Genomic DNA, 56,682 nt, shown 5'->3' with positions numbered 1-56,682 from the left:
GCTGCTTGCCGTCGGCCGCGGTGACGGAGAAGTCGGCGAAGACGCGGTAGCCGCCGGGTCGGGCCAGCGTCAGGGGGACGCTCCAGGTGCCGTCGGGCGCCATCGTCGGGTGCAGGTGCTGGTAGCCGGCCAGGTCGCGGCCCACCACGATCAGGTGCAACGGCTTGTCGTGGACGACCGCGAAGGTCGTTGCCGGCTGCCGGTCGGTCCCGACGATGCGGAACCGGTAGTCGCCGCGTACACCAGGGGGTTGGGACCGCTCCAGCGGTTGCAGGGTGTACCCGCCGGCGCTGACCGTCGTCCCGGTCGCCAGCGTCGCGCCCGTCGCGTCGTCACCCCGATGCGTGTGCGGCCCCGTACCGGCCGGGTGTTGGTGCCCGTCGGTCGCGGAGCCCACCTGGCCCGAGTCGGGCGGTCCGCCGGCTGACGGTCGTGCGTTGCCGGTCGCCGGACTCTCGTCGGCGGTGCCGATACGGGCCAACCCGAACCCGGCCAGCAGAGCGATCACCAGCCCGCCGACGAGCAGCGCCAGGTGGGTGTTGCTCAACCGGGACCCAGGCGTCGCGGCGGCGAGGTCCGTGTCGGGCCGTGGTCCGGGGTCGACAGTCAGCTCGCCGTCCGTGCTGGCGAGGGCCTTGGTCACCTGATCGGTAGGCGTCCGATCGACCGCAACGCCCGTGCGGGCCGTGACGACAGTGTTGCCCTTGCGCGCCGCCGGCAGGGTGCCGGGCCGCCGCTCGTCGCTCGCGGTACGCGCGACGACGCCGGTCGCCGCGCCGACCTTGCCCCCGACGGTCTTGTCAGCGCCGGCCTTGCCCCCGACAGTCTTGTCACCGGCAGCCTTGCCTCCGACGGTCCTGCCGGTGCCGGCCCTGTTCGGGGTACGGGCGCCACCGCCGCGTCGGCCGGAGGTCGCCCCCGAGGTACGGCCCCGGCCGGTGGGTGTGCCGGCGGATCGGCGACGCCAGACGACGAACCCGGCCACCACCCCGACCGCCGCCGCCCAGCCAGCCCAGGCCAGTGCCCCGGGACCGCTCTCCTCGGTCGACCCGGTCGACGGGGCCGCCGCAGCCGGCGGCGTCGACGGATCGTCAGCGGTGGTCGGCACCGCCGAGGCCTGCCCGGACGTGCTGTGCTGCTCGGTGGCGGCCACCAGCGCCGGGTCCGGTTGGGTCGACGGCGGGCTCCACCCTGTCGGCGCTGCCGTCACCCGCCCGTCGTAGCGGAAGGTCAGGGTGCCCCGCACGGTGTCGCCGTCCGAGGCGACCGACAGGTAGCTCACCGAGTACTGGCCCTTGGCGGGCAGGTGGGCGACGGACACCACAGCGGGGAACCCCGTCGTGTACTCCCGTGGCTCGAACTGCCCGTTGACCAGGAAGTACTCCCGTACCGGCTTCTGCTCCCCGTACGACCAGCCGTTGTCGACACGGGTGCCGCCCGGGGCGGTGATCGTGAAGAACGCGTTGGAGGCTGCCTTCTCGGTGAAGTACAGCTGCACCGACGTCAATGGCTCGCGCACTGTGGCGCCGCTCGCCGGTGTCGACATGGCGAGGGTCCCGTGAGCTGCGGCGGGTTGGGCGGACGCGAGGAGGGCGACCGCCGAGGCGAGGAGGAACGCGAGGAGGCCCGAGACCACCCGCCCGCAAGTCTGGGGGAGACGACGCATCTGGATATCCTCACCCTCGCGAGACTTTTTTCAAGGGGTGACGATCTTCTTCCTCAAATGGCAAAAGTTGACGATCAGGCCATCCGTCGCCGCGGCAGGACGCCGCGGGTGGACACATTCCCTGGCCAGCTATGCTCGCCGACGGCGCTGGTTCGCCCCGTCGTGACCGGCTGGGCGTCGTAAGAGGGAACCCGGTGAAAATCCGGGGCTGCCCCGCAGCGGTGAGTGGGAACGACCGCCGTCATCAGCACTGGGCCAGTGGCCTGGGAAGCGACGGCCAGTAGGCGATCGGCGCGCAGCCGGTCGGGCCCGCGAGTCCGAAGACCTGCCAGTGCCGCGCACACAACCGTGTGCGCTGCCGTCGGCCTCGCGGGTGGGCTGAGCGGGTGACGGGCCGTGCGTGTGGCGCACGGCCAGGCCCTCGCCAGCGTGTGTCCGCGACCCGGCGGTGTGGTTTCCCGAGGGACGGACTACCGCTGTGCACGACACCACCACCATCGCCGGCCGAGCGCCGTCGGCGTCGCACCTGACCCTTTCGCAGATCATGGACCAGCACCACACCAACCTGATGGGTACCGTGCACGGCGGCCGGATCCTCAACCTCATCGACTCCGTCGCCGGTGTGGTCGCTGCCCGGCACTCCGACGGGCCGGCAGTGACCGCCGCCATCGACGAGACGGCGTTTCTCCGCGCGGTGCGGGTCGGCGACGTCGTGCACGTCGACGCCCGGATCACCTGGGCCGGCCGCAGCTCGATGGAGGTGGCCGTCAAGGTGACCGCCGACCGGTGGGACCGCGCGGTGCCGCCCACCGACGTGGCCACCGCCCACCTGGTCATGGTCGCCATCGACGACGACGGCCAGCCTCGGACGGTGCCGCCGCTGCTACCGGAGACCGACGGGGACCGCCGACGGTACCGGGAGGCGGAGATCCGCCGGAAGCACCGACTGGCGCTGCGGCGCGCGCTGCTCGACGGTGCCGAAGACGACTGACCCGCGCGCGGTCCGTCCAACTCCCAGCGGTGCTCGGCCTGGACCTGGCCGGTGTCGTCGCGGCGGTCGCCGTGGACGTGACCGGCTTCGCAGTCGTCCGCACCGTCACCGCGACCATCGTCAACAACGTCATTGTGGCGGCGGCCGTGCGTCCCCTGCTGTGCGCGACGCGGAGGAGCCTGCTCGCGACCGCTTGCTCAGCGAAGCTGGTCGGCAAGGCTACGCACCGCCTCATCGAACGCCTTGTCGGATTCGTAGGGGCTGTGTCCTTTGATCGGGGGCGAGACGTCGTCACCGGCCGGAGCTGTGACGCCGTGTGGGTCGCGAAGCCGGCGGTCCACCGCCGCCGTTCGACCGACGGCGTCGGACGCCTCGTCGGGTCGCGGCGTCGGGAAAACGCGGCCGCCGATGGGATCGGTGTCCCGCCACAGGTTCACCCACCGCCAGTCGACCCGGTCGGCGATCTCGTGAATCACCTCGTCGCTGACGTAGGCGGGAAAGAGTCGGGCGTACAACCGTCGAAGGGGCGAGCCGTGGGTGAGCAGGGCGATCCGGTCGGCGACCCGTGGCGGCAGTTGGAGCACGGTCGCGGCGAGCAGGACGGAGCCGTGGCTGTGTCCGGTGAGCACCACCACGTTGCCGGAGTCGACGAGGTGAGTGATCCGGCAGGTCAGTTCGGGCACGGCCCGTTCGGCGTAGCACGGTGGCGCGAACGGGTGCGCGGCTCTGGGCCAGAAGGTGCCCAGGTCCCACAGCACGCCGACGTACCGGCGAAATCCGGGGGTGCGGTAGGCGAAGATTCCACCGACGATGAGGCCGACGATGATGGCGGCGATCAGGTAGCTGCCGACCCCGATGCCGACGTTGACGGAACTGGCCGGCAGCCGCAGGTAGCGCTGGACCAGTTCGCCGGGAGGCGTCGGCAGCAGGCCAAGCGCAACCGCCGCTACGCCGACTCCGGCAAGGCAGGCGTAGAGCACCGCGAGCGGCACCAGCCGCTCGGTGAACCGGGCACGGGCGATGCTTCTGCGCACCTGCCGCAGTCGCGGTGTGGCATCGCTCGGTGCATCTGGGAAGTCACGAGCAACGATTGCCGACGCGGCACGGACCCGGCCCGGTCGTGACGCCAGCGTTACCACGCTGGCGACGGCCAGCGTCACCAGCACCGCCAGCGTAAAGCCGAGAAGCGCCCAGATGCAGGACCGCGGAGGGCTGGTAATCAGCGTCCCCGCGGTCGGCGCGCCCCTGTTCAGGACGTCGGACACCCGATAGACCATTTCAGCGGAGAACGCGAGCGCCAGACTGATCGCGGCCACGGAGGTCGCCAGGGCGCCGAACCCGAGCGAGGGCGCGACATCCGGCTCTCGATCCCGGTGCCAGAACAGCACCACCCCCAGGGCAGCCAGCAGCACCGCCTGACCGGTGAACAGCCCGACGACTGTCAGGTTGTAGCCGGGCAGCCCGTTCCGCTCCGGCCAGGAGGCCGAACTGGTCAGAACGTAAATCCAGACCAGCACGGTCAGGCCGAGGGCGATCGGGCGCAGCGCGCTGACCAACCGGTCGAGCCGCCGTTCCGTGGGCGCGGTCAGGGGTGGAGTGCAGAGCAGAACCGCGCAGGTGATCAGCACGAGTCCGGCAGCTGCCGCCAGCGTGACGGTGCCGATCGACAATCCTTGTGCGGCCCGGGCGCCGAGCAGGCTGAGGTCCAGCGTGGCGAACGCCGCCGCGACGTGAATCGAGCGCAGTCGGCCGATGAGCGGCTCGTTGTCCCACCGGCCGACGGCGGTGAGCCGGTTCGCCGCAAGGGGCTGGTCGGCCGCACGGAAGACGTGGAACGGGAGTGCCGGGCGAGCGCTGATCGCCCACACCAGGCTGATGGCCGCAGCCGGCACCAGCGCGAGCACCGCGAGGCGCAGTCCGGCCGGACGCTCCCCGAGCCAGGAGAGCCAACTGCGTCCGGCCAGGCACTCCGGCGAGGACATGCACTTCCACGCAATCACATCCAGCGTGGTCCCCACGATGCTCAGCACGTACATCCCGGTCAGGGTGAGTGCCAACAACCGACACAGGGCCTTGATCACCGGGTCCGATCGGGTTCCGGCCGGACGCATCCAGATGGCGAGGTTGATCAGCATGAAGGGCAGCAGGATCACCATCGCCAGCGTTCGCGCCGCGTTGCCAGCGGGCAGGTTGTTCCAGCGGTAGGCCTCCAGCGTCACCCCGTCCGCCTCGCCGCCCTCGTGGTTTCCCGGCCGAAGTCGGTAGAAGCCGCCCCTGTGGTCACCCGCCACCTGCCGCGCGTGCGGTCGATCCAGCAGGTCGTCCGGGCTGGTGGCGGACACCCCGTGCACCCGCAGTTCCACCACGGCGTCATCCCCGGCGCGCCCGCCCGCCTCGCGATGATCCATCCGGTACCGGCCCCTCGGCGTGTGCACAGCTCACACCGACCCGCTCGGCTGATCCGACGGCGCCCGCGTGGCGCAACGGGCGTACCCCACGCAGGGGGGGACAACCCTTGTGTACGTTGGTGGCTCTAAAGCAGGCGGAGGAGGCGCTGCCGTTGCGGCGGCGGGCGTTGGAGATCAGAACAGGAATTCATCGTAGGCGGTCTAATGTACCGGTTCAGGCCGGCTGTGCCTTGCGACCCCGCCGTCGTCGCTGGGTGAGGGGCCAACAGAGCCTGGCGATTGCGGTCGCACATCCTTGTGGTCGGCGGGCGGTCAGTATCCGGATAGCCGGAGTTGACGGCAGTGATGGGCGTGGACGCGCATCGAGCTCAACGTGCGGCATCTGCGTCTGGGTGGCGGTCTGGCAACCGAGTTGACCCGGCGCCGGACGTTGGGACGTTTTTGCTGTTCAGAGCCGTCTGGAGCAGGCCGACGTCAACATCGCTCATTGCCGCCCGCAAGGCCCATGCGAGCTGCTTTCATGTTCTTGGGACTGATTGAGGCTTTCGGCCTCAGCCCTGCCGGAGAGGTGCTCACCATGAAGTATCCGCTCAACAGGAACCTGTTGCTCGCCAGCCTGTCGGTAGCACTCGGGACCGGCGCGTTCGCCAGCCCGGCGTTCGCCGACGGCGGGTCGGGCAACGACGGTCGGTACGACCGCGACAGGTCGTGCCAATCGGACGCCGGCCACGACAAGGGTCGTTACTCCTCGAAGCACGACAACGATGACCGGTCAAAGTACGACAGGAAAGGAGGGCGCGAGGGTCTCAAGGCCGTCGGGTTGACCGACGACCAGAAGCTGATCAAGTTTGACGTCGACAAGCCCTGGGATGCCTGCTCCATCGGCCGGGTGCGGCTGGAGGACGACGAGAAGCTCGTCGGCATCGACTACCGGGTGCAGAACGGCCGGCTCTACGGAGTCGGCGACGAGGGCGGCATCTACCTGATCTCCACCCGTGACGCGAAAGCCACCGAGGTGAGCCAACTCAGCGTCAAACTCAAGGGCGACTACTTCGGCGTCGACTTCAACCCCGCCGCCGACCGGCTGCGTGTCATCAGCGATCAGGGCCAGAACCTGCGCCACAACCTCAACGACGACGTCACGGTCGAGGACGGCACCCTTACCTACCCGCCGTCCACCGACGTGGCCAAGGGAGTGACCGGCGCGGCGTACACCAACAATGACCTTGACCCCGACACCGCCACCACCCTGTTCGACATCGACACCAACCTTGACCAGGTGGCGGTGCAGTCCCCGGCCAACTCCGGGCAACTGGCGGCTACCGGCAAGCTCGGCGTCGACGCCGACATTCGGGCCGGCTTCGACGTCTACAGCAGCATTCGCGACGACAAGGCCGTCTACAACAAGGGCTACGCCGTTCTGCAGGTCGACCACCGCAGCAAGCTCTACCAGATCGACATGCTGACCGGGAACGCCGAGAAGCAGGGCGCCTTCGGCGACTACACAGTTGTTGACCTCGCATTGCCGCTCGAGCAGCATTGATCCTCAGCTCAGGTAGGCACATAGACAGTGGCAGGCAGGCGCCCACCCGGCCTGCCTGCCACTGCGCTGACGGGACGTGCGCTGATGTCCTCGTGGCCTCACCGTCGTGACGTCATCGGGTGGAGGGGCAGGCGACCGCAACCACCAACCAATCGCCGGTCAGGGCAGGGTGACCGGAAGTGGGACGTCCTCGTGCCCCCGGGTGCAGGCGCAGTCGGATTCGTGGGACAGCGCCGGAACCGCCTGGTGGAGCACCTCGCGTAGTCGCTCGACGTTCGCGGCGAAGATGCGCAGAACCTCGGCGTGGTTGACCGCGCCGGCGGCGTCGACTCCGGCGTCGAGGTCGGTGACCAGCGCGATGGGGGTGTAGCACAGCTCCAGTTCACGGGCGAGGACCGCTTCCGGGTGCCCGGTCATGTTGATCAATTGCCAGCCCTGGCGGGCGTACCACTGTGACTCCGCTCTGGTGGAGAAGCGTGGGCCCTCGACCACCACCATCGTGGCGCCGATGACGGGTTCGTATCCGACGTTGCGGGCGGCAGCGGCGACGATTATGCGTCCGGTCGGGCAGTACGGGTCGGCGAACGACGTGTGAACCGCGCCCTCCTCGAAGTAGGTGGCAGCCCGTCCGCTGGTCCGGTCGACCATCTGGTCGGGGAGGACGAGCGCTCCGGGGGCCAGTGCCGTGGTGAGCGATCCGACGGCGCAGGGCGCGAGGAGCTGGCGTACCCCGAGCATGCGCAGGGCCCAGAGGTTGGCCCGGTAGTTGATGCGGTGCGGGGGGAACCGGTGGTCGGCGCCGTGCCGCGGCAGGAACGCCACTGTGCGGCCATCGATGTGACCGACGGTGATCGGATCGGAGGGGCGGCCGTACGGGGTGGATACCTCGACCGCCGTGCCGCCGTCGACCAGTTGGTAGAGGCCACTGCCGCCGATCACCCCCACGTCGGCCCGGGGTGTTTCCGCGTACCTTGTCATGCTGTTGCCTCCTCGGGGGCAGTGGCGGGGAATCACCCGTTCAACGCCTCGACTTGCCGACCCGTCGCGAGCGGAGTTGGCGCACCAGGTACCAGCCGGCGCTGACCAGGAACAGCGTGGCGGTGAGTGCCAGCCAACGGGCCAGGTACGGCTGCTGGTTCTGGCCGGTGGCCTCGAGATAGGTTTCCCGGCCCTGGCGCAGGATGCCGGGGAGGTACACCAGGAACAGCAGTCCGCTGGCGAGTGCCGGCACTCGGATGTGATTCAGGGCAGAGGGCCCGATCGGCGCTTGCTCGGCTCGGCTCGGCATCGAGTGGTGTGCACCGGCCGTCACGCCATTTTCACGAGCGCGATGGCCCGGGCGCCCGAGAGCGCCGCGCAGCGCCCGGTCGGCCGACGCGTAGATCGGAAAGAGGACGAGGTCGTGGGCGACGGCCGCGCCGACGAACCAGACCAGCATTCGGCCAGCAGAAGCCTCTTCGCTGAGTCGAAGTGTGACCCAACCGGTGAGGGTGAAGCAGGCGATCATGACGACGAGGTGCTGGTGGGACGACCCGTAGGCCGCTCGGAATCGGGGGGTGGGCTTATCCATCGGTGCCGGTCCGGAAGGTGATCTCGGTGACCCACTTCGTGCAGTGCACGCCGGGCAGGGCGGGGACGATGACCCGGGCCGGAAAGCCGTGGTCGGCGGAGAGGTCGACACCGTTGACTCGCAGAGCGAGCAGAGAGTCGGCGTCGAACACCTGGTTGGCCTGAAGGATCGCCTGGTTGAACAACCCGGCCTTCTCCAGTGACCGCACCTGCGCCGACACCGGATCGTTGACGCCGACCAAGGCGGCGAGGTCGCGCAGTCGTACGCCTGTCCAGGTCTGTCGTGTCGACCACCCCTCCACGCAGGCGATCGGCAGGCTGGCGGTGTGCTGGCCCATGGCGAGCAGGCGGGGACGGTCGAGGGTAACGAGGCGGCCGCCGCCCCGCATGGTCAGCCGCCACCGTTGCCCAGTCTCGTCCGGTTGGATGTTCGCCGCGGCGGCGGTGCGATTGATCGGGAAGCCGTTCGGTCCGGTGCCGGGCTGACGTCCGCGAGGCAGCAGCAGCGCGGTCCGACGCCAAAACCCGTCGAGGGTCTGCCCGATCGTGAGGGCGCCGAGCAGCAGGGACAGACCACCGACCAGGGCTAGCGCCCCGCGTCGGCTCATCGTCGGCGCGCCGGGTGCGGTGGCCACCAGGTCGTCCGGATCGGGTGGCTCGGGCCGGTTCGCGGACAGTGAGGTCCGCAGCTCGGCCCGCACCGGGTCGCGCTGCCCCGGTCGATGGCGGTCCCGTACGGCCGGCCGGGATCGGAGTGCGCTGACCATCCGGGGCAGCTTCAGCGTCACGTGTGCCACGAACGCGGCGATGAAGACCCAGGCCCCGAAGTAGTGCGCGGTGTAGAAGTCGAAGCCGAACAGGTACGCGTACTGAATGTTGAGCAGGCCGGTCGCGATCTCGAAGAGGATGCCGCCGACCAGCAGCAGCAGGGACAGCCGCTCCAGCACCTGGGCCAGGGACCGGGCCGGTGGCCAGACGAAGAGCTTCGGGATCACCGACCAGAGCTTCCCCAGCACCACAGGGATCAGGATGATGCCGAGCGTCACGTGCAGCCCCTGGGTGACCCGGAACAGCCAGGACGGGCGGGTCGGCCACTCGAACGGAGGCAGCCGTAACCAGCCCACCTCGCGGGGTAGGGCCTGATCGAACTGGGGGCCGTAGGCGGCGTAGTCGAGCAGCCCGGTGATGATCACCAGCGGCAGCGCGACAAGGAGCACGGCGCCGTAGACGGCGGTGAGCCACGGACCCCGCAGGGGGCTGCGCCAGCGGTCCCCAGCCAGACCGGGGACCGGTGGGGGGTGCCGTTCCAGGGCTCGCCACCACCGCTGCGGGAAACCCGGTCGCCGGTCCGTCACACCCATACCCCCGGACGCTAGACGCGACGGGTCCGCAATCTGGTGCGTATTGACGTACCGATCGCCTGGCAGGCGGGCGAACCGACCTCGCTCAGGCGGAGTGCGGTCTACGGTCATCGGGATGCGGGTACTGCTCACCGGCGCGGCCGGTTTCATCGGATCGCAGATCGCCGACCTGCTCGTCGCCGAGGGCCACGAGTTGGTGGCGCTCGACGCGCTGCTGCCCCAGGCGCACGGCGGGGAACTCCCCGAGTGGTCCCGGCGGCACGACCCGGTGGTCGGTGACGTGCGGGACCCCCGCCTGCTGGACCGCCTTCTTGATGGTGTGGATGCGGTGTGTCACCAGGCGGCGATGGTCGGACACGGGCTGGATCCGTCCGACGCCCCCGACTACGTCAGCCACAACGACTACGCCACGGTGGTGCTCCTCGCCGCGATGCACCGTGCCGGTGTGACCCGGCTGGTGCTGGCCAGCTCGATGGTCGTCTACGGCGAGGGCCGGTACGACTGCGCGGCGCACGGCACCGTACGGCCCGCCCCCCGTAGCATCACCGACCTGGCCGCCGGCCGGTACGAACCGTCCTGCCCGGACTGCGGGGGCGTCCTCGCGCCAGCCCTGGTGCCCGAGGACGCGCCACTCGAGCCTCGAAGCACGTACGCGGCCACCAAGCTTGCCCAGGAACACCTGTCCGCCGCGTGGGCGAGGCAGACCGGCGGAAGCGCCTGGGCGCTGCGCTACCACAACGTCTACGGTCCCCGGATGCCCCGCGACACCCCGTACGCGGGTGTGGCGTCGATTTTTCGGTCCGCACTGGCGGCGGGCCTGCCGCCAAAGGTGCTGGAGGACGGCCGGCAGCGCCGCGACTTCGTCCACGTCACCGACGTCGCCCGGGCCAACCTGCTGGCGTTGACCGCCCCGCCACCGCAGGGCCTCATACCGGTCAACGTCTGCTCCGGTGAGCCACACACGGTCGGCGAACTGGCCGTCGCCCTCGCCGAGGCGATGGCCGGGCCGCCGCCGCTGATTACCGGTGGCGGCCGGGCAGCCGACGTCCGACAGGTGGTCGCCGACCCCCGACGGGCGGCGGAACTGCTCGGCTACACCGCCCGGGTCGGGTTCGCCGAGGGGGTAAGCGCCTTCGCCACCGATCCGCTCCGGGAACCAGCCGCCCTCACCGCGTGAGACCGTCGCCCCGCCCGCCGGCGGATCAGGACACCGTCCAGAGCAGGTGACTGACCGCGAGAGCGGTGAGGGCCTGCCCGGCCAGCCAGAACCGTCGGACAGACGGTGGCAGGTGGGCGGCGGCCACCAGCAGCCACACCACGAACGGTAGCCAGATCCGTTCCACCTCCGCCTTGCTCAGCCCAGACAGATCGGCTGCGCCGACCGCCAGCGCGGCGGCCAGCGGCAGCAGCACCGTGGGCCCAGCTCCCCGCAGGACGGCTGACCAGGCGATCAGCGGGGGGCGCACGGATCCGCGCCATCGCGTCGCGGCGGTCCGCGACGGACCGGCCGCCGCGAGTGCGGCCCGGCGCAGCGCAGGCCCGAGCACCGGGCCTCCGCAGAGCAGAAGCGCCGCCATGTTCGCCCACACCCAGTAGGCGTAAGGGCGATCCGCCGCCCACCCCTGGTGATACCGCTGCACCACCAGGTGGTAGCCGTCGAGCCACCAGAAACCGGCAAGCGTGAAGGTGGCAACCACCGCAACGACCCCGGCCAGTGCCGCGAGCAACGCCGCACATCGGTCCCGCGACCGCAGCGCCACCACCGCCAGGGCCAGCACGCCGACCAGCACGAAACCGTACGACAAGTAAAGGGCGAAACCGAGCAACAGGCCCCCGACCGCGGCGGCGACCAGGCCCCGCACCGCCAACAGGGCCAGCCCCGCCGCGACCACACCGGCGAAGATGCCGTCGGCCGAAACTCCCACCCAGACCGCACCGGGCAGCAGCACCAGGAACGGCAACACACGGCGGGCGGATTCTTCCGCACCGAGGGCCCGCAGCGTCACCGGCACCGACACCGACACCGTCGCCCCCATCAGTACACACGCCAGGGCGGCGACGGTGGGACCGCCAAGTCCTATTCGGTCCAACCCGACGAAGACCAGCAGCGCCCCCGGCGGATGACCGGCGGTGTGGGTCGACCACGCCTCCGCTTGAAAATCGAGGATCCGGGCACTGAAGCCGGCCAGCATGGCGGTGACGTCGGTGACCCGGAGCACCTCGTGCAGGTATTCGGCCTGCGGGGTCAACCGCCGGGTGAGCCCGGCCGACCAGCCGTCCACCAACGCCAACGACATCGTCCACGCGACCGCCGCCAGATAGGCACCTACCAGCAGCCGGCCCCAGCCGGCCGTCCGACCCCACCGGACGCCCCAACCGATCACCCCGGCGGCGACCAGCAGCGCGGCCGGGGTACCCCAACCCAGGTGCGGACGCCAGGTGGCGTAGAGCGGCGCGGCGTCGGCGTGCAGACCGACACCACGCGCGTTGAGCAGCACGCCCACCGCCACCGCAGCGGCGACCAACACCACCTCGACGCCGAGCACCACCAGGTCGGCGTCGACGCGTCGGGTGGGTGCGTCCGATCTTCGACGCAGAGGCGCGAGCACGTCCATGAGGACAGCACAGTACGACCCATCGCCGTCCCGACGGGCGGAAACAGGCAGGCCATCACCCTTCGATGAGGAAGTGAAGCCGGCAAGGGCGCTGATGGTCCGATTCGCCCCTCGTGGGTGGCTTGGCGTCCTAGCGTTTCCGGTATGCCATCAACGATCGACGTGGTACTTCCGTGTCTCGACGAAGCTGCGGCGTTACCCGGCGTACTGACCGCCCTGCCGCCCGGATACCGGGCGATCGTAGTGGACAACGGCTCCCGCGACGGATCACCCGAGGTCGCGGCCCGGTACGGCGCCCAGGTCGTCCACGAAGCGCGCCGAGGCTACGGCGCCGCCGTACACACCGGGCTGGAGGCGGCAGAGGCCGCCCTGGTCTGCGTTCTCGACGCCGACGGCTCCTTCGATCCCGCCGAGCTCCCGGCACTTGTCGCGCCGGTGGCCCTCGGAGCGGCGGATCTGGTGGTCGGTCGTCGTAGACCCGTTGCCCCAGGTGTCTGGCCGTGGCACGCCCGAGTCGGCACCGCCCTGGTCGCGGCGCTGTTGCGGCAGCGGGGCGTGCCGCTGCGCGATCTGAGTCCGATTCGGGTGGCCCGCCGCGACGCGCTGCTCGGCCTCGGAGTCACCGACCGCGCCTTCGGATACCCGCTGGAGTTGCTCATCCGCGCCGCCGCCGCGGGCTGGCGAATCCGGGAACTCGACGTACGGTACTCGCACCGCGCCGCCGGCACCCGGTCGAAGGTCTCCGGCTCGGTACGCGGCACGCTGCGCGCGACCCGGGACTTCGCGGGGGTCCTCCGCACGGTGGAGCGGACGCGGTGACCGTCCTGCTGGTGATGGCGAAGGCACCCGTGCCGGGGGCGGTGAAGACCCGTCTCTGCCCACCGGCCAGCCACCTTCAGGCGGCCCGGATCGCCGCAGCGGCGCTGCTGGACACGCTGGACACCGTGCGCGCCACGCCCGGCGTCACACCCGTCCTCGCCCTGTCCGGCCGGCTGGCCGACGGCGAGGAGGCCGCCGAATTGACCGCTGCGCTAGCCGGTTGGCAGGTCCTGCCGCAGCGCGGCACCGACCTCGGTGACCGTCTCGCCAACGCCCACGCCGACGTGGCTGACGCCTACCCGGCTCGGCCGGTGCTTCAGATCGGCATGGACACGCCACAGCTGACCCCGGTGCAACTCGGTGCCGCCGTCCACCGCCTCGCCCAGAGCGACGCCCTGCTCGGACCTGCCATCGACGGCGGGTGGTGGGCGCTGGGCCTGCACAATCCCCGACACGCCGCCGTGCTGACGACCGTGCCGATGTCCACCGCACTGACCGGACACCACACCATCACTGCCTTGCACAGGCAGGGTTTGCGCATCGATCCCTTACCTGTACTGCGCGATGTCGACGAATGGTCCGACGCGCTGGCGGTGGCCGGGTCGACGTCCGACAATGTGTTGACGTGGTCAATCGATGTCATGGCCAAAGGGCGTCCTGAGCGAACCGCCGCAGACTTGCCCGAGCAAGGCGAACGCCAGGCCGCGACCCGCCTGGAGGAGCGCTCCCCGCGGCGCGGCACGTGCGGCCGGTTTGCGCGCCAGGTCGCGGCGGTCCGGTGCAGCCTGACGCCCGAGATACCACGGTGAGCCGCAGCGTACGGGCCAAACCGAGCGAGGCATTCGGCAGCCCGCTGCGGCGCCGCACCGACGACCACTGGCTGGTGCACGGCGACGACGGTTGGCGCCGCCGCCTACCGGTGCGCCGATGGCACGGCCCGGCCGAACCGGCGGTGGCCGCACTCGTCGCCCGGTGCACCGGGCCGACCCTTGATCTGGGCTGCGGCCCGGGCCGGCTGACACTGGCACTCACCCGGGCTGGGCTGACGGCGGTCGGGGTCGACATCTCCGCGCAGGCGGTCCGGTTGACCCGGGCCCGAGGCGCGATCGCCCTCCACAGGGATGTCTTCGCCCCACTGCCAGCGGAGGGGCGCTGGGCCCACGTGCTCCTGATCGACGGAAACATCGGCATCGGCGGCGACCCCGTCACCCTGCTCGGCCGGTGCCACGACCTGCTGCGCCCCGGCGGCACCGCGCTCGTCGAACTTGAAGCACCAGGTCCCGGGTTGTGGTGCGGTCAGGCCCAACTGGCCATCAAGGCCGCCGGGTGTGGATCGCGCCTCGGGCCACTGTTCCGGTGGGCCCGGCTCGACACGGTGGCGGTCGCCGGGGTGGCCTCGGCGGCCGGGCTCACAGTGCGCGAGGTGTTCCGCCGCGATCACCGCTGGTTCGGCGAGCTGACCGCGGTGTAGTCCGGACCACGCGATCACCAGCACGGTCATGGCCAGGTGAGTCACCGACCCGACGCCGCCGGCCGGTTCACGACGTTCCGCCGTGAAACCCGTCGTTTCGGGGTCGGCGATGGAGTGCTGCCCGGTGGAGGGAGGCTGTGATGCGGACAGGACACCACCGATGACCCTGGCACGGCGACACCGCCCGGCGTGGTCTTCGCGGAAGTGGAACTGGGTCTGCGGCTGTGGGGCGGAGCTGCCCTGTTGCAGCCGACACCGCATTCCCATCAACCGGGGGCGCTGGCCCGCCGAGGAGGAGCAGTGAGCAACGTTGCAGAGCGGCACATCCTGGTCGTACGCCTGCTCGCTAACGACGGCCTGCGCACCGGTTGCCGGGGGCGTGGTGGTCGCGGCTCACGCCGTACCCGTGCTGGCAGGTGGACTGGGCGACCAGCCGGCAGGCCCGGTCGATGACGGCGGCGTTGCTCGGAGGCCGCGCATGACCACGCACGGCCCGGTGCTGCCGAACTGGAGCTGCGGCGGCTGCTATGCGCCCTGGCCCTGCCGCACGCGGCAGCGCGAGCTACGCGCCGACTACGACCAGGAGGTCTGGGACGAACAGGTCCGCCAACACACGCACGGCCACCTCAGGAACGAGCGCCCAAGGGTCCGCATCCAGCACCTCGTCTGACGCCAGCAGTGCGGTAGCGGGGTCTCGCATCCGTGCCAGCCGACCGGTGCCGCCGCTGCTCGACGGCGCCGAGGAGGCCTGAGCCGCGGCTCGTAGCGATGGCCGCCATGGTCCCGCTGTCGGGAATTGGACGTGGCTCGGGCGCGCCTGGTAGGCAGGCGGGTGTGCGAATCGTTTCCCTGCTGCCGGCGGCCACGGACATCGTGGCCATGCTCGGTCTGACCGGGCACCTGGTCGGGCGTACCCACGAGTGTGACTGGCCGCCGGGGGCCCTGGCGGACATCCCGGCGGTGACCGCGACGTCCCTGCCTGAGGCCTTGACGAGTCGGGAGATCTCGGCGGCGATCGCCGGTGACGCGCACCGAGGCTCGTCGTTGTACCAGCTCGACGTCGCCGTGCTGGAGGGGTTGAAGCCGGATCTGATCCTGACCCAGGATCTGTGCGATGTGTGTGCGGTCTCCTACGAGCGGGTCAACGACGCGGTTGGTCTGATCGATCTCGACACCAGTGTGATGTCCCTGGAGGCGAGGACCATCGACGGGATCCTGGACACTGTCGATGCCGTGGCCGCGCTGACCGGCACCGAAGGCAGGGCGGCGGAGATCCGAGCCGACGCCGAGCGTCGCCTCGCCGCGTTGCCGGGGCCGGTGACCGGCGGGCCGACGGTGCTGTTCGTCGAGTGGCTCGACCCGTTGATGCCTGGCGGACACTGGGTGCCGGAGCAGATCGCCTACGCGGGCGGGCGGTCTCTGCTGCTCGGGCCGGGCGCGCACAGCACCCCGCAGTTGTGGTCGGTGGTGGCGGACCTGGCGCCCGAGGTGGTGGTGTTCGGGCCGTGCGGGTTCACGCCCGAGCGAACCTTCGACGAGTTGTCCGTGGCGACCGCGCAACCCGGTTGGGCGGACCTGCCCGCGGTCCGTCAGGGGCAGGTGTGGGTGGTCGACGGGCCTGCCTACTTCAACCGCCCCGGCCCGAGGGTCGTCGACGGCGCGGAGATCCTCGCCGCCATCCTCGCCGGCCGCCCCGACTCCCGCGCTCGGCGGGTGCCCCTCGACGTCGGCTGACGCTGCAGCGCCTGAGCGGCCGGGATAGACAGCCGTCGCCGATCGCCTGCTGCCCCGGCCCGATCGCGGGTCAGGCGCGTGCCCTCGCTGTGCCGGCCAGGTCGACGATCCGGTCGCTCCAGCGGTCCAGCAGGGTCTCGTCGTGGCTGATGACCAGGACACCGGCCTGCTGGGTCCGCTGGTAGTCGCGGATGACGGCGGCGACGTGCGCCTGGGTCGAGGCGTCGAGCATCGCTGTCGCCTCGTCGCAGAGCAGGTAGTCGGGGCGGTGTACGAGGGCCCGCGCGAGACAGGCACGTTGCAGTTGCCCGTCGGAGACGGCGTGTGGCCGTCGGCTGCGCAGATCGGCGGTGAGGCCGACGAGGTCGGCCAATTCGGCCACTCGCTCGCGGACTGTCGCCTCGGGCGTCCGGATGGCGCGCAGCGGTTCGGCGATCAGATCGGTGAGGCTCAGTCGAGGGTCGGCGGCGGCGCGCGGGCTCTGGAAGAGGGCGGCGACGCGGGTCCGTAGGGCGACCGGAACGGCGTACCGGACGGCGTCGACAGGGGTGCCGTCGATGCTGACCCGGCCTCGATCGGGGCGGTGCAGCAGGGCCAGGACCCGGACCAGTGTCGACTTTCCACAGCCGGACGGCCCGCGCAGTCCGACCGTCTCTCCCCGGCCGACCCGCAGTGTGACGCCGTCGAGGACGACCTGGCGGCCGTACCCGACGGTCACCTCGTCGGCGAGCAGGTGCTGCGCGTTTGTCACGTGGTGGCTCCGGTGGCAATCGGGTGGTGGCAGGCAACAGTGCCGCTACCGGGGGCCGGTGTCGGCCGTGGACGGTCCGCGCAGGTGTCGGTGCGGCGTGGGCAGCGGGGCGCGAACGCGCACCCGGGGGGCAGCGCGGTGAGCATCGGCGGATCGCCCGGCACCGGCCGGAAGGCGCGCTCCGGCAGGGCGTCGAGCAGCGCCGCGGCGTACGGGTGGGCGGGCGCGGTGAAGAGCTGGTCGGTGTCGCGGTGTTCCACGATGCGGCTGGCGTACATCACGGCGACGGTGTCGGCGACACGGCGGGCGGCGGCCAGGTCGTGCGTGATGAGCACGACCGCCGAGCCGTTGTCGCAGCGGTGACGCAGCAGGTCGAGGGTGTGATCGACGAGGGGTCGGTCGAGCCCGGTGGTGGGCTCGTCGGCGATGAGCAGCGACGGGTCGGGTGCCAGCGCGAGCGCGGTGACCAGACGCTGTGCCATGCCACCGGACAGCTCGTGGGGGTAGCGGTCCAGGTCCGCCGGGTCGAGCCCGACATCGACCGCGAGTTGGTCGGCGTCGGCGCGGTCGCGGCCGTGCGCCCGCAGCGTCTCGGCGAGCAGTCGCCGTCCGGTGCGGACCGGGTTGAGGGCGGTGGCCGGGCTCTGCGGGACCAGCCCGACCCGGCGCCCGCGTACCCTGCGGGCCAGGTGGCGCTGGCCGCAGGTGACCAGGTCGACCGGGTCGGTGCCGGGGTGGCGCAGCATGGCGTGACCGGTGGTCGTGGCGTTGCCCGGCAGGAGGCCGAGCAGGGCGTGGGCCAGGACGGACTTGCCGCAGCCGGACTCACCGACGATGGCCAGCAGTTCGCCGGCTCGCACGGTGAGGCTGAGATCGCTGACGGCGCGCACGCGCGAGTCCCGGAGCTGGAACTCGACGCCGAGGCTGTCCACGACAAGCAGCGGCTGGTTCGCGGCGGCGCGGGGCGGCGCTGGGGCGGGAACGGATTGGGTGGTGGTCACAGGTGCAGCTCCGCTCGGACCCGGGGATCGAGGCGGTCGCGCCAGCGGGCGGCGAGCACCGCGATGGCGAGGGTGACGACGACGATGACCGCACCCGGCGCCAGGCTGGCCCACCAGGCACCGGTCAGCAGCGACCCCTGACCGTCATTGATCATGTTGCCCAGCGAGGCGAGGTGCGGCGGTAGGCCGAGGCCGAGGAACGACAGGGCGGTCTCGTGCCACACCGCGTGCGGGATCATCAGGGTGGTGGCCAGCGCCAGCCGGGGCAGGACGTGCGGCAGCAGGTGCCGGGTGAGGACCCGGAGTCGGCCGGCTCCGCCGCTGATGGCGGCGTCGATGAACGGTCGGGTCCGAAGGCTCAACAACTCGGATCGGACGATGCGGGCGGTGGAGAGCCAGTGGGTGAGCCCGACGGAGGCGATCACGGCACCGAGGCTGGGACGCAGCATGGCGACGATGAAGATGCCCAGCAGCAGGTGCGGCATCGCGGCGACGGTGTCCACGATCCGCATCAGGATCCGGTCGACCCGGCCGCCGAGCGTGCCGGCGATCCCGCCGACCACGCCGCCGAGGACTGTGGCGACGAGCGCGGCGACCGCACCGACGAGCAACGAGACCCGCAGTCCGTAGACGGCACGGTGCGCCACGTCGCGGCCCAGATCGTCGGTGCCGGCGAGGTGGCTCCAGGATGGCGCCGACCGGGTCTGGTCCAGGGCCACCGCGCTCTGGTCCAGCGGCCAGACGAGCGGGGCCAGGAGCGACCCGACGACGGCGACGAGGAGGACCAGACCGGCGATGACGACACCGGTCTGGCCGGGTCGCAGCCGCAGCCGCGATCGGGCCACCCGCAGCAGCGGCGGTCGGGCAGCGAGGTCAGCCATCGAGTCGTACCCTCGGGTCGGCGGCGGCGTAGGCGAGGTCGGTCACGAGGTTCGCGGCCAGCACCACAGCTGTGGTGACCAGCGTGATCGCCGCCAACAGCGGGAAGTCGCTGCCCAGCGCGGCGGCGACAGTGACGGCGCCGAGGCCCGGCAGCGAGAAGACCGTCTCGACCAGCACCGCCCCGCCGACCAACTCGGGCAGGTGGGTGCCGACCAGTGTGAGGAACGGCAGCAGCGCGGTCCGCAGCGCGTGCCCGAACAGCACCGTCCGCCCGGGCAACCCGCGGGCCCGCGCCGCGAGCACGTGGTCGTCGCGCATGCTCTCCGCGACCGCGTCCCGGACGAACAGCACGAACCACGGTGCCTGGGACACTGCCAACACCCCGACCGGCAGGATCAGGTGGTGCGCCACGTCCGCCCAGGAGGTGCTGGTCGCTGTGACGTCGGTGAGCCCACCCGCCGGAAACCAGCCCAGGGCCAGCGCGAACACGGCGATCGCGGCCAGGCCCAACCAGAAGACCGGCATCGACTCGACAGCGTAGGCGGCCGTCCGCAACGCGCTGTCGAACAACCCACCCCTGCGGTACGCGGCCAGCGCGCCCAGCAGCAGGCTCGCGACCAGGACCAGGGCCAGGGTCACAGCGATCAGGAGCAGCGTCCAGCCGGCCCGGGCGGCGAGCACCGCGGCGACCGGCTCGTGGCGGCTGGTCGACCAGCCCAGATCGCCCTGGAGCAGGTTGCCGATCCAGCGCAGGTACTGCACCGGCAGTGGGTCGTCGAGACCCCAGTTGGCGCGGAGCTGTGCCAGGTTCTCCTCGCTGGCCGTGAAGGCCGCCGCACCCGCGTACTGCTTGGCCGGGTCGACCGGCGAGGCGGCGCCGAGGGCGAACATTCCGATGCTTGTCGCGGCGAGCACCGGCACCGCGACCAGGAGCCGCCGCCGGACCACCGCTCCGGCCCCGGCCAGTCGGCCGGGGCGGGTCACGAGCGCGTCCAGGTGTTGATGTTCCACCAGATGCTGTTCGCCACCCCGTGCTCGTGCGCCTCGACCCGGGGGGCCACGCCCTGGACGGAGGACTTCAGCACGTAGGTGTGCCGCAGGTAGGTGAGGAACAGCCACGGTACGTCGGCCGCCAACTGCTTCTGGAACTGCGCGTACGCGGCCTTGCGAAGGGCCGGGTCGATCTGGTCCCGACCCTCCTGCAGAGCCCGGTCAGTCACCTCGGAGCGGTACGAGCCAGGGTTGAAGTAGCCCTGCCCCGCGAACTGGGAGCCGAACAGCTTGTACGAGACGAAGTCCGGGTCGTACGGCGTGCCGTAGCCCATCAGCAGGGCGTCGGACCTCATCCGCGGGTCGATGGCGTCCCAGGTGAGCCCTGCCGGAGTCACTTCGATGCCGATCTTCTTCGCGTCGGCGGTGACGGCGAGGGCCAGGTCCTTGCGCAGCGTGTCGCTCGCCGGGTACATCAGCGTGAACCGTGCCGGTCGGCCGTCCTTGGCCCGTACCCCACCCGCACCCGGCCTCCAGCCGGCCGCGTCGAGCAGCGCACCGGCCGCCGTCGCGTCGGCGGTCGGCTTGCCGAGAACCGAGGGATCGGCGATCTCGGAGGTCGGGGGGATCGGCCCGAACGCCGGCTCGCCGGCGCCGCCGAGGAGCCCGGACACCATCGCGGCCCGGTCGACGGCCAGGTTGAGCGCCCGGCGGACCGCCGGGTCGGCGAGGACCGGGTTGCCCATCGGCAGCATCACGCCCCGGTAGTCGGCGGTCGGCACCCGCTGCACCCGGTACGCGGCATCGGAGTCGAACCCGGAGGCGAGCTTCGGCGGCAACTCGGCGGCGTCGAACTCACCGGCTCGCACCCGCTGGGCGCGGACGTTGTCGTCGGCGACGAACGCCACCACCACCCGGTTGTTCGCCGGCCGGCCGCCGAAGTAGCGCTCGTTGGCAGTGAGCACCAGCCGGTCGCCCGGCGTCCAGGACTCGACCTTGTACGGCCCGGTCCCGATCGGCTTGCGGTTGAACCCGGCGGTGTTGATGTCCTGCCCGCTGAGCAGCTTGGCCGGCACGATGCCGAGGGTGAGTCGCTGCAGGAACGGCGCGTACGGGTAGCGCAGCCGGAACACGACGGTGGCCGCGTCGGGCGCGGTCACCGACTCCACCATGTCCAGGTCGGAGCGGAGCGTCGAGTCGACAGTCGGGTCCAGCACGGCCTGGTACGTGAAGACGACGTCCTGAGCGGTCAGCGCGGTGCCGTCGTGGAACTGCACGCCGTCGCGGAGCTTCGCGGTCACCGTGCGCCCATCGGGTGACAGCTCCGGCAACGCCGTGGCCAGACCGGCGACGAGGCGGTTGTCGTCGTCCCGGCTGACGAGGCCGTCGAAGATCAGCGAGGCGCCGTCGACGCCGTAGTTGAGCACCGGATTCAACGCGTCCGGCTCATCGGAGGTGGCGACGACCAGCGTCGCGCCGCCGGATGAGCCGTCGGGAGTGGCCGGGGCCGAGCACCCGGCGAGGACGAGCATCCCCGCCGCCGCGGTCGACGCCACGAGGCGTCGGAAAGTCGGACGCAACCGAGTCACAGAGGGCTCCTGTGGTGTGGGGAGGATCGTGGTCGGGTGGGCGCGGCGCCGCAACCGTTGATCATCACGGTGGCACAGTTGCAACTCCTTGGCAATTACCAGAGACATGCATTATGTGGTGGATCGGGAGCCAGGCGTCGGTGGTGACGGTCGCCGGTGACCGGCTAGGGTTCCGGGATGTTCCGCGCCGTCGTGTTGATCGCTGCTGTGGTGCTCGCCGCGGATCAGCTCACCAAGTACTGGGCCGAGTCCGCGCTCTCCGACGGGCAGACCATCACCATCCTCGGTGACCTGCTGCAACTGCGACTCCTGTACAACCCGGGTGCTGCCTTCTCGATCGGCTCCGCGTACACCTGGATCTTCGCGGTGTTCGCAGCGGCGGCGGTGGTCGCGGTGACGGTCGTGGCGCGGCGGGTCACGTCACGCGCCTGGGCGGTGGCGCTGGGCCTGGTGCTCGGCGGCGCGGCGACGCACCTGCTGGACCGCCTCTTCCGGGAGCCGGGGTTCGCTCGCGGGCATGTGGTGGACTTCATCGACTACGCCGGCTTCTTCGTCGGCAACGTGGCCGACATCGCGCTGGTGCTCGGCGTGGGCATCATCATGCTGCTCAACGTGCGGGGCGTTCCCCTGCGGGACACGGCGGGCGAGACCCGTGAGCAGGTGTCGTCAGACTCCTGATCCGACCAGGACCACCTCCAGGCGGCGCGGGCCGTGCACCCCCTCGACGCGGTTGAGCTCAATGTCGCTTGTCGCGGACGGGCCCGAGATCCAGGTCAGCGGGGCGCGCGGGTCCAGTCGGGTCAGCGCCTCCGGCAGCAGACCGACGACCTGGTCGGTGCGGACGACGCAGATGTGCCGGTCGGGCACCAGGGTGAGCGCGCGCCGCCCCTGCGCCGGGCCGGCGTCCAGGATGATCGTGCCCGTGTCGGCGACCACGACGGCGCAGCCGGTCAGGACCGCGTCCAGGTCGTCGAGCGCGGCCGGTGACAGCGGGGGCGCGTCGCGGTGCAGCTCTCCGGCGTAGCCGGCCAGCCAGTCGGCGGGGACGTCGGTGGGGACGGCGAGCCGGTCGACCTCGGTGAGCAAGCGGTGTAGAGCATTGATGCCACTGTGGACGACGGCCCGGTAGTCCTCCAGACGGTCGACCAGGGTGGCGATCAGGTCGGGGCGGTCGTCGACCCGGCGGTACCCGCGGGGCACCTCCACCGGCGGCGGGCTGTCGGCCAGTGCCGTCCGGAGCCGCGCCAGGATCTCGTCACGTGCGCTCACTGCTTTCCCCACCATTCCCGGAAGGTCTGCGGCGCGGGCAGCGGCAGGTCTCGCGACCGGGTCCACGCCGACGCGGGCCAGGGCAGTCGCCGCAGCGTGCGAGCGCCGGTGCGCCGCTCACGGTACGCCCCGAGCGGCCCCGCGCCGGCCCGGGCCAGGCGCAGGGCGGCGGCCCAGCGTCGAGGGCTGCGCATCACCCAGGACAGGACGCGCATGGTGGCCCGTTCGGCGGGCGGGTGCGGTGCCTGCTGGCGGAGGTGGACCAGGATCTCCGGAATGTTGATTTTCACGGGGCACACGTCGTAACAGGCGCCGCAGAGGGTCGACGCGTACGGCAGCGAGGCGTTGTCGGCGACGCCGGTCAGCTGCGGCGACAGGATCGCCCCGATCGGCCCCGGGTACACCGAGCCGTACGCGTGCCCGCCGGCCCGCTCGTACACCGGGCAGACGTTGAGGCACGCGGAGCAGCGGATGCAGGACAACGCCGGCCGCCCGACCGGGTCCGCGAGCACAGCGGACCGACCATTGTCGACGAGCACGACGTGCATGTCCTGCGGGCCGTCGCCGGGGCTGACGCCGGTCCACATCGAGGTGTACGGGTTCATCCGCTCGCCGGTCGAGGACCGCGGCAGCAGTTGCAGGAAGACCTCCAGGTCGGTGAAGGTCGGCAGCAGCTTCTCGACGCCGACGACGCTGATCAGCGTCTCGGGAAGGGTGAGGCACATGCGGCCGTTGCCCTCGGACTCCACCACCACGAGCGTGCCGGTGTCGGCGACGGCGAAGTTGGCGCCGGAGACGGCGACCCGGGCCGAGAGAAAACGCCGTCGCAGGTGGGCGCGGGCCGCCTCGGCCAGCGCGGCCGGTTCGTCGCTCAGGTCGGCCGGCGCGTCGGCCATGCGACGCTGGAAGATCTCCCGGATCTGGGCCCGGTTGTAGTGGATGGCCGGCACCAGGATGTGCGAGGGGGTGTCGTCGCCGAGCTGCACGATCAGTTCCGCCAGGTCGGTCTCGTACGCGGCGATCCCGGCGGCCTCCAGCGCCTCGTTGAGCTCTATCTCCTGGGTCGCCATCGACTTGACCTTCACGACCTCGTCGGCCCCGGCGGCCCGGGTCAACGCGACAACGATCCGGCACGCCTCGGCCGCGTCGCGGGCCCAGTCCACAGTGGCGCCGGCAGCGGTGGCGGACGCCTCGAACTGCTCCAGCAGCTCCGGCAGGCGACGTTGGACGTCCGCCTTGATCGCCGCGCCCGCGTCCCGTAGGGCCTCCCAGTCGGGCACCTCGTCGACGACCCGGGCTCGTTTGGCTCGGATGGTGCGGGTGGCCCGGTGCAGGTTGGCCCGCAGTTGCGTGTCGGCGACGGCCGGCTTGGCGGCGGTGGGGAACGGCAACGGCGTGCGGATCCGCCCGCTCCCGGTGGCGGGTGCGACCGGTTGGCTCATGAGGTGCCTCCCGTCTCGGCGAGAATCTCTGCGTAGTGCACGGCCCGTACGCCTGAGCGGTGGCGGTCGAGGCCGCCGCCGATGTGCGCCAGGCAGGAGTTGTCGGCCGCGGCGAGCACCCGCGCGCCGGTGTCGCGGACCCGGGCGCACTTGTCGGTGAGCATCGCGGTGGAGACGTCCGGGTTCTTCAGGGCGAACGTGCCGCCGAAACCACAGCACTCCTCGGCGTCGCCCAGCTCGACCAGCTTGATCCCGCGCACCTGGCGCAGCAGGGTCAGCGGCCGGTCGCCGAGGCGCAGCATGCGCAGGCCGTGGCAGGTGGGGTGGTAGGTGACCGTCTCCGGGAACTCGGCGCCGACGTCGGTGACGCCGAGGACGTCGACGAGCAGCTCGGACAGCTCGTAGGTGCGGGCGGCCACCGAGGCGGCGGGTGGGTGCAGGTGCGGGTACTGGTCGCGGATCATCGCGGTGCACGACCCGGACGGCGCGACGATGGCGTCGTAGGAGTCGAAGACGTCGACGTAGTTGCGCACCATGGGCATGGCCTCGGCCCGGTAACCCGTGTTGGCGTGCATCTGCCCGCAGCAGGTCTGGTCGGCGGGGAAGTCGACGGTGTGGCCGAGTCGCCGCAGGATGCGGGTGACAGCGATGCCGGTGGCCGGGAACGCGAGGTCGTTGACGCAGGTGATGAAGAGGGCGATCCGCATGGCGGCTCCTCGGATCTGTGGGGGTGGGTCACGCCGAGTCGCGCGGTGTCGCGGGGGTGGGGAGCTGGTCGAAGGCGGGCAGGTGGCGCTCCCGGGCGGCGCTGAGGTGGGCGCGCATCGCTCCGGTGGCGGCTGCCGCGTCACCGGCGACGATGGCGGCGGCGATGCGCTGGTGCTCGGTGTTGGTGTCCGGCGCGCCGGCGACCGGGAAGTACAGCCGGTGCAGGTGCAGGTGTGAGTGCAGCCGCGTGATGGTGTCCCGCAGCAGGGGGCTGCCGGAGACCTCGGCGATCAGGTCGTGGAACTTCGCGTCCAGCGCGGTGAAGGCGGCGTGTCGGCGATAGCCGTCGCCGGCCTCCACGTCGATGCTCGCCGCCGCCTCGGCGCTGATCCGTTGGCGGGCTTCGGCGGAGGCGTGCGTGGCGGCCCGTCCGGCGGTGGCGCCCTCCAGCAGTTGGCGGACGTCGAACAGGTCGTCGAACTCGGCGCGGCTCAGCAGCGGGGTGGTGGTGTAGCCGAAGAGCGGGCGTTTACGGACCAGGCCGTCGGCCTCCAGTCGGGCGAGGGCCTCGCGGACCGGGGTGGGGGAGACATCCAGCTCCCGGGCGAGCGCGTCGATGTTGACCCGTTCGCCGGGGGGAAGGATGTGGTCCATGACCAGCGTCTTTATCGACTCGTAGACGTCCTCGGTGAGGGTGAGTCGACGGGCGGGACGGAGTCGACCCTCGCGAGGTTCCTGCTGGGCCATCTCGTCTCCTCAGCAACCCCTTGACTGTGCCGGTGTGAGCGAGTACACACTAGCAAAGCAACATCCTATAGGAAATAGGTTCCCTCGCCACCGTCTCGCCACCGCCACCCCCGAGGAGACGAACATGTCGCGCAAGATGCTGTCCCGAATCGGCTCCGGCCTCACCGTCATGGCCCTCGCCACGACCACTGTGGCCTGCACGAAGAAGAGCGACAACACCGACGCCGAAGCCGGCGGCCGGGAACCGGCCCAGGTCAAGGTCGCGCTCGTGCCCGGCGGCTCGCACCCGTACTTCCAGCCCTGGAAGGACGCCGGGGCCAAGGCCAAGACCGAACTCGCGCTCGGCGACGTCACCTTCAACGAGACCGCCGGCTGGGACCAGACCAAGCAGAACGACGTGCTCAAGTCTCTCGCCGCGCAGGGCTACAACGCCTTCGGCGTCTTCGGCGTCTCGCCGGACAACATCAACTCCACCTTCGAGGACCTCAAGCGGCAGGGCTTCCCCGTCGGCTCGCTGGCCTCCTGCCCGGCCGGGGCCAACAAGGCCGACTTCTGCCTCTCCACCGACGTGGAGGTCGCCGCGTACAAGGGTGCCAAGGCCGCCATCGACGCGATCGGGGGTCAGGGCAACCTGGTGCACCTGACCGGAAACAAGGTCGACTCCAACACCCAGCGCCGGATCGCGGGCGTGGAGAAGGCGGTCGCCGAGACCGGTGGCAAGGTGACCCTGATCCAGAGCGTCACCGACATCGACAAGGACCTACAGAGCGCGCAGCGGGCCGTGGCCGACCTCCTCGCCGCGAAGGGCCGCCAGATCCAGGCGATCGTGAACACCGCCTACAACCCGGCGGTCGCCTCGGCCGAGGGCGTCCGCCAGTCGAAGCTGCCCATCAAGGTCGTCGCCATCGACGACGACCCGACGGTCCTCGACGGGCTGCGCGGCGGCTCGGTGGCCGCCACCATCCTGCAGAACCCGGTCGGTCAGGCCCAGGTCGGCTCGTACGCCCTGATGAAGCTCAGCGGCGGCTGCACCATGGCCGAAGCCGGAGTGACCATCGACTCGGGCTCGTTCGTGGTAACCACTGACAACCTGGACGGCTACGAGGCCGACCGCACCGCCACCACCGAGGCACTGCGGAAGAAGTTCGACGGCGACCTGCTCAAGTGCAGCTGATGTCGACCATCACCAAGGCCGAGGCGTACCTCGTCGACATTCCCGTCGAGACCGTCCGCACCGACGCGGTACAGGCGTTCCTCAAGCAGGAGACGCTCTTCGTCGAGGTGCGCACGGCCGACGGCGGGCACGGCACGGGGTACGCGTACACGATCGGGACCGGCGGCACCGCGGTGCTCGCGCTGCTGCGCGACTACCTGCTGCCGCACCTCGTCGGCCGCGACGCCGCCCGGGTGGAGGCGGTCTGGCGTGACCTGCACGCCGCCACCCGCGCCACAGCTGTCGGGGCCATCACCTCGTTGGCGCTCGCCGCTGTCGACACCGCGCTGTGGGACCTGCGGGCCCGTGCCGCCGGCCTGCCGCTGTGGGTGCTCGCCGGTGGCGCCAAGGACCGCATCCCGCTCTACGACACCGAGGGTGGCTGGCTGCACCTCACCGAGGACGAGCTGGTCGCCGGCGCGAAGGCGTCCCAGGCGGCCGGCTGGCCCGGCGTCAAGCTGAAGGTGGGCAAGCCCAACGCGGCAGAGGACGCCGCCCGCATCGGCGCGGTCCGGGCGGCCATCGGCGACCACGTCGACGTGATGGTCGACGCCAACCAGTCGCTGACCGCCGCCGAGGCGATCCGCCGGGCCCGGCTGCTCGAACCGCACCAGCTCGCCTGGTTCGAGGAGCCGCTGCCCGCCGACGACGTCGCCGGGCACGAACTGCTGGCCCGCGCGAGCAGCATCCCGGTCGCGGTGGGGGAGTCGATGTACTCGATCGGCCACTTCGCCGAGTACCTACGCCGGCAGGCAGCCGGCGTCGTCCAGGTCGACGTCGCGCGCATCGGCGGCATCACCCCGTGGCTCAAGGTCGCGCACCTGGCCGAGGCGTGCAACGTGGTGGTCTGCCCACACTTCCTGATGGAACTGCACGTGAGCCTCTGCGCGGCCGTACCGAACAGCCGCTACGTCGAGCACATCCCGCAACTGCGCGCGATCACCCGGACCGAGATCGCGATCGTCGACGGCCACGCGCTCGCCCCCGGCGAGCCGGGCCTCGGCATCGACTGGGACCGCGACGCGATCGAGGACAGGAGGGTGGCGTGAAGACGGAAACAGCGCCGGAGGCGCCGGCGGTCCCTCCGGCCGCGGACACCAGGCCGCCGGCCAGGGCCCTGCCGGTCTGGGCGAACCCCCGGCTCGGCCTGCTCATCGTCATCGCCGCGCTGGTCGTCCTCTTCTCGTCGCTCACGCCCGCGTTCCTCGACCCCCGCCTCACCCTGGCACCGCTACAGGCCGACATCAGCGTGTACGTCGTGGTCGGTCTCGCCCAGCTCGCCGTGCTCTCACTCGGGCACATGAACATGGCCGTGGGCCGGATGGCCGCTCTGTCCACCTTCGCGATGGGCCTGGCCTACGACCGGCTCGGCGTGCCGCTGCTGGTCGGGCTGCTCGTGGGTCTTGCCGTCGGGGCGGGCATTGGCGCGCTCGCCGGCCTGCTCATCGCCAAGACCGGCGTGAACTCCTTCGTGGTCACCCTCGCGCTCGACTTCGGGCTGCTGGGCCTCGTCACGATCCTCTACACCTGGGCGACCGGCGGGGTGTCGTTCGCGGTGCAGCCGAGTGGGCTGTCCGCCCTGCGCTTCGACACCTTCGCCGACTACTGCATAGGCGAGGTCTGCGGACCCCGGATCCCGCTGGTAGTGCCGATCGCTGTCGCCGCGGCGCTCGGTGTCGGGCTGCTGTTCCGGCACGCCCGGCTGGGCCGGGAGATCCTGATGATCGGCTCCAACACCGTCGCCGCCGAGCTGTCCGGCATCCCCACCCACCGCCGGGTCGTCGCCGCGCACGCGTTGAGCGGGCTGCTCGCCGCGCTGGCCGGGTTCCTGCTCGCCGCCAACAACGGCGCCTTCTCCGCCAACATCGGTGAGTCGTTCCTGCTGCCGTCGTTCCTGGCCCCGGTGCTCGGTGGGACGCTGCTCGCCGGTGGTGCGGTCAGCGTTCTCGGCACCGCGCTCGGCGCGACCCTCACCCAGGTCATCTACAAGGGCCTCAACCTGCTCCAGTTCTCCCTGGAGGAGCTGAAGCTCTACATCGGACTCGTGTTGCTCGCGGCGCTGTCGCTGGACCGGCTGCGGGCCGTGCTCGCCGAGCGAAGGGCGGTGTCACCATCGTGAGGAGCGTGATCCGGACCAACGAGTTCACCCTCGCGGTGATCGCGGCGCTCGGGTTCGCGGCGCTCGCTGTCGCCACCGACTTCAACCTGCTCACCGCCGGCACCCTGGACGCCTTCCTGCGCTTCCTCGCCCTGCCGATCGTCATCGGCCTGGCCCAGATGGTGGTGCTCGCCGTCGGTCAGATGAACCTCTCGGTGGGCGTGCTCACCGGGTTCTGCGCGGTGGCCTCGGGCTGGCTGATGATCGACGCCGGGCTGCCCGCCCCGGTCGCGGTGCTCGCCGCGCTGGCCCTCGGCGCCGTCGTCGGGTTGGTCAACGGCCTGCTGGTGATCTTCACCCGGATCAACGGGTTCATCGTCACCCTCGCCACCATGACGATCCTCGAAGGGCTGCGGTACGGGGTGAACGGCACCGGCACCTACCAGGGCTACTCACCCGGCCTGCGTGAGTTCGGGCAGGCGTCAGTGGCCGGCGTACCAGTGGTCTTCCTGCTGGCGGTCGCGATCGCCGTCGCGGTGGCCCTCTTCTTCCGACGCACAGTGCCCGGACGGCACCTGCTCGCCTCCGGCGGCAACCCGTTCGCCGCCCGGCTGTCCGGCATCTCCAACGACCGGGCGCTCGTGCTGGCCCACACCCTGTCGGGGCTGCTGGCCGGTTTCGCCGCGGTGATCGTGGTGGCCGCCTTCGGCTCGGTGAACGCCTCGATCGGCGACGACCTGCTGCTGCCCAGCTTCGCCGCGCCGATCATCGGTGGGGTGGCCCTGGCCGGCGGCATGATCAGCGTGACCGGCACGGTGCTCGCCGCCTTCCTGGTACGGCTGGTCGACGTGAGCCAGTCCCAGTTCGACATCAACCGGCGGTGGGTGGACCTCATCATCGGCGCTGTCGTCCTCGGCGCGGTGCTGCTCGGTCAGTTCCGCGAGAAGCTCTCCGGAGGTCCACGATGAGCGTCGTGCTGTCCGCGGAGAAACTGGTCAAGACGTTCCCCGGGGTACGCGCCCTGGACGAGGCGACGCTGACAGTGAGCGCCGGCAGCGTGCACGCGCTGCTCGGCGAGAACGGCGCCGGCAAGAGCACCCTGATCAAGATCCTGACCGGGGTGTACCGGCCGGACGGTGGGCTCCTGCGGCTGCCCGGGCCCGACGGCGAGCTGCGCGCGGTGCAGCTGGGCAACCCGCAGGACGCCCAGCGGGCCGGCATCGGCGTCGTGCACCAGGAGCGGAACCTGATCCCGGCGTTCAGCGTCGCCGAGAACATCTGCCTGCAGCACCTGCCCCGCCGCGCCGGCCTGCTCGACCGGGCGGCGCTGCGTACCGAGGCCCGCCGTTGCCTCGACCTGCTCGACCTCGACCTGGACCCCGACCTGCCGGTGTCGCGGCTGTCGGTGGCCCAGCTGCAACTGGTGGAGATCGCCAAGGCCCTGTCGGCGGACTCGACGGTGCTGCTGCTCGACGAACCGACAGCGTCGCTGACCAACGACGAGGCCGACCGGCTCTACGGCATCGTGCGTCGGCTGTCCGAGCGGGGTCACGCCACAGTGCTGGTCAGCCACAAACTGGAGGAGGTCTTCGCGGTTGCCGACACGGTGACAGTGCTGCGCGACGGGCGCAGCGTCGCCGAGGCGGAACCCCTCGCCGACCACAGCCGCGAGGAGATCGTCGACCTGATGGTCGGCCGCGCGTACCAGCAGGTGCACCTCGCCGCCCGGACCGTCGCGGCGGACGTCGAACCGGCGCTGGCTCTCGACCACGTCGCCACCACCGCAGGCCACCACGACGTCAGCCTCGCCGTCCGCCCCGGCGAGATCGTCGGCCTGTACGGGCTGGTCGGCGCGGGCCGCAGCGAGCTGGCCAAGGCGTTGCTCGGCCTCGACCGGATCACCGCCGGCGAGGTGCTGGTGCATGGGCGTCCGGCCCGGATCCGGGACGTGGGCGACGCCCTGCACCGGTACCGGATCGGCTACGTCACCGAGAACCGCAAGGAGGAGGGCCTCTTCCTCGACCAGACCGTGGCCCGCAACACCGCGGTGACGGTGTGGCGCAAGCTGGCCCGGCTCGGGCTGGTCCGGGCCCGGGCGGAGCGGTCCCTGGTCGACGAGTACGCCGATCGGCTGGGCATCCGACTCGCCTCGCCCGACCAGCACGCCGGTCAGCTCTCCGGCGGCAACCAGCAGAAGGTCAGCCTGGCCAAGTGGCTGGCGGCCGACTGCGACGTGCTCATCATCGACGAGCCCACCGTCGGCATCGACGTGCGCACCAAGGCGGCCTTCCACGAGTTGATCGCCGGCCTGGCCGCGCGGGGGATGGCCATCCTGCTGATCTCGTCGGATCTGCCGGAGATGGTCACCCTCGCCGACCGGATCGCGGTGATGCGGGAGTTCGCCATTGTTGGTGAACTGGACAACGACCACGACTACGACCGGATGAGTCAGTCGGTGATCCGGTTCATCCATGACGGGCAGGGGGTCGTCGCGTGAAGGCCACCGAACTGGTGACCCTGGGGCGTACCGACGTGGTGGTGACCCGGCTCGGGCTGGGGCTCGCCCCGATCGGTGGAATGTTCGACGCCGTCGGTGACGAGGTCGCCCACGCCACCGTCGAGGCGGCCTGGGATCTCGGGCTCCGATACTTCGACACCGCACCGCTCTACGGCTGCGGCCTCTCCGAGCGGCGCGCCGGGGCGGTCCTCGCCGGCAAGCCGCGCGACGCGTTCACAGTCTCCACCAAGGTGGGTCGGCTGCTCGTCCCCGACGGTGGTGACCGGCAGGAGTTCTGGGCCGAGCCGACCGACCTCACGCCACAGTTCGACTTCTCCGCCGCCGGGGTACGCAGGTCCCACGCGGAGAGCCTGGCCCGGTTGGGGCTGGACCGGATCGACATCGCGCACATCCACGACCCGGACGACCACCTCGCCGAGGCGGTCGCCGGGGCGTACCCGGCGTTGGCGCAGCTGCGGCAGGCCGACGAGATCGGCGCCGTCAGCGCCGGGATGAACCAGGCCCCGGCGCTGGTCGAGCTGGCCCACGCCGGCGACTTCGACTGCTTCATGCTCGCCGGCCGGTACACGCTGCTCGACCGGTCCGGCCTCGACGAGCTGCTGCCGCTGTGCCAGGCGAAGGGGATCGCGATCATCGCCGCCGGGGTCTACAACTCGGGCCTGCTGGCCGACCCGACACCGGGCGCCCACTACGACTACGCCCCGGCCGACCGGAGGCTGCTCGACCGGGCCACAGCGATCCGGTCGGTGTGCGAGCGGCACGGCGTACCGCTGCGGGCCGCGGCGATCCAGTTTCCGCTCGGGCACCCGGCGGTCGCCAGCGTGGTGGTCGGCGCCCGGGACCCGGAGCAGATCGCCGACAACGTGGCGATGTTCGAGTGGGACGTGCCCGGCGCGCTGTGGGCCGATCTCAAGGCCGAAGGGCTGCTGCCGAGCGAGGTGCCGACGCCGTGATCATCGATGCGCACCACCACCTGTGGACCGCCGACTACCAGTGGCTCGCCGCACCGGGCCTGGAGACGATCCGGCGCGACTACACCATCGCCGACCTCGTACCCCGGCTGGACGAGGCCGGGGTGACGGCGACCGTGCTGGTCGAGGCGGGCCGCTGCGACGCCGAGGAGACCGCCGAGTTTCTGGCCCACGCCGCCACCACGCCCCGGATCGCCGGCGTGGTCGGCTGGGCGTCGCTCACCGACCCGGCCATCGCCGCCACCCTCGCCGGCTACCGCGAGTTGCCCGGCGCGACCAAGCTGGTCGGGCTCCGCGACCAGGTGCAGGGCGTCGCCGACCCCGGGCACCTGGCCCGCCCCGAGGTGCGCGCCGCCCTCGCGGCGATCGGGTCCGCCGGCCTCACCTTCGACCTGGTCGTCCACGTCGGACAGCTGAGCAGCTGCGCCGACGCGGCGCGGGCCACGCCGGGCACCACCTTCGTCCTCGACCACCTGGGCAAGCCGAGGATCGCCGCCGCCGGCCTCACCGAGTGGCGCACGGCGGTACGCGACCTGGCCGGCTGCGACAACGTCGTCGCGAAGCTCTCCGGCCTGCTCACCGAAGCCGGCCCCGGGTGGCAGGTGGCCGACATCCGCCCGTACGTCGACACCGCGCTGGAGCTGTTCGGCCCGCACCGGCTGATGGCCGGCTCGGACTGGCCCGTCTGCGACCTCGTCGCCTCGCACGCCGAGGCGTGGACGGCGATCCACGCCAGCCTGGGGGAGCTGTCGGCCACCGAGCGGGCAGACGTCCTGGCCGGCACCGCAATTCGTACCTATGCACTGGAGGTTGGTTCGTGAGATTTCTGCGCGTCGGGCCCGTGGGGCGGGAACGCCCCGTGCTGTACGTCGACGGGCGGCACTTCGACCTCTCGTCGCTCACCACCGACATCGACGGCGAGTTCCTCGCCGGCGACGGCCTCCGGCGGGCCCGCGAGGCCACCGACCTGCCCGAGATCGACGTCACCGTTCAGCGGGTCGGCGCACCGATCGCCCGGCCCGGGGTGGTGCTCTGTGTGGGGCAGAACTACGCCGCGCACGCCGCCGAGTCGGGCGCCGCGCCACCGACCGACCCGATCATCTTCTACAAGGCGCCCAACACCGTCGTCGGCCCGTACGACGAGGTCCTGATCCCGCGCGGGTCGACGAAGACCGACTGGGAGGTGGAGCTGGCCGTGGTGATCGGTCGACGGGCCCGCTACCTCGCCTCACCGGCCGACGCCCGCGGGCACATCGCCGGGTACGTGCTGTCCAACGACGTCTCCGAGCGGGACTTCCAACTCGCGGTCTCCGGCGGCCAGTGGTCGAAGGGCAAGTCCTGCGAGACGTTCCAACCGCTCGGCCCGTGGCTGGTCACCGCCGACGAGATCGCCGACCCGCAGGCGCTGCGGTTGCGTTCCTGGGTCAACGGCGAGCCCCGCCAGGACTCCGGCACCAAGGACATGATCTTCGACGTGGCGTACCTGGTCTGGCACCTGTCCCAGTACACCGTCCTGGACCCGGGCGACGTCATCAACACCGGCACCCCGCAGGGGGTGGCGCTCTCCGGCCGGTTCCCGTACCTGGCCGTCGGCGACGTGATGGAGGTCGAGATCGACGGCCTCGGCCGGCAGCGCAACACGCTCCGGGACGCCTGATGGCGGTGATCACCTCGGTCGACACGTACGACGTCCGGTTCCCGACCTCGCGGGACCTCGACGGCTCCGACGCGATGAACCCCGACCCCGACTACTCGGCCGCGTACCTGGTGCTGAGCACCGACGACGGCCCGGACGGGCACGGATTCACCTTCACCATCGGGCGGGGAAACGACGTCTGCCGGGCGGCCATCGACGCGCTGGTGCCGTACGTGGTCGGCCTCGATCCGGACACCGTGGACCTCGGTGCGTTCGCCCGCTCGCTCACCCAGGACTCGCAGCTGCGCTGGCTCGGCCCCGAGAAGGGCGTCATGCACCTGGCCGCCGCAGCGGTGATCAACGCGATGTGGGACCTGGTCGCCAAGAGAGCTGGCAAGCCGGTCTGGCGCTACCTGGCCGACCTCAGCCCCGAGCAGATCGTCGACCTGGTCGACTGGCGCTACCTCACCGACGCCCTCACCCCCGACGAGGCGCTGGAGATCCTGCGTGCCGCCGAGCCGGGCCGGGCCGACCGGATCGCCCGGCTGACCGAGCGGGGCTACCCCGCGTACACCACGTCACCCGGCTGGCTCGGCTACCCCGACGACAAGGTGGTCCGGCTGGCCCGGCAGGCCGTGGCCGACGGGTTCACCCAGATCAAGCTGAAGGTGGGCGCGGACGCCGCCGCCGACGTGCGCCGCCTGAAGATCGCCCGCGAGGCGGTCGGCCCGCAGATCCGGATCGCGCTCGACGCCAACCAGCGCTGGGACGTCGCCGAGGCGGTCGACCGGATGCGGGAGCTGGCACCGTACGACCCGTGGTGGATCGAGGAGCCGACCAGTCCCGACGACGTGCTCGCCCACGCGGCGATCCGGTCCGCCCTGGCCACCAGCGCACCCGACGGCGGGCCGATCCGGGTCGCCACCGGCGAGCACGTCGCGAACCGGGTCGTGTTCAAACAACTGCTCCAGGCTGACGCCGTCGACGTCGTGCAGATCGACGCGTGCCGGGTTGGCGGCGTGAACGAGAACGTCGCCATCCTGCTGCTGGCCATGAAGTACGGGGTGCCGGTCTGCCCGCACGCCGGGGGAGTGGGCCTGTGCGAGCTGGTGCAGCACCTGTCGATGTTCGACTTCGTGGCCGTGTCCGGCTCGATGCGCGACCGGGTCGTCGAGTACGTCGACCACCTGCACGAGCACTTCCTCGATCCGGTGGTGATCAAGGACGGGCACTACGTGGCGCCCAGCGCTCCCGGGTTCTCCGCCGCGATGCGTCCGGAGAGCCTGGCCACCTACGCGTACCCCGACGGGCCGGCATGGGTCTGACGGCGGTGCGTCACCTCAGCGGACCACTCGGAAGGGGAGAGCAGCATGCGGTGTGACGGTCTCGTGGCGGTGGTGACCGGAGGTGGATCGGGGATCGGCCTCGCCTGCGTGCGGGCGTTCGCCGCCGCCGGCGCCCGGGTGGGTGTCCTGGACCTGGAGCTGTCCGGCCGCCCCGAGGATCCCGGCGTGTTCGGGGTCCGGGCGGACGTGGCCGACCGGTCCTCCCTCAGCGCTGCCGTCGCCTCGGTCGCGGAGGCGTTCGGCGGCATCGACATCCTGGTGAACAACGCCGGCATCTCGGCCGTCGGCACCGTGGAGGAGAACGACGACGAGCAGTGGAGCCGTGTACTCGACGTCAACGTCTCCGGCGTGGCCCGAACCAGCGCCGTCGCCCTGCCGTACCTGCGTCGGTCGTCGTCCGCGGCGATCGTCAACATCTCCTCGATCGCGGCGACCGTCGGCCTGCCCCGACGGGCCCTGTACTCGGCGTCGAAGGGCGCCGTGCACGCCCTCACCCTCGCCATGGCCGCCGACCTGGTGACGGAGGGCGTCCGGGTCAACTGCGTCGCCCCCGGCACCGTCGACACGCCCTGGGTGGCCCGCCTGCTCGCCGGTGCGGCCGACCCGACGGCCGAGAAGAGGCAGCTGGCGTCCCGGCAGCCGACCGGCCGCCTGGTGACCGCCGACGAGGTGGCCGCCGCCGTCGTCTACCTCGCGTCGCCCGCGACCGGGTCGGTGACCGGTTCGTCGCTGCCGGTGGACGGCGGCATGTCCGGCCTGCGCCTGCCCGCCCCGGTCCCGCCCGCGGCCGGTACTGCCGAACCGGGCGCGTGACATGATTGCGCCATGGGGAAACAGCAGGACGTCGGCGACGCCGACCGTCACAGCGGGTCCGGCACCACCGCCCACCGTCCGATCGGTGGCAGCGCTGACGCTCGGCTCGCCCTCGCTCAGGACCCCACAACGCCACAAATGACCCTTATCGACCTGGCGTCGGATCCGTCGGTCCTGGTCCGCAAGGCGGTCGCCGCTCGGGCCGACGCACCCGCGCAGGCCCTGCGACCACTCACCCGCGACCATGATCGTCAGGTCCGGGAGGCCGTGGCGAGGAACCCCTCCGCCTCGATCGCCAACCTCATGCGCCTGGTCAAGGACGCCGACCGGTGGGTCCGCTGGGCGGTCGCCGGCAACCCGGCCTGTGACGAGTCGATCCGCCAGGTCATGTCGGAGACCACGGACAAGGAGCTTCGCGGTCTCCTCGCGGAGAGTCGTGTGCTGGAGCCGGAGTTGGCCGCCAAGCTGATCGACGACGTGTCACCCGAGGTACGGGAACGGCTCGCCACGCACACCCACGACCCCGACGTGATCACCGCCCTGCTGGCCGATCGCACCGCACGCGTACGCAAGGGGGTTGCCCGCAACCCGCGGACCACCGCCGAGCAGCGCGGCGCGCTCGCCGCGGACCCGGTGGTCGACGTCCGTGCCGCGCTGGTGCGGGCCGTCGAGCTGGACGAGGCGGATCTGGCCCGCCTGGTCGACGACCGCGCGGTGCAGGTCCGACTGGCGATGGCGACGTCCGAGTTCGTCCCGCCGCACATCCGGCAGGCGCTCGCTCGCGATGCCGACGAGATGGTGGCCAGCGCGGCACGCGACTACCGCCCCGGCGCCGGCAACGCCTCCGCCGTGCGGGCGCCCCGCATCGCCCACCGGCCCTCCGCCGGTGCGGGCCGATCAGGCGGCGACACGGCCCGGTAGGACCGCGCTCCGGCACGGGCGGCGGCACGGGAAGTACAGCCCAGGTACTCAGCCTGGTCTTGACGCATTCACATGTGTCGTCCCGATCGACCCTACGCTGCGACTGCCCAGCTCTTTGGGCGTCTGTCGGCGAGGGAGGATCAGCGGTGCGCATCAGGAGATTCAGGTCAAGGTTCCTCGCGATGGCCGTGGCGACAGTGGTCGCCGTGGTTGGGGGTGTGCTCACCGGCGGTACGGCGAACGCCGCCGAACCCTCCCAGTTCACCGTCGTAGGGGGCGCGATCCGCACGGCAACCGGAACACCGGTGCCCACGTCCGGCACGCACGCCTCGCTCTGGGGCAACTCCAGCTACGCCACGACCAGCATCAGCGGCTCCGGGCGGGTGCTGATCGGAGCCATCGGTGACAACTGCCAGGGCTGGCCGACCGTCCGGGTGACGGTCGACGGGGTCAACGTCGGTCAGACCACAATCGTCAGCGCGACCAGCTACGGCACCTACCCGGTCGGCGCAGCGGTCGGCGGCGGGCAGCACACCGTGCAAATCCAGCTCGTCAACGACTTCCGGGCCGACCCCTGCGACCGCAACGTCCACATCGCGTACGCGCGGATGGAGACCGCGAGCGCCACCGACACGAAGTTCAGCTTCGCGGTGATGCCGGACACCCAGCAGGAGGTGCTCAACACCAACGACTCCCGGTTCCTCAACCGCACCAACTGGCTTGTGCAGAACCGGTCCGCGCTGGACCTGCGCTTCGTGACCTCCTCGGGTGACGTGGTCAACTGGGACACCCCGGACCATTCGCAGTACGTCATCGCCCGCAACGCGATGCGGCCGGTAGAGAACGCCGCGATTCCGTACGCGCTGGCCCTCGGCAACCACGACACCCAGGCCACCGGCGTGGGCGGCTCGGCCCGCGACCCCGAGCACACCCGGGAACTCGTCCGCGACACAAGCGTCTTCAACAGCTTCTTCACCGTCAGCCAGTACCGCGCGGTCAAGGGACAGTTCGAGGCCGGCAAGGTCGACAACTCGTACTCGACCTTCGAGGCCGGGGGCGTGCAGTGGATGGTGCTGACAGTGGAGCTGTGGCCCCGGGTCGAGGCCGTGAACTGGGCAAAGAACGTCGTGGCGGCCAACCCCCGGCACAACGTCATCGTCGTCACCCACGACTACATCGACGGCAGCGGCAACATCGAGCAGAGCGCGTCCTACGGCGCGACCAGCCCGCAGTATCTCTTCGACAACCTGATCAAGCAGTACGCCAACATCCGGTTCGTCTTCTCCGGCCACGTGGGCATCGCCGCCAACCGGGTCGACACCGGGGTCAACGGCAACAAGATCTACTCGTTCCTCCAGACGTTCCACTCCAACACCACCAATCCGGTACGCCTGGTCGAGATCGACACCGCCGCCAACTCGCTGCGGACCTGGATTTATGCCCCGTACACCAACCAGTCGTTCACCGAGTACGACAGGTCGTTTACTGGCATTGGCGTGGTCCGCTAAGGCGTAGCCCAAAGGGTCAGGGTTCGAGTCCACACACCCCCCGCAGGGCCGCTGACCTGCTCAGGTCAGCGGCCCTGCCAGACACGGGATCGCCAAGCCACACAAGACCGGCGGCGTTCCGCCATCGGTAAGTCCGGCGACATCGGTGGCCATCCCGCCAGGATGGCCCGTATGGCAGAGGTTGAGGTTGTCGTCGCCCACAGCCAGCGCGCGACGCTGCGTGTCGGCGACGTGTTCCTGAAGGTCGACGGCGACCCGGCGCACGCCGACGTCGAGGTGTGGGCGATGGAGTCGGCGCCGATACCAACTCCGGCGATCCTCTGGCGCAAGCCGCCAGTGCTCGCGATCGCCGCCGTGCCCGGCAGGGCGCTCGGTCTCCTCGGCGAACCGTCGGCCGCGTCGCCGGCGGCCTGGGCTGCGGCGGGTGCCGCCGTACGGACGCTGCACGATGCGCCGTTGCCGCCCTGGCCGGGCCCTGGGCTCGACGACGTGGCGGCGGAACTCGACAGCGAGTGCGCGTGGCTGCTCGCCAACGCTGTTCTGCCCGCCGAGGTGGTCCGACGCAACCGTGAGATTGCCGAGGCCGCGCTCAGGCCGTGGAAGTCGGTGTTCGTCCACGGCGACTTGCAGATCACCCACGTGTTCGTCGAAGGCGACGAGGTCAGCGGCGTCATCGACTGGTCCGAGGCCGCCCCCGGCGACGCCATGTTCGATCTCGCCATCCTGACGCTCGGGCACGAGGAGCGCCTGGACGACCTGCTTGCGGGTTACGGTGCCGGCGCGGACCGGGACGTAATCCGCGCCTGGTGGTCACTGCGCAGTCTGGTGGCATCGCGCTGGCTCATCGAGCACGGCTTCGATCCGGACGCGCCGGGGTGCGAATTCGACGTGCTCAGGGCACGAATGCGGGAACCCCTGGGGCGCAGTGGCGTCAGATCGCTCACCGTCTGACACTCGATGAATGGTCAAGCCGTGTGGGTGCTGTCAGGTCGCCTGTGACCCGGACGCGCCCACAATGATCGGCGAACTCGCCCTCAGCCTCGGGCTGGCGTGAACGTTGGGTGTCCGGGCGGTTTGATGCCGCGACCTTGCGAAGCCGGTCATCGCCGACGTAGCTCGGCCAGGAGGGCGTCGACCCGGGCCCGGATGTCGTCGCGGATCTGGCGGACGACGGCGATGGGCTGTCCGGCCGGGTCGGTGAGCGCCCAGTCCTCGTAGCGCTTGCCGGGGAAGACGGGGCAGGTGTCGCCGCAGCCCATGGTGACGATGACGTCGCTGGCTTCGGCGGTGTCCCAGCTGAGGCGTACCGGGGTCTGGCCGGTGATGTCGATGCCGACTTCCTGCATGGTTTCGACGGCGACGGGGTTGAGTTGGTCGGCGGGTTCGCTGCCGGCGGAGCGGACCTCGACGGTGTCGCCAGCGAGGTGTCGAAGCCAGCCGGCGGCCATCTGGGAGCGCCCGGCGTTGTGGACGCAGACGAACAGAACGGAGGGCCTGTCGCTCATAGCGTGTCGGATTCCTGTGCTAGTCGGGGCAGGAGAACGGCATCAGCGGCGTGCTCGGCGCCGGGGTACCAGGCGGCCAGCGCGGCGACGGCGAGCAGCCCGCCGACGAGTTGGGCGATCACGAAGCCGGGCACCGAAGTGGGTGCGATGCCGGCGAAGGTGTCGGTGATGGCGCGGCCGACGGTGACGGCGGGATTGGCGAACGAGGTGGACGAGGTGAACCAGTAGGCCGCACCGATGTAGGCACCGACGGCGGCCGGTGCAGCCGAGGTCCGTCCGGTACGGGCAAGGGCGAAGACCAGCACGACAAGACCGCCGGTGGCGACGACCTCGGCGAGCCACAGGTTCTCGCCGGTGCGGTGGGTCTGTGACCAGCTTGCCGCCGGCAGGTCGAACATGAGGTTCGCCAGCACGCATCCCGCGATCGCGCCGGCTGTCTGTGCGGCGGTGTAGGCGGCGAGGTCTGAGCCGGTCAGGCCGGTTCCGGTGCGTCGGCCGAGCCACCAGTCGACGGCGGACACGACGGGGTTGAAGTGCGCGCCGGAGACCGGCCCGAACGTCAGGATGAGCGCACCCAGCGCGAGCGCGGTGGCGATCGCGTTTTCCAGCAGCTGAAGCCCGACGTCGCTGGGCGACATCCGAGCCGCGGCGATGCCGGACCCGACCACGGCGGTGACAAGCAGTGCCGTGCCGGCCAGCTCGGCCGAGGCTCGACGGGCGAGGCTAAGCCTCATCGCGAGTCGACCGCCGCGGCCGTGGGAGGCAGGTCGAGTAGCGTGCCGAGCTGACGGAACGCCTCGGGCCTGACCCGGTACCAGACCCACGTGCCGCGACGCTCGGAGTCGACCAGGCCGGCTTCCCGCAGCACCTTGAGGTGGTGGGAGATGGTCGGCCCGGACAGGTCGAACGCCGGTGTCAGGTCACACACGCACATCTCCGGCACCGAGGCGATCATCGACATCAGCCGTAGTCGGACCGGGTCGCCGAGGGCCTTGAACATCGGCGCGACCACGCCGCCTGCTCAGTGTCCATCGGACGGACCGCCAGTGGAGCGCAGCAGACCACCGCCCGAGGATCGACAGTTGGCAGCTCTTGTTTCGACATTTCTCTACCTTGACAGATGTCGAAACAGCCTGCAACAGTGGGGCTGCTTCGATATCCATCTAGACAGCGATGGAAGTCCCCCAGCAGGAGGTATCCCATGTCCCGCGTCCAACTCGCCCTGCGCGTGTCCGACCTCGAAGGTTCGGTGGCCTTCTACTCGAACCTCTTCGGCGTCGAGCCGGCCAAGCGTCGTCCCGGATACGCCAACTTCGCCGTGCAGAACCCGCCGCTGAAGCTCGTCCTCATCGAGGGTGCGGCCGACCAACCCACCGTGCTGGACCACCTGGGCGTGGAGGTGTTCTCCACCGACGACGTCAACGCCGCCACCAGGCGTCTCGCCGAGTCCGGTTTGATCACGCTGGAGGAGACCGACACCGAGTGCTGCTACGCGCTCCAGGACAAGGTCTGGGTGCGCGGCCCCGGCGACGAGCCCTGGGAGGTCTACACCTTCAAGGCCGATGCCGACTCCCTGGCCAAGGCGAGCGCCGAGGAGTGTCGCTGTGGCGAACCGCCTGCCACGGAGGTGCGGGAGGCCTCGGCCGCCAGCGGGGCTGGGTCGCGCTGCTGCTCAGCGTCCGCGCCGGGGAGGTAGGACTTCCCCTAGTGCCGGTAACGCGAGCCTTGCTCGATCAGGCCCGAGTGATGAGTTGTCGGGTCCGCGCCCGTCATACCTAGGACAGGACATGACGAGGCGGAAGGATGACGTGATGAGTGCGGACACGCGGCTGGAGGAGCTGAGCGTGAGCGGTCTAAGCGAGGTCGACGAGCCGGCGTTCTCGGGGCTGGCGCAGCGGCACCGGCGGGAACTGCACGTGCACTGCTACCGGATGCTCGGGTCGTTCGAGGACGCCGAGGACACCGTGCAGGAGACGTTCCTGCGTGCCTGGCGGCGGCGGGAGACGTTCGAGGGGCGGTCGACGTTCCGGGCCTGGCTGTACCGGATCGCCACCAACGCCTGCCTGGACCTGCTCGCCAAGCGCCGCCCGGAGCCGGCCACCGGCGGCGAGGTGCTGTGGTTGCAGCCCTACCCGGACCGGCTGCTCGACGAGCTGCCCGCCGGCGACGCGGACGAGCCGGAGACCGTCGCCGTCGCGCGGGAGACGATCGAGCTGGCGTACCTGGTCGCGGTCCAGCACCTCGCGCCGCGTCCCCGGGCGGTGTTGATCCTGCGGGACGTGCTCGGCTGGCCCGCGAAGGACGTCGCGGAGCTGCTCGGAGACTCGGTCAACTCGGTCAACAGTGCCCTGCAGCGCGCTCGCGCCGGCATGCGGGAGCACCTGCCCGCCGAGCGGCAGGACTGGACCGGTGGCGAGGAGGACGCCGGGACGCGCGAGCTGGTGCGCCGCTTCACCGACGCCAGCGTGGCCACGAACGTCGACGCGCTCGCCGCCATGCTGCGGGACGACGTCCGCTGCTCGATGCCGCCCACGCCGGGCCTTCACGTCGGCCGCGAGGCGGTGGTGAACAACTGGGTCGAGGATGGCTTCGATGGCATGACGGGCCTGCGCGGGGTCCCCACCTCGGTGAACCGGCAGCCCGCCGTCGCCTTCTACCACTGGCGCAAGCAGGAGGGCGCGTATCTGCCGCTGACGATCGACGTCCTGCGGATCACCGGCGGCGCGATCACCGAGATCATCATCTTCCACGACGACCAGTTCCCGCGGCTCGGGCTGCCGGAGCGCCTTCCGGCGGACGGCACGGAGTAGTCCCGGTGCGGACGCTCACGCTGCGCGGTGGCGCGCGTGCCGAGGTGGTCACGGCGGAGTGGCACGACGCGTTCGGCGTGGTCACCGGTGGGCGGGTGCAGCTTGAGCTGCGCGACGGCGAGCCCGGGCCGGTCCTCGGACCCGACGCCGGGTTCTGGCTGCGCGGCACCGGCGTCCGAGCGCTGCGCAACCCCGGCCGTCGTACGGCGAGAGTGCGTGTCTTCACGCCCGGTGCCGTCGCGCGCCATTCGACACATCCTTTACGGCAGCCTCCAGATGAGGGAGACGACATGATCAGCATGAAGGACAGCGAGATCGTCGCCGGTCCGGCCTCGGGCCGACCCAGCTACACCCACCGATTCCGCGGGCTCGCCGGCACCGGCTTGATTGCCACGCTCGCGGCGATGGTGACCACCACCCTCGCTGCCGCGCTGGCCCGGGCCGCTGGCGTCGACTTCGAGATCCCCGATGGCGGCGAGACGATTCCGGTGTCCGGGATCGCAGTGGTGACCGGCTTCTTCTCGGTCGTGGGCGTCGTCATCGCCGTGGCTCTGCTCCGGTGGAGTGCTCGGCCCGCCGACCGGTTCGTGTGGACGGCAGTGGCGCTGACCGCGCTCTCGCTGGTCCCGCCCCTCATCTCCGGGGCCAACTCGGCCACCATCACCGCCCTGCTCGGGCTGCACCTCGTCGCCGCGGCGGTGATGATCCCCGCCCTGGCACGAAGCCTCCGCACCCGGACGGACTGACGACAGCTCGCGCCACCGAACCGCGCAGGGGCCGGCCCATCGGGCCGGCCCCTGCCTCATGCGCCGCTCGTCGGGCCGCCAACCGCGTTCCGGTCGGGTAGGCCGGTCTGCTCCCACAGCGACTTCATCTCGTCGAAGGCCTGCTCCATCAGCTGCACCATGGCCTGCCGGGCACGCTCACCGTCGCGCCGCTGGATCGCCTGCGCGACGTCGGCGTGCATCTGGAGGGCCTGCTCATGCGGGTGGTGCGGCATGAGGTGGTGCTTGTGCCGGCCGGTGAGCACCTCAGCGACCAACTCCTGGAGCCGGACGAACATCTCGTTTCCGGAGGCGAGCAGGACGCGCCGATGAAACTCGATGTCGAGGTGCAGGAACCGCTCCTCGTCGCCGGCCTCGCCGGCGGCCCACATCTTCGCCGCCAGCCCGACGAGGTCGCTCGCCTCGTCACGACCGATCCGGCTGGCGGCCAGGTAGGCCGCGTGCGGCTCGACGGCGGTGCGCAGCTCGGTGATCGAGCGGAGCTGGGCCATCCGGCCGGCCGAGGCGAGACGCCAGCGGATCACCTGCGGGTCGAAGACGTTCCAGGCGCTCGCCGGCCGGATCATCACACCCACCCGTCGGCGCGCCTCGATGAATCCGATCGAGGCCAGCACCCGCAGCACCTCGCGGACGACCGAGCGGGACACGGCGTACCTGTCGACCAGCTCGTCAATGTTGAGGACCGATCCGGGCGCCAGCTCTCCGCCGCAGATGGCGGTGCCGAGGTGTTCGAGGACGCGCGCGTGCAGCCCGGACTCGGCGGGGAGGGCCGGTGCGGCGGCAACCTCTGTTGAGGACGGTTCCACTCAAAGATCATATCATTTGCATCTACCTCTTGAGGTAATCAGCTTTTTCGGCCTAGCATCCCGATGTTAAGCGGATGTAACACCGAGGTAGCGGCTCTCTCGGGGGCGGCGGCCACGACAGAAGGAGAGACAAGCGTGCGACGTCGATCGATAATCGGCACTTCTCTGGCTGTGGTCGCCGCCATGAGCCTGACCGCCTGCGGCGGCGACGGCGGCGGCGAGGGCTCGAAGACAGTTCGCGTGACACTGGTCAACCACGTGTGGACCGAGAACATCAAGAAGGCCCTGCCGGAGTTCGAGAAGCAGTCCGGCCTCACAGTCGAAGTCACCCAGCTCGGTGAGGACCAGCTCTCCGACCAGTACAACGTCAAGTTGAACGCCGGGTCGGACGACCTCGACGTGATGATGTACCGGCCCCTGCAGGAGGGGAAGCTGTTCGGCAAGAACAAGTACCTGGCCGACCTGAGCGAGAAGGTCAAGTCCGACAGCGCCTTCGAGTTCGGTGACTTCCAGGCCGGGCCGGTGCAGGCGACGACCTATGAGGACAATGTCGTCGGGCTGCCGATCATCACCGAGCAGGAGGTCCTCTACTACCGCAAGGACCTGCTGACGAAATCCGGGTTCACCACACCGCCCAAGACCCTCGACGAACTCAAGGCGCAGGCCGCGAAGATCGAGGCCGACAACCCGGGCGTCGCCGGCTTCGTCGCTCGTACCGGCAAGGCCGCCGCCGTGACGCAGTTCTCCAGCTTCCTCTTCAGCTTCGGCGGCGACTTCGTGGACGCCAGCGGAAAGGCCACTGTCAACACCGAGCAGGCCAAGCAGGCGTACGCCTACTACGGCGGGCTGCTCAGGGACCACGGCCCGGAGAACATCAGCACCGACATGAGCTGGTCCGAGGCGATGGCGATCTTCACGCAGGGCAAGGCCGCCTTCTACACCGAGGCCAACTCGCTCTACAAGAACGCCACCGACCCGACCAAGTCCAAGGTCGTCGACTCCGTCGGCTTCGCCGCCTTCCCGGCCGGACCGGCCGGATCGAAGCCGTACAACATCCCCTCCTGGGCGCTCGGCGTGAACGACAGCTCGGAGAACAAGGACAACGCCTGGAAGTTCATCCAGTGGGCCGCCGGCAAGGAGCAGGCGCTGGCGCAGCAGACGGCAGGCGTACCCGGTGCTCGCGCCTCGGTCTGGGCGAACCCGGCGGGTACCGCCTCCTACCCGAAGGACCTTGCCGAGGCCAACACGGTCAGCACCGCCAACGGCGTGGGGCACGACCGTCCGCTGGTGGTCAAGGTGGCCCAGGCGCGGGAGATCGTCGGCCAGCCGATCGTGGACGCGATCACCGGCAAGGACGCCGCCAGCTCGGCGGACACGGCGAACGCGGCGTTCCAGAAGTTCCTCGACGACGAGGCGAAGTAACCCACGCGCCGGGCGGCGGGGCCGACCGGCTCCGCCGCCTCGCCGGGACCTGACCCCTCCAACCCGGAGATCTCAATGTCAGCCGTTCTCACCCCCCGTACCGATTCGCCCGAGGCCCCCGCGGCGTCAGTGGACACGACGTCGGCTTGGTCGCGTTGGGCCAACGAACACCGCAAGTGGCTCTTCGCGGCACCCGCCATGGCGTTCGTCGCCGTGCTGATCATCTTTCCGGTGGCGTGGACCGGGTACCTGAGCCTGACCGACGCCGAGGGTTCGGTACGCGCCGAGTCCGAGTTCATCGGCTTCCAGAACTACCTCGACGTGCTCACCGACACCGACCGGTTCTGGCCGGCGGTCTGGCGCACGGTCCTCTTCACCGGCGTCGTGCTGTTCTTCGAGGTCATCCTCGGCATGGCGATCGCCCTGCTGCTGTGGCGGCCCTTCCGCGGTGAGAAGTGGGTCCGCGTCGCGATCCTCCTGCCGCTGGTGGCCACCCCGGTGGCGGTCGGCATGATGTGGCGCCTGATCTTCGACCCCAACATCGGGATGGCGAACCAGCTGCTCGGCTGGGTCGGCATCGGCCCCCAGCCCTGGCTGGCCGGGCAGCACTCGGCCCTGCCGACGACGATGTTCATCGACATCTGGCAGTGGACCCCGATGGTCGTGCTGATCCTGCTCGCCGGGCTCACCTCCCTCTCCGACGAACCCCAGGAGGCGGCCCGGATCGACGGAGCCAGCAGCTGGCAGCGGTTCCGGCACGTGACCCTCCCGCTGCTGATGCCCACGGTGATCGTCGCCATCCTGCTGCGGGGCATCGACGCGTTGAAGACGTTCGACATCCTCTACGCCACCAAGGGGCGCGGCGGCGGGTCCTTCCACGAGGTCGAGACCCTCAACGTGTACGCGTACGGCCTCAGCTTCGACTACAACGACTACGGCGTCTCGTCGACAGTCCTCATCATCTTCTTCCTGATCATCATCGGGGTGATGTGGGCCCTCACCTATCGCAAGAAGGGGCTGGGCCGATGAAGCCGAGCAAGCCGTACCGGGTGTTCCGCGACTCGGCTCTCGTCGTCGTGGTGTTCGCGCTGATGGCGCCGCTGCTCTGGATGGTCGCCGCGTCGTTCAAGACCAACGTGGACATCTACGACACGGCCAAGGCGTTCGCCTTCTCGCCCAGCCTGAAGAACTACGAGACAGTTCTCCAGCAGGCGAACTATCTCGAGTTCATCGGCAACAGCCTCTGGGTGGCGTTCGCGGCCACCACGCTCTCGCTCCTGCTCGGGGTGCCCGCCGCGTACTCGATGAGCCGGTTCAGCATGAGGAAGTCAGCGCTCGTCGTGCTCATGGCCCGGGTGATCCCCGGCGTCTCGCTCCTGGTGCCCTGGTACTACGTCTTCTCGAACCTGAAGATGGTCGGCGGCTTCACAGTGCTGATCCTGAGTCACATGTTCGTGTCGCTGCCGCTGATCGTCTACATCATGATGGGTTACTTCGACGGCCTGCCGACCGAGTTGGAAGAGGCCGCGCTGGTCGACGGGCTGACCCACATCGGCGCGTTCCGGCGGATCACCCTGCCGCTGTCGGTGCCCGGCGTCGCGACCGCCGGCATCCTCTCCTTCATCTTCTCCTGGAACAACTTCATGTTCGCCCTGGTGCTCTCCGGCTCCGACACCAAGACGCTCCCCGTCGCGATCTTCGACTTCGTCGGCTACGCCAGCATCGACTGGGGCGGGCTGATGGCCGCCGCGACAGTGGTCACCCTGCCGATCATGCTGATCGCCCTGTTCGTGCAGAAGTACGTCGTCTCCGGCCTCACCGCCGGTGCCACGAAGGGCTGACCGGGTCATGACGACGATCGCAACTGTGGAGACCTTCCTGGTCGCACCCCGCTGGCTGTTCGTCCGGATCGAGACGGACTCCGGCATCGTCGGGTGGGGCGAGGCGACCTGCGAGGGCCGGTCCGAGACCGTGCGCACCGCCGTCCACCAGCTCAGCGAGCTGCTCATAGGCCGGGACGCGTTGCGCATCGAGGACCACTGGCAGGTGCTGACCAAGGGGTCCTTCTACCGGGGTGGCCCGATCCTGGCCAGCGCCGTGTCCGGCCTGGACCAGGCGCTCTGGGACATCGCCGGCAAGCACTACGGCGCCCCCGTGCACCAACTCCTCGGCGGGCCGGTCCGGGACCGGATCCGGGTCTACGGCTGGATCGGTGGTGACGAGCCCGCCGAGATCCGCGACCAGATCAGCGCCCGGATCGAGGCGGGCCTGACCGCTGTGAAGATGAACGCGTCCGGGCGGATGGGCACGCTCGCCTCGGTCGCCGACCTCGACGCGGTGGTGCGGCGGGTGGCCGTCGCCCGCGAGGTCCTCGGCGACGACCGCGACGTCGCTGTCGACTTCCACGGTCGGTTCACCCTCGCCAACGTCCGGCGGGTCGCCCCGCTGCTGGAGCCGTACCGGCCGTTCTTCCTCGAAGAGCCGGTGGTGCCGGAGAACTCGCACCTGATCGGTGAGGTCGTCCGCTGCACCACCACCCCCATCTCGACGGGGGAGCGGCTCTACAGCCGGCAGGAGTTCCTGCCCGTGTTGCAGGCCGGCATCGCCGTGGCCCAGCCGGACCTCGCGCACGCCGGCGGCATCACCGAGGTTCGCAAGATCGCCACGTTGGCCGAGGTGTACGACGTGCAGCTCGCCCCGCACTGCCCGCTCGGGCCGATCGCCCTCGCCGCCTGCCTCCAGGTCGGCTTCGCCACACCCAACTTCCTGATCCAGGAGCAGAGCATCGGCATCCACTACAACCAGGGTGCCGAGGTGCTCGACTACTGCCTCGACCAGACCCCGCTGACCTTCGTCGACGGGTATGTGTCCCGGTTGACCGCGCCCGGTCTCGGCATCGAGATCGACGAACACGCAGTGCGGACCGCGGACAAGCGCGGGCACGCCTGGCGCAGCCCGACCTGGCGGCACCCCGACGGCTCCTACGCGGAGTGGTGAGACCCCGACCGGCAAGAACGAAAGGCACCCCGTGAAGATCGTCGCAGCAGACATCATCGTGACCAGCCCCGACCGGAACTTCGTCACCCTCAAGATCACGACTGATGAGGGCATCACCGGTCTGGGCGACGCCACGCTCAACGGCCGCGAGCTCTCCGTCGCCTCGTACCTGCGCGACCACGTCGCCCCACTGCTGATGGGACGGGATCCGCACCGGATCGAGGACACCTGGCAGTTCCTGTACCGGTCGGCGTACTGGCGGCGCGGCCCGGTCACCATGGCGGCCATCGCGGCGGTGGACGTCGCGCTCTGGGACATAAAGGCCAAGGCCGCCGGCATGCCGCTGTACCAACTGCTGGGCGGCGCGTCGCGCACCGGCATCATGGCGTACGGGCACGCGTCGGGGCGGGACATCCCCGAGCTGTTCGACTCGATCCGTCGCCACCTCGACGAGGGCTTCCGGTCGATCCGAGTGCAGACCTCGGTGCCGGGGATCAACGCGGTCTACGGCGTCGCCGCGCAGCCCAGCTCCACCGGCCAGCGCTACGACTACGAGCCCGCGCAGCGCACCCCGCTGCCCGCTGAGGAGGACTGGGACACCCGCGCGTACCTGCGCCACCTGCCGTCGGTCTTCGAGGCGGTGCGTGGCGAGTTCGGCCCGGAGCTGCCGCTGCTGCACGACGGTCACCACCGGATGACCCCGATCCAGGCCGCCAAGCTCGGCAAGGCCCTCGAACCGTACGACCTGTTCTGGCTGGAGGACTGCACCCCGGCCGAGAACCAGGAGGCGCTGCGGCTGGTCCGCCAGCACACCACCACCCCGCTGGCCATCGGTGAGGTCTTCAACACGGTCTGGGACTACCAGACCCTGATCCGGGAGCAGCTGATCGACTACGTCCGGTCCGCGGTCACCCACACCGGCGGCATCACGTCCATGCGCAAGCTGCTCGACTTCGCCGCCCAGTACCAGATCAAGTCCGGCATCCACGGCCCCACCGACATCTCCCCGGTGGGCATGGCCGCGGCGCTGCACCTGGACCTGGCCATCCACAACTTCGGGATCCAGGAATACATGAAGCACACCCCGCTGGCCAACGAGGTGTTCCGGCAGTCGTTCACCTTCACCGACGGCTACCTGCACCCGGGTGACCAACCGGGGCTCGGGGTGGAGCTCGACGAGGAGGCGGCGGCCCGGTTCCCGTACGAGCCGGCGTACCTGCCGTTCAACCGGCTCAAGGACGGCACGGTCCATGACTGGTGAGCGGCGCGGCGCCCGGCCCACCCGGCACGTCGTGGTGATGGGCGTCTCCGGGGCCGGCAAGACCACGGTGGCGCGCGGGATCGGCGCGGCGACGGGGCTGACGTTCGCCGAGGCGGACGAGTTCCACTCCCCGCAGAACGTGGCGCGGATGCGCTCCGGCGTACCGCTGGACGACACCACCCGGTGGCCCTGGCTGCGGGACATCGCCCTGTGGATCGCCGATCGCGGCGCGGAGGGCCGCTCGACGGTGCTGGCCTGCTCGGCGTTGAAGCGGTCGTACCGGGACGTGCTCCGCCGGGGCCCGCTCCGGGTGGACTTCGTGCACCTGGACGGCCCGGTGGAGGTCATCCGAGCCCGGCTGGCCCGGCGCGAGGGGCACTACATGCCGGCCAGTCTGCTGGAGTCGCAGCTCGCCACGCTGGAACCGGCCGGGCCGGACGAGTCGGTGCTCGTACTCGATGTCTCGCTGCCCCCGGAGGCCCTGGTCGCGGCGGCCGTCACGGGTCTCGGTCTGCCCGCTTCGGTGCCGGTGGGAGCGCCGGGACCGCGCGTCCCACCCCACTCCGGGGGCATGTTAGGTTAGCCTGCCCTAATCGTAAGTGGAGTCTGTCGCCGTGCCCTCATCGATCCGAGCATGACAGTCGCCGAGACCACCGGTGGTGTGGTGCTCCGTCGCGCGCTGCGTCGACAGCGCGCCCGGGTGGCCACCGGCACCGCGCTGCTCTGCGCCCACCAGGCCACCGAAGCCCTCGTCCCGGTGGCCATCGGCGTGGTCATCGACCGTGCGGTGGCCACCGGGGACGTCCGCGCCCTGCTGCTCTCGCTGGCCGGTCTGGCCGCCCTGTTCACAGTGCTCGCCTTCGCCTACCGGGCCGGTGCGCGACTGGCGTTCGCCGCCGTCGAACACGAGGCGCACGCCACCCGGGTCGAGATCGTCCGCAGCGCCCTCGACCCGCGTGGACGCCGGTCGGGCATGCGCGACGGCGAACTGCTGTCCGTGACGGCCTCCGACGCCGAGCTGTCCGCGCTCGTCGTGCGGGTCGCGGGACTCACCGCCGCGGCGCTCACCGCCATCGTGGTCGCGGCCGTGGCGCTGCTCGTCGTCGACGTCCCCCTCGGCCTCGGGGTGCTCATCGGCGTACCCCTGCTGGTGGTCGCCCTCCAGCGGATGGCGCCGCTGCTCACGCGGCGCAGCACGTCGCAGCAGGAGGCGCTCGCCGCCACGACCGCCCTCGCCGTCGACCTCGTCTCCGGCCTGCGCGTGCTGCGCGGCATCGGCGCACAGGACCACGCTGCCCGCCGGTACGCGGGATCCAGCCGCCACGCGCTCGACGTCACCCTGCGCGCCGCCACCACCAAGGGTCTGCACCTCGGGCTCACCACCACTGTCAACGGCCTCTTCCTCGCCACGGTCGCCGGATTCGCCGGTTGGCTCGCGCTTCAGGGCCGGCTCACCATCGGTGAGCTCGTCGCCGTGGTCGGGCTGGCCCAGTTCATCGCCGAGCCGGTGCAGACGCTCGGGTACTGCGTCCAGTTGTTCGCCATGGCCCGAGCCTCCGCGGGGCGGGTCGCCCGGGTCCTCGGCGCCGCGCCAGTCGTCCAGCCCGGTGACGCCGGGCCGCCCGCCCCGAGCCCGTCCCGGCTCGCCCTCGACGGGGTCTCCTACGCGGGCCTCGACGACGTCAGCCTGCGCGTCCGCGCCGGTGAGATCCTGGGCGTGCTCGCCTACGACCCGAGCGAGGCCGAGGCGCTGGTCGCGCTGCTGGCCGGCCGGGTGCCCCGGGCGGATTACCGGGGGACGCTCCGCGTCGACGGCGTGCCCGCCGACCAGCTGCACATCGACGCCGCGCGCGCCGTGGTCCTGGTCGAGCAGCATGACGTGGCGCTGTTCGAGGGGACGCTGCGCGCCAACCTCAGCGCCGGCGCCTCCGTCGACGACGAGGTGCTGCGTGCCGCCGTGCGGGCTGCCGCCGCCGAGGACGTGCTCGCCGCGCACCCGCACGGGTTCGACCGCCTGCTCACCGAACGCGGGGCGAACCTCTCCGGTGGGCAGCGGCAACGGATCGGGCTGGCGAGGGCGCTCGTCGCCGACCCGCCGGTGCTGGTGCTGCACAACCCCACCACCGCGGTCGACGCGGTGACCGAGGGCTTGCTCGCCACGAGACTGGCCGAGGCTCGCGGGGCGGGAACCCGCGGCACGCTGCTGATCACCACCAGCCCGGCACTGCTGCGGATCACCGACCGGGTCGCGGTGATCGACCGGGGACGGGTCGTCGCCGAGGGTCCGCACGAGCGGTTGCTCGCCAGCGACGCCCGCTACCGGGAGGAAACCCTGCGATGACGTCCGAGCCGATCACCCGGCACCTGCTGCCGACGGCCACCGGCCGGCAGACCTGGGCCGCCCTCCGTGCCGAGCTGGCCCTCCTGCCGGGGCTCAGCGCCGTCGCCGGCACGTTGTTGGTCGTCGCCGCCGCGACCGGGCTGGTCGCCCCCTGGGTGCTCGGTCGCCTCGTCGACGACGTCATCGCCGGGACCGACACGCCCCGGGTGGTGGCCTGGGCCGGCGTGATCGCGGGCGCCGCCGTGCTCGCGGGACTCCTCACCGCGGCCGGAGCGGCGGTCGCCGCGCGCCTCGGCGAGACCGTGCTGGCCCGACTCCGGGAGCGGGTCCTCGACCGCGCCCTGCACCTGCCGTCGGCCACCCTGGAGCGGGCCGGGACCGGGGACCTGGTGGCCCGTGCCGGCGACGACGTGGCCGTGGTGACGAATGTGATCGCCACCAGCGGCCCGGCCTTCCTCGGCGCGCTGCTGTCCGTCGTGCTGACGGCGGCGGGGCTCTTCGCCCTCGACTGGCGGCTCGGCATCGCCGGGTTGGCCGCAGCCCCGGCGTACGCGGTGGCGCTGCGCTGGTACCTCAAGCGGTCGGTGCCGTTCTACGCCCGCGAGCGGGTGGCGACGGGTGAGCGCGCGCAGGCGACGGCCGAGGCGCTGCGGGGCGCGGCCACCGTGCGCGCCTACCGGATGGAGGACGCCCACGTCGCGCGGATCGCGGAGCGCTCCGGCGTCGCCCGCGACCTGTCGCTGGAGATCTTCGGTCTCTACACCCGCTTCGGGCTGCGCATCAACCGCTCGGAGTTCGTGGGGCTCGCCGCCGTGCTGCTCGCCGGGTTCCTGCTGGTACGCGGTGACCTGGCCACCGTCGGCGCCGCCACCACGGCCGCGCTCTACTTCCACCGCCTCTTCAACCCCATCGGCCTGCTGCTGTTCGAGTCGGACTCGGTGTTGCAGGCCGGGGCCAGCCTGGCCCGACTCGTCGGGGTCACCACCCTGCCGGACACCGCGGCCCCCGCCGGCACCGAGCCCGCCCGCCACGATCGGGGCGTACCGGCGGCACTGGAGGTGACCGTCGGGCAGCACCGCTACGACGACGGGCCGGTGGTGCTGCGGGACGTCGCCCTGCGTCTCGCCCCCGGGGAGCGCGTCGCCCTGGTCGGCGCGAGCGGCGCGGGCAAGAGCACCCTCGCCGGCATCATCGCCGGCATCATCGCGCCCACCGACGGTGCGGTGACCCTGCGCGGCGTGCCGCTGGCCCAACTCGGCGAGCACCGCCTCCGTCGGGAGATCGCCCTGATCAGCCAGGAGGTGCACGTCTTCGCCGGGCCGCTCGCCGACGACCTGCGCCTCGCCGACCCGGACGCCACCGACGCCGAGATCGCCACCGCCCTCGATCTCGTCGGCGCCACCGAGTGGGTGCGGACCCTGCCGGAGGGCCTCGCCACCGCCGTGGGGGAGGGCGGGCGGCAGCTCACCTCGGCCCAGGCCCAGCAGCTCGCGCTGGCCCGCCTCATCCTCGCCGATCCGGCCGTCGCGGTCCTCGACGAGGCCACCGCCGAGGCGGGCAGCGCGGGCGCGCGCGACCTCGACCGCGCCGCCGTGGCGGCCACCGAGGGGCGTACCACTCTGATCGTCGCCCACCGACTCAGCCAGGCGGCCACCGCGGACCGCATCGTCGTCCTCGACCAGGGGCGCGTCGCCGAGCACGGCACGCACGCCGAGCTGCTCAGGGCCGGAGGTGGGTACAGCCAGCTGTGGCGCTCGTGGAGCATGCCCGACCCCGTGGTTCCGAGAGAACGCGAGAGCGCGGACCAGCGCGTCCCGAGCTGAGCGGCCCTCGGTTCCCGTCACCCCGGACATGCGCGAGATCGGTCGAACATGGGAACGTCGGGAACTTTTCCGGACCGGCCGGCGACCACCAGAGTGCGCGGCCGACCGGCGGCGTTCCGACGACGGCATCTCGGCATGAAGGAGCGCCCGTGGCACTCAGGACGGTGGTCTGTGCGCAACGGCGTCGCTGACGACGACCAGGTGACCCGGTGGGCTCGGGAGGCGGGCCAGGGTGACCGGCAGGCCGCCACGGCGTTCATCCGGGCACTACAGGACCAGGTCTGGCGGTTCCTGTCGCACCTGGCCGGGCCAGGGGAGGCCGACGACCTGACCCAGGAGACGTTCCTACGGGCGATTCGCAACCTGCCCGGCTTCGCCGGTCGCTCGTCGGCCCGTACCTGGGTGTTCACCATCGCCCGCCGCGTCGCCGTGGACCACGTGCGAACGGCGGTGGCCCGGCCGAGGATGGCGGCGGTGCCGGACTGGCAGGCCGCAGCCGAGGCCGCCGGTGCGATCACCGCCGGTGCCGACGAGGGCGTGACCCTGCACCAGTTGATCGCCGGACTGACCCGGGAGCGCCGTGAGGCGTTCGTCGCCACCCAGGTGCTCGGCCTGTCCTACGCCGAGGCGGCGAACGTCTGCCAGTGCCCCGTCGGCACGATCCGTTCCCGGGTCGCCCGGGCGCGCGAGGATCTCGTCGCCGCCTGGCAGGCCGACACCGACCCGAGCCACGAACGACGAACCGGCTGAGGGTTGACTATTGCTAACCCGTGGATCGTCACTGGTGCTCACTAGTTATCTATAGTGAGCGGCGTGCATTTGAAGGAGTGGGCGGCGGCTACCGGTATCTCGTACGCGACCGCTCGGCGGCGTTACGAGACCGGGACACTGCCTGTTCCCGCGTATCGATTTGGTCGGCTGGTCATGGTCGGTGAACCGTTGACCGGTGCGAGCACGGGGGCCGCGCAGACCGTCGTGTACGCGCGTCGCGTCGGCCGACCAGAGGCCGGACCTGGACCGGCAGGTCGCCCGGGTCAGCGTGTGAGCGACCGGGCAGTGCCTGGCGGTGAACCGGGTGGTGGCCGAGGTCGGTTCGGCGCTCGACGGGCAGCGCAAGAAGTTCCTCGCGTTGCTGCGCGACCCGGCCGTGTCGACGATCGTGGTTGAGCACAGGGGCCGCTTCGGCGCCGACTACGTCGAGGCCGCCCTTGCCGCGCAGGGGCCGCCGTCTCCTGGTGGTCGATCCGGCCGGGGTGGACGACGATCTCGTGCGTGACGTCACCGAGATCCTGACGTCGTTGTGCGCCCGCCTGTACGGCCGCCGCGCCGCCGCGAACCGTGCCCGTCGCGCGGTTGAGGCCGTCACCGAGGTTCGGGCGTGAAGACGATCCAGGCGTACCGGTTCGCTCTTGATCTCAGCCCCGGGCAGGAACGTGACGTGCTGGCGCACGCCGGGGCGGCCCGGGTGGCCCACAACTGGGCGTTGGCCAGGGTCAAGGCGGTCATGGATCAGCGGGCCGCCGAACGCACCTACGGGCTGCCGGACGAGATGCTGACCCCGACCTTGTCGTGGACGCTGCCCGGCCTGCGTAAGGCGTGGAACGTCGCCAAGCCCGACGTCGCGCCGTGGTGGCGGGAGTGCTCGAAGGAGGCGTTCAACACCGGCCTCGACGCCCTCGCTCGCGCGTTGAAGAACTGGGCCGACTCGCGCTCAGGTAAGCGCGCCGGCCGGCCGGTCGGGTTCCCGGGGTTCAAGTCCCGCCGCCGCACCATCGCGTCCGTGCGGTTCACCACCGGGACGATCCGGATCGAGTCCGACCGCAAGCATGTGGTGCTGCCCCGGCTGGGCCAGCTGAAGCTGCACGAGTCCGCCCGCAAGCTCGCCCGCCGCCTCGACAACGGCACCGCCCGGATCATGTCCGCCTGCGTGCGACGTGACGGCGGCCGGTGGCACGTCGCTTTCTGCGTCGAAATCGAGCGCCCCGAGCGGCTACCCACCCGGCCGGGCGCGGTGCTCGGCGTTGACGTCGGCATCAGGCACCTAGCGGTCCTGTCGACCGGCGAGCTGATCGACAACCCGCGATACCTGACGGCCGCGCACCAGCGGATGCGGGCGCTCGGTCGAGCGCTGGCGCGCAAGACCGGCCCGGACCGGCGCACCGGCCGACGCGCCTCGAAGCGGTGGGAGCGAGCGGCAGCCCGGCTCGGCCGGGCGCATGCCCGGGTGGCGAACCTGCGCCGCGACGGACTGCACAAACTCACCACCCGGCTGACCCGCGAATACGGCACGGTCGTCATCGAAGACCTCAACGTCACCGGGATGCTGCGCAACCGCAAGCTTGCCCGGCACAT

General features: G+C 71.1%; 52 protein-coding genes, 3 pseudogenes and 1 riboswitch (1 of these 56 only partly in view). Of the genes and pseudogenes, 36 read left to right on the top strand and 19 right to left on the bottom strand.

Going from position 1 to position 56,682, the window contains the following annotated elements:
- Positions 1-1,666, bottom strand: partial view of a copper resistance protein CopC gene (locus ABZS40_RS21875; protein ID WP_354945156.1) — the 5' portion only. The gene continues 392 nt to the left of window position 1, outside the view; 1,666 of the gene's 2,058 nt are visible here — the first part of the coding sequence; it begins with the start codon at positions 1,664-1,666; its stop codon lies beyond the left edge, outside the window.
- A 131-nt stretch (positions 1,667-1,797) separates the two neighbouring features.
- Positions 1,798-2,014, top strand: a riboswitch (cobalamin riboswitch).
- A gap of 130 nt (positions 2,015-2,144) precedes the next feature.
- On the opposite strand from ABZS40_RS21875, the gene ABZS40_RS21870 reads away from it, so the two are divergent.
- Positions 2,145-2,657 (top strand): acyl-CoA thioesterase, encoded by a 513-nt coding sequence (locus ABZS40_RS21870; protein WP_112588799.1) that lies wholly within the window; start codon positions 2,145-2,147, stop codon positions 2,655-2,657.
- A 197-nt stretch (positions 2,658-2,854) separates the two neighbouring features.
- Here ABZS40_RS21870 and ABZS40_RS21865 read toward each other — a convergent pair whose 3' ends face one another.
- Positions 2,855-5,065, bottom strand: a complete 2,211-nt coding sequence (locus ABZS40_RS21865) for a hypothetical protein (RefSeq protein WP_354945155.1) — start codon at positions 5,063-5,065, stop codon at positions 2,855-2,857.
- A gap of 373 nt (positions 5,066-5,438) precedes the next feature.
- Here ABZS40_RS21865 and ABZS40_RS21860 point away from each other — a divergent pair, with 373 nt between their 5' ends.
- Positions 5,439-6,608, top strand: a complete 1,170-nt coding sequence (locus ABZS40_RS21860) for a DUF4394 domain-containing protein (protein WP_354945154.1) — start codon at positions 5,439-5,441, stop codon at positions 6,606-6,608.
- A gap of 159 nt (positions 6,609-6,767) precedes the next feature.
- Here ABZS40_RS21860 and ABZS40_RS21855 read toward each other — a convergent pair whose 3' ends face one another.
- The 3 genes from ABZS40_RS21855 to ABZS40_RS21845 are packed head-to-tail and all read right to left on the bottom strand — an operon-like array spanning position 6,768 to position 9,538.
- Positions 6,768-7,586, bottom strand: a complete 819-nt coding sequence (locus ABZS40_RS21855) for an S-methyl-5'-thioadenosine phosphorylase (RefSeq protein WP_354945153.1) — start codon at positions 7,584-7,586, stop codon at positions 6,768-6,770.
- Between the two features lie 40 nt (positions 7,587-7,626).
- Positions 7,627-8,178, bottom strand: a complete 552-nt coding sequence (locus tag ABZS40_RS21850) for a hypothetical protein (RefSeq protein WP_354945152.1) — start codon at positions 8,176-8,178, stop codon at positions 7,627-7,629.
- Complete coding sequence (locus tag ABZS40_RS21845) at positions 8,171-9,538, bottom strand: molybdopterin-dependent oxidoreductase (RefSeq protein WP_354945151.1); 1,368 nt, start codon at positions 9,536-9,538, stop codon at positions 8,171-8,173. Before ABZS40_RS21845 ends, ABZS40_RS21850 begins: the two co-directional genes overlap by 8 nt.
- A gap of 115 nt (positions 9,539-9,653) precedes the next feature.
- Between ABZS40_RS21845 and ABZS40_RS21840 the strand changes: the two genes are divergently transcribed.
- Positions 9,654-10,715, top strand: coding sequence for an NAD-dependent epimerase/dehydratase family protein (locus ABZS40_RS21840; protein WP_354945150.1), 1,062 nt, complete (start codon positions 9,654-9,656; stop codon positions 10,713-10,715).
- A gap of 25 nt (positions 10,716-10,740) precedes the next feature.
- Here ABZS40_RS21840 and ABZS40_RS21835 read toward each other — a convergent pair whose 3' ends face one another.
- Entirely contained in the window at positions 10,741-12,153 is a 1,413-nt protein-coding gene (locus tag ABZS40_RS21835) for a hypothetical protein (RefSeq protein WP_354945149.1), read from the bottom strand.
- Positions 12,154-12,297: 144 nt separating this feature from the next.
- Between ABZS40_RS21835 and ABZS40_RS21830 the strand changes: the two genes are divergently transcribed.
- The 5 genes and pseudogenes from ABZS40_RS21830 (at position 12,298) to ABZS40_RS21810 (ending at position 16,177) form a co-directional block, all read left to right on the top strand.
- Positions 12,298-12,972, top strand: a complete 675-nt coding sequence (locus tag ABZS40_RS21830; RefSeq protein WP_354945148.1) for a glycosyltransferase family 2 protein — start codon at positions 12,298-12,300, stop codon at positions 12,970-12,972.
- Positions 12,969-13,571, top strand: a pseudogene (locus ABZS40_RS21825) (TIGR04282 family arsenosugar biosynthesis glycosyltransferase); the annotation flags it as partial. The gene ABZS40_RS21830 and the pseudogene ABZS40_RS21825, both read left to right, overlap by 4 nt.
- Positions 13,572-13,825: 254 nt before the next feature.
- The gene (locus ABZS40_RS21820; protein ID WP_354945228.1) at positions 13,826-14,443 is read left to right on the top strand and encodes a class I SAM-dependent methyltransferase; all 618 of its coding nucleotides are present in this window, start codon (positions 13,826-13,828) and stop codon (positions 14,441-14,443) included.
- A gap of 478 nt (positions 14,444-14,921) precedes the next feature.
- Positions 14,922-15,113 carry a hypothetical protein gene (locus ABZS40_RS21815; RefSeq protein ID WP_354945147.1) on the top strand — a complete coding sequence of 64 codons (192 nt, stop codon included), beginning with the start codon at positions 14,922-14,924 and terminating at the stop codon, positions 15,111-15,113.
- A 164-nt stretch (positions 15,114-15,277) separates the two neighbouring features.
- A complete protein-coding gene (locus tag ABZS40_RS21810; RefSeq protein WP_354945146.1) occupies positions 15,278-16,177 on the top strand; it encodes an ABC transporter substrate-binding protein in 900 nt (299 codons plus the stop codon).
- A 70-nt stretch (positions 16,178-16,247) separates the two neighbouring features.
- Here the strand turns inward: ABZS40_RS21810 and ABZS40_RS21805 are convergent, their stop codons facing one another.
- Genes ABZS40_RS21805 through ABZS40_RS21785 form a run of 5 tightly spaced genes read right to left on the bottom strand, consistent with a single transcriptional unit; the run spans position 16,248 to position 21,390 of the window.
- Positions 16,248-16,928, bottom strand: a complete 681-nt coding sequence (locus tag ABZS40_RS21805) for an ATP-binding cassette domain-containing protein (RefSeq protein ID WP_354945145.1) — start codon at positions 16,926-16,928, stop codon at positions 16,248-16,250.
- Positions 16,925-17,929 (bottom strand): ABC transporter ATP-binding protein, encoded by a 1,005-nt coding sequence (locus tag ABZS40_RS21800; RefSeq protein WP_354945144.1) that lies wholly within the window; start codon positions 17,927-17,929, stop codon positions 16,925-16,927. The genes ABZS40_RS21805 and ABZS40_RS21800 overlap by 4 nt, the downstream gene beginning before the upstream one ends.
- Positions 17,926-18,810 (bottom strand): ABC transporter permease, encoded by an 885-nt coding sequence (locus tag ABZS40_RS21795; RefSeq protein ID WP_354945142.1) that lies wholly within the window; start codon positions 18,808-18,810, stop codon positions 17,926-17,928. Before ABZS40_RS21795 ends, ABZS40_RS21800 begins: the two co-directional genes overlap by 4 nt.
- Positions 18,803-19,822 carry an ABC transporter permease gene (locus tag ABZS40_RS21790; protein ID WP_354945141.1) on the bottom strand — a complete coding sequence of 340 codons (1,020 nt, stop codon included), beginning with the start codon at positions 19,820-19,822 and terminating at the stop codon, positions 18,803-18,805. The genes ABZS40_RS21795 and ABZS40_RS21790 overlap by 8 nt, the downstream gene beginning before the upstream one ends.
- Positions 19,792-21,390, bottom strand: a complete 1,599-nt coding sequence (locus tag ABZS40_RS21785) for an ABC transporter substrate-binding protein (RefSeq protein ID WP_354945140.1) — start codon at positions 21,388-21,390, stop codon at positions 19,792-19,794. The genes ABZS40_RS21790 and ABZS40_RS21785 overlap by 31 nt, the downstream gene beginning before the upstream one ends.
- A gap of 177 nt (positions 21,391-21,567) precedes the next feature.
- Here ABZS40_RS21785 and ABZS40_RS21780 point away from each other — a divergent pair, with 177 nt between their 5' ends.
- Complete coding sequence (locus ABZS40_RS21780) at positions 21,568-22,068, top strand: signal peptidase II (RefSeq protein ID WP_354945139.1); 501 nt, start codon at positions 21,568-21,570, stop codon at positions 22,066-22,068.
- On the opposite strand, the gene ABZS40_RS21775 is transcribed toward ABZS40_RS21780, so the two are convergent.
- Genes ABZS40_RS21775 through ABZS40_RS21760 form a run of 4 tightly spaced genes read right to left on the bottom strand, consistent with a single transcriptional unit; the run spans position 22,057 to position 25,556 of the window.
- Positions 22,057-22,659, bottom strand: coding sequence for an LUD domain-containing protein (locus ABZS40_RS21775; protein WP_354945138.1), 603 nt, complete (start codon positions 22,657-22,659; stop codon positions 22,057-22,059). The genes ABZS40_RS21780 and ABZS40_RS21775 overlap by 12 nt on opposite strands.
- Positions 22,656-24,101 (bottom strand): LutB/LldF family L-lactate oxidation iron-sulfur protein, encoded by a 1,446-nt coding sequence (locus ABZS40_RS21770; protein ID WP_354945137.1) that lies wholly within the window; start codon positions 24,099-24,101, stop codon positions 22,656-22,658. The genes ABZS40_RS21775 and ABZS40_RS21770 overlap by 4 nt, the downstream gene beginning before the upstream one ends.
- On the bottom strand, positions 24,098-24,808 hold the full coding sequence (locus ABZS40_RS21765; RefSeq protein ID WP_354945136.1) for a (Fe-S)-binding protein: 711 nt from the start codon (positions 24,806-24,808) through the stop codon (positions 24,098-24,100). The genes ABZS40_RS21770 and ABZS40_RS21765 overlap by 4 nt, the downstream gene beginning before the upstream one ends.
- 28 nt (positions 24,809-24,836) lie before the next feature.
- On the bottom strand, positions 24,837-25,556 hold the full coding sequence (locus ABZS40_RS21760; RefSeq protein WP_354945135.1) for a GntR family transcriptional regulator: 720 nt from the start codon (positions 25,554-25,556) through the stop codon (positions 24,837-24,839).
- 124 nt (positions 25,557-25,680) lie between these two features.
- Between ABZS40_RS21760 and ABZS40_RS21755 the strand changes: the two genes are divergently transcribed.
- The 13 genes from ABZS40_RS21755 to ABZS40_RS21695 all read left to right on the top strand — a co-directional run bounded on the left by ABZS40_RS21755 (position 25,681) and on the right by ABZS40_RS21695 (position 39,531).
- Positions 25,681-26,730, top strand: coding sequence for a sugar ABC transporter substrate-binding protein (locus ABZS40_RS21755; RefSeq protein ID WP_354945134.1), 1,050 nt, complete (start codon positions 25,681-25,683; stop codon positions 26,728-26,730).
- Positions 26,730-27,818 carry a mandelate racemase/muconate lactonizing enzyme family protein gene (locus ABZS40_RS21750; protein WP_354945133.1) on the top strand — a complete coding sequence of 363 codons (1,089 nt, stop codon included), beginning with the start codon at positions 26,730-26,732 and terminating at the stop codon, positions 27,816-27,818. Before ABZS40_RS21755 ends, ABZS40_RS21750 begins: the two co-directional genes overlap by 1 nt.
- Positions 27,815-28,888 carry an ABC transporter permease gene (locus ABZS40_RS21745; protein WP_354945132.1) on the top strand — a complete coding sequence of 358 codons (1,074 nt, stop codon included), beginning with the start codon at positions 27,815-27,817 and terminating at the stop codon, positions 28,886-28,888. The genes ABZS40_RS21750 and ABZS40_RS21745 overlap by 4 nt, the downstream gene beginning before the upstream one ends.
- A gap of 5 nt (positions 28,889-28,893) precedes the next feature.
- A complete protein-coding gene (locus tag ABZS40_RS21740; RefSeq protein WP_354945131.1) occupies positions 28,894-29,835 on the top strand; it encodes an ABC transporter permease in 942 nt (313 codons plus the stop codon).
- Positions 29,832-31,364 (top strand): sugar ABC transporter ATP-binding protein, encoded by a 1,533-nt coding sequence (locus tag ABZS40_RS21735; RefSeq protein ID WP_354945130.1) that lies wholly within the window; start codon positions 29,832-29,834, stop codon positions 31,362-31,364. The genes ABZS40_RS21740 and ABZS40_RS21735 overlap by 4 nt, the downstream gene beginning before the upstream one ends.
- Positions 31,361-32,338 carry an aldo/keto reductase gene (locus tag ABZS40_RS21730; RefSeq protein WP_354945129.1) on the top strand — a complete coding sequence of 326 codons (978 nt, stop codon included), beginning with the start codon at positions 31,361-31,363 and terminating at the stop codon, positions 32,336-32,338. The genes ABZS40_RS21735 and ABZS40_RS21730 overlap by 4 nt, the downstream gene beginning before the upstream one ends.
- Entirely contained in the window at positions 32,335-33,177 is an 843-nt protein-coding gene (locus ABZS40_RS21725) for an amidohydrolase family protein (RefSeq protein ID WP_354945128.1), read from the top strand. Before ABZS40_RS21730 ends, ABZS40_RS21725 begins: the two co-directional genes overlap by 4 nt.
- The gene (locus ABZS40_RS21720; RefSeq protein ID WP_354945127.1) at positions 33,174-34,013 is read left to right on the top strand and encodes a fumarylacetoacetate hydrolase family protein; all 840 of its coding nucleotides are present in this window, start codon (positions 33,174-33,176) and stop codon (positions 34,011-34,013) included. Before ABZS40_RS21725 ends, ABZS40_RS21720 begins: the two co-directional genes overlap by 4 nt.
- Positions 34,013-35,317 carry an enolase C-terminal domain-like protein gene (locus tag ABZS40_RS21715; protein ID WP_354945126.1) on the top strand — a complete coding sequence of 435 codons (1,305 nt, stop codon included), beginning with the start codon at positions 34,013-34,015 and terminating at the stop codon, positions 35,315-35,317. The genes ABZS40_RS21720 and ABZS40_RS21715 overlap by 1 nt, the downstream gene beginning before the upstream one ends.
- 45 nt (positions 35,318-35,362) lie before the next feature.
- Positions 35,363-36,151: an SDR family oxidoreductase gene (locus ABZS40_RS21710; RefSeq protein ID WP_354945125.1), complete on the top strand. Its 789-nt coding sequence runs from the start codon at positions 35,363-35,365 to the stop codon at positions 36,149-36,151.
- 12 nt (positions 36,152-36,163) lie between these two features.
- The gene (locus ABZS40_RS21705; RefSeq protein ID WP_354945124.1) at positions 36,164-37,072 is read left to right on the top strand and encodes a hypothetical protein; all 909 of its coding nucleotides are present in this window, start codon (positions 36,164-36,166) and stop codon (positions 37,070-37,072) included.
- 182 nt (positions 37,073-37,254) lie between these two features.
- On the top strand, positions 37,255-38,580 hold the full coding sequence (locus tag ABZS40_RS21700) for a carbohydrate-binding domain-containing protein (protein WP_354945123.1): 1,326 nt from the start codon (positions 37,255-37,257) through the stop codon (positions 38,578-38,580).
- A gap of 171 nt (positions 38,581-38,751) precedes the next feature.
- On the top strand, positions 38,752-39,531 hold the full coding sequence (locus ABZS40_RS21695; RefSeq protein ID WP_354945122.1) for a phosphotransferase: 780 nt from the start codon (positions 38,752-38,754) through the stop codon (positions 39,529-39,531).
- Between the two features lie 149 nt (positions 39,532-39,680).
- Here the strand turns inward: ABZS40_RS21695 and ABZS40_RS21690 are convergent, their stop codons facing one another.
- From ABZS40_RS21690 to ABZS40_RS21680, 3 genes and pseudogenes are all read right to left on the bottom strand, one after another.
- Entirely contained in the window at positions 39,681-40,085 is a 405-nt protein-coding gene (locus ABZS40_RS21690) for an arsenate reductase ArsC (protein WP_354945121.1), read from the bottom strand.
- Positions 40,082-40,819 carry an MIP/aquaporin family protein gene (locus tag ABZS40_RS21685; protein ID WP_354945120.1) on the bottom strand — a complete coding sequence of 246 codons (738 nt, stop codon included), beginning with the start codon at positions 40,817-40,819 and terminating at the stop codon, positions 40,082-40,084. The genes ABZS40_RS21690 and ABZS40_RS21685 overlap by 4 nt, the downstream gene beginning before the upstream one ends.
- Positions 40,816-41,189: pseudogene (locus ABZS40_RS21680) on the bottom strand (metalloregulator ArsR/SmtB family transcription factor). The gene ABZS40_RS21685 and the pseudogene ABZS40_RS21680 overlap by 4 nt, the downstream one beginning before the upstream one ends.
- 97 nt (positions 41,190-41,286) lie before the next feature.
- Between ABZS40_RS21680 and ABZS40_RS21675 the strand changes: the two are divergent.
- The 3 genes from ABZS40_RS21675 (at position 41,287) to ABZS40_RS21665 (ending at position 43,641) form a co-directional block, all read left to right on the top strand.
- Complete coding sequence (locus ABZS40_RS21675; protein WP_354945119.1) at positions 41,287-41,781, top strand: ArsI/CadI family heavy metal resistance metalloenzyme; 495 nt, start codon at positions 41,287-41,289, stop codon at positions 41,779-41,781.
- Positions 41,782-41,896: 115 nt separating this feature from the next.
- Positions 41,897-42,895 carry an RNA polymerase subunit sigma-70 gene (locus tag ABZS40_RS21670; RefSeq protein ID WP_354945118.1) on the top strand — a complete coding sequence of 333 codons (999 nt, stop codon included), beginning with the start codon at positions 41,897-41,899 and terminating at the stop codon, positions 42,893-42,895.
- A 5-nt stretch (positions 42,896-42,900) separates the two neighbouring features.
- Entirely contained in the window at positions 42,901-43,641 is a 741-nt protein-coding gene (locus tag ABZS40_RS21665) for a DUF6069 family protein (RefSeq protein WP_354945117.1), read from the top strand.
- A 56-nt stretch (positions 43,642-43,697) separates the two neighbouring features.
- Here the strand turns inward: ABZS40_RS21665 and ABZS40_RS21660 are convergent, their stop codons facing one another.
- Positions 43,698-44,486: an FCD domain-containing protein gene (locus ABZS40_RS21660; protein WP_354945116.1), complete on the bottom strand. Its 789-nt coding sequence runs from the start codon at positions 44,484-44,486 to the stop codon at positions 43,698-43,700.
- A gap of 183 nt (positions 44,487-44,669) precedes the next feature.
- On the opposite strand from ABZS40_RS21660, the gene ABZS40_RS21655 reads away from it, so the two are divergent.
- The 11 genes and pseudogenes from ABZS40_RS21655 to tnpB form a co-directional block, all read left to right on the top strand.
- A complete protein-coding gene (locus ABZS40_RS21655) occupies positions 44,670-45,908 on the top strand; it encodes a sugar ABC transporter substrate-binding protein (RefSeq protein ID WP_354945115.1) in 1,239 nt (412 codons plus the stop codon).
- A 75-nt stretch (positions 45,909-45,983) separates the two neighbouring features.
- Positions 45,984-46,937, top strand: a complete 954-nt coding sequence (locus ABZS40_RS21650) for a sugar ABC transporter permease (protein WP_354945114.1) — start codon at positions 45,984-45,986, stop codon at positions 46,935-46,937.
- Positions 46,934-47,749: a carbohydrate ABC transporter permease gene (locus ABZS40_RS21645; protein ID WP_354945113.1), complete on the top strand. Its 816-nt coding sequence runs from the start codon at positions 46,934-46,936 to the stop codon at positions 47,747-47,749. The genes ABZS40_RS21650 and ABZS40_RS21645 overlap by 4 nt, the downstream gene beginning before the upstream one ends.
- Positions 47,750-47,756: 7 nt before the next feature.
- A complete protein-coding gene (gene dgoD / locus ABZS40_RS21640; protein ID WP_354945112.1) occupies positions 47,757-48,905 on the top strand; it encodes a galactonate dehydratase in 1,149 nt (382 codons plus the stop codon).
- A gap of 31 nt (positions 48,906-48,936) precedes the next feature.
- Positions 48,937-50,166 carry a D-mannonate dehydratase ManD gene (gene manD / locus ABZS40_RS21635; RefSeq protein WP_354945111.1) on the top strand — a complete coding sequence of 410 codons (1,230 nt, stop codon included), beginning with the start codon at positions 48,937-48,939 and terminating at the stop codon, positions 50,164-50,166.
- Positions 50,156-50,749, top strand: coding sequence for a gluconokinase (locus tag ABZS40_RS21630; protein ID WP_354945110.1), 594 nt, complete (start codon positions 50,156-50,158; stop codon positions 50,747-50,749). Before manD ends, ABZS40_RS21630 begins: the two co-directional genes overlap by 11 nt.
- A gap of 51 nt (positions 50,750-50,800) precedes the next feature.
- Entirely contained in the window at positions 50,801-52,507 is a 1,707-nt protein-coding gene (locus tag ABZS40_RS21625) for an ABC transporter ATP-binding protein (protein ID WP_354945108.1), read from the top strand.
- The gene (locus tag ABZS40_RS21620; RefSeq protein WP_354945107.1) at positions 52,504-54,330 is read left to right on the top strand and encodes an ABC transporter ATP-binding protein; all 1,827 of its coding nucleotides are present in this window, start codon (positions 52,504-52,506) and stop codon (positions 54,328-54,330) included. The genes ABZS40_RS21625 and ABZS40_RS21620 overlap by 4 nt, the downstream gene beginning before the upstream one ends.
- Before the next feature lie 171 nt (positions 54,331-54,501).
- Positions 54,502-55,080 carry a sigma-70 family RNA polymerase sigma factor gene (locus ABZS40_RS21615; protein WP_354945106.1) on the top strand — a complete coding sequence of 193 codons (579 nt, stop codon included), beginning with the start codon at positions 54,502-54,504 and terminating at the stop codon, positions 55,078-55,080.
- A 63-nt stretch (positions 55,081-55,143) separates the two neighbouring features.
- Positions 55,144-55,712: pseudogene (locus tag ABZS40_RS21610) on the top strand (IS607 family transposase).
- The coding region (gene tnpB / locus ABZS40_RS21605) for an IS607 family element RNA-guided endonuclease TnpB (RefSeq protein WP_354945105.1) at positions 55,709-56,682 on the top strand (974 nt) is incomplete at its 3' end. The pseudogene ABZS40_RS21610 and the gene tnpB, both read left to right, overlap by 4 nt.

It is taken from the genome of Micromonospora sp. NPDC005324 (assembly GCF_040607155.1).
Classification (GTDB): Bacteria; Actinomycetota; Actinomycetes; order Mycobacteriales; family Micromonosporaceae; genus Micromonospora; species Micromonospora trifolii.
Note: the sequence above shows the minus strand (reverse complement) of the source record. Positions and strands in the feature narration are given on the sequence as shown.

Coding starts and splice junctions, on each gene's coding strand:
- ABZS40_RS21765 (WP_354945136.1), bottom strand. CDS start 24,808: ATGCGGATCGCCCTCTTCATCACCTGCGTCAACGACCTCGCGTTCCCG.
- ABZS40_RS21850 (WP_354945152.1), bottom strand. CDS start 8,178: ATGGATAAGCCCACCCCCCGATTCCGAGCGGCCTACGGGTCGTCCCAC.
- ABZS40_RS21645 (WP_354945113.1), top strand. CDS start 46,934: ATGAAGCCGAGCAAGCCGTACCGGGTGTTCCGCGACTCGGCTCTCGTC.
- ABZS40_RS21750 (WP_354945133.1), top strand. CDS start 26,730: ATGTCGACCATCACCAAGGCCGAGGCGTACCTCGTCGACATTCCCGTC.
- ABZS40_RS21830 (WP_354945148.1), top strand. CDS start 12,298: ATGCCATCAACGATCGACGTGGTACTTCCGTGTCTCGACGAAGCTGCG.
- ABZS40_RS21845 (WP_354945151.1), bottom strand. CDS start 9,538: ATGGGTGTGACGGACCGGCGACCGGGTTTCCCGCAGCGGTGGTGGCGA.
- ABZS40_RS21835 (WP_354945149.1), bottom strand. CDS start 12,153: ATGGACGTGCTCGCGCCTCTGCGTCGAAGATCGGACGCACCCACCCGA.
- ABZS40_RS21815 (WP_354945147.1), top strand. CDS start 14,922: ATGACCACGCACGGCCCGGTGCTGCCGAACTGGAGCTGCGGCGGCTGC.
- ABZS40_RS21675 (WP_354945119.1), top strand. CDS start 41,287: ATGTCCCGCGTCCAACTCGCCCTGCGCGTGTCCGACCTCGAAGGTTCG.
- ABZS40_RS21655 (WP_354945115.1), top strand. CDS start 44,670: ATGAGCCTGACCGCCTGCGGCGGCGACGGCGGCGGCGAGGGCTCGAAG.
- ABZS40_RS21705 (WP_354945124.1), top strand. CDS start 36,164: ATGGGGAAACAGCAGGACGTCGGCGACGCCGACCGTCACAGCGGGTCC.
- ABZS40_RS21770 (WP_354945137.1), bottom strand. CDS start 24,101: ATGAGCCAACCGGTCGCACCCGCCACCGGGAGCGGGCGGATCCGCACG.
- ABZS40_RS21670 (WP_354945118.1), top strand. CDS start 41,897: ATGAGTGCGGACACGCGGCTGGAGGAGCTGAGCGTGAGCGGTCTAAGC.
- ABZS40_RS21780 (WP_354945139.1), top strand. CDS start 21,568: ATGTTCCGCGCCGTCGTGTTGATCGCTGCTGTGGTGCTCGCCGCGGAT.
- ABZS40_RS21685 (WP_354945120.1), bottom strand. CDS start 40,819: ATGAGGCTTAGCCTCGCCCGTCGAGCCTCGGCCGAGCTGGCCGGCACG.
- ABZS40_RS21695 (WP_354945122.1), top strand. CDS start 38,752: ATGGCAGAGGTTGAGGTTGTCGTCGCCCACAGCCAGCGCGCGACGCTG.
- ABZS40_RS21755 (WP_354945134.1), top strand. CDS start 25,681: ATGTCGCGCAAGATGCTGTCCCGAATCGGCTCCGGCCTCACCGTCATG.
- ABZS40_RS21625 (WP_354945108.1), top strand. CDS start 50,801: ATGACAGTCGCCGAGACCACCGGTGGTGTGGTGCTCCGTCGCGCGCTG.
- ABZS40_RS21700 (WP_354945123.1), top strand. CDS start 37,255: ATGGCCGTGGCGACAGTGGTCGCCGTGGTTGGGGGTGTGCTCACCGGC.
- ABZS40_RS21650 (WP_354945114.1), top strand. CDS start 45,984: ATGTCAGCCGTTCTCACCCCCCGTACCGATTCGCCCGAGGCCCCCGCG.
- ABZS40_RS21735 (WP_354945130.1), top strand. CDS start 29,832: ATGAGCGTCGTGCTGTCCGCGGAGAAACTGGTCAAGACGTTCCCCGGG.
- ABZS40_RS21710 (WP_354945125.1), top strand. CDS start 35,363: ATGCGGTGTGACGGTCTCGTGGCGGTGGTGACCGGAGGTGGATCGGGG.
- ABZS40_RS21855 (WP_354945153.1), bottom strand. CDS start 7,586: ATGACAAGGTACGCGGAAACACCCCGGGCCGACGTGGGGGTGATCGGC.
- ABZS40_RS21715 (WP_354945126.1), top strand. CDS start 34,013: ATGGCGGTGATCACCTCGGTCGACACGTACGACGTCCGGTTCCCGACC.
- dgoD (WP_354945112.1), top strand. CDS start 47,757: ATGACGACGATCGCAACTGTGGAGACCTTCCTGGTCGCACCCCGCTGG.
- ABZS40_RS21865 (WP_354945155.1), bottom strand. CDS start 5,065: ATGGATCATCGCGAGGCGGGCGGGCGCGCCGGGGATGACGCCGTGGTG.
- ABZS40_RS21620 (WP_354945107.1), top strand. CDS start 52,504: ATGACGTCCGAGCCGATCACCCGGCACCTGCTGCCGACGGCCACCGGC.
- ABZS40_RS21795 (WP_354945142.1), bottom strand. CDS start 18,810: ATGGCTGACCTCGCTGCCCGACCGCCGCTGCTGCGGGTGGCCCGATCG.
- ABZS40_RS21760 (WP_354945135.1), bottom strand. CDS start 25,556: ATGGCCCAGCAGGAACCTCGCGAGGGTCGACTCCGTCCCGCCCGTCGA.
- ABZS40_RS21690 (WP_354945121.1), bottom strand. CDS start 40,085: ATGAGCGACAGGCCCTCCGTTCTGTTCGTCTGCGTCCACAACGCCGGG.
- ABZS40_RS21630 (WP_354945110.1), top strand. CDS start 50,156: ATGACTGGTGAGCGGCGCGGCGCCCGGCCCACCCGGCACGTCGTGGTG.
- ABZS40_RS21840 (WP_354945150.1), top strand. CDS start 9,654: ATGCGGGTACTGCTCACCGGCGCGGCCGGTTTCATCGGATCGCAGATC.